This window comes from Vulgatibacter sp., assembly GCF_041687135.1.
In the GTDB taxonomy this organism is placed as follows: Bacteria; Myxococcota; Myxococcia; order Myxococcales; family Vulgatibacteraceae; genus JAWLCN01.
Genome location: NZ_JAWLCN010000004.1, coordinates 505,741 through 562,657, shown reverse-complemented (window position 1 = coordinate 562,657; position 56,917 = coordinate 505,741). Strand labels below are relative to the sequence as shown.

Below are 56,917 nucleotides of genomic sequence, written 5' to 3'. Positions count from 1 at the left end.
TCTGGGCCAATCTGGAGCGTGTCGATTTTGACGACGCTGCGAGGGACCCGGTCGCTAAACTCTTGACGACGCGAATGTCAATCAAAAACGCGCGTCATGCCTGTGGAGAACCCAGGCTGAATCGCGCGGCTGCTGGGAAGTCAAGGAGAATCGCTACGATCTGCATGTATCGTGGGGTTCTACCTGGTGTGCTCTCTCCTGGAAGCGGCGACCAGCTGCCAGCGGTGCGCCGCGTACGGGGCGACTGGCCCTCGGGCTCCGCGTTGGAGCGCGCTGCTCCGTGATGGAGGTGGTCACGGGCGCTCTCCGTCGTGACGAGCGCCACTCGAGGAGAGAGAGCAGGCCTACCCGGCCGGTGTGGGACCGTTCGTTCGCACGGGTCCACCCGTGGAACCGGACCGACCACGCCGCCCTGCGCCAGTGGCGCGCCGGGCGCGAGCCGGCGGGAGCCAGGGCAGGGGGGCCACGACGGAGCCGCGGGCGCGACGGGGGATGCGTCGGCTGGCCGGGGAAGTGCGCCTGCCGAGCGGCGCAGGCACCGCCGATCCGCTGCCTCGGCAGGGCCGTGCGCATCGCCTCGAGGGAGGGGTCGACCGAGAGGCGCGGAAAAGCGTGGGGCGGCGCCCTGCGCGCTGCGGAAGGAATCGGTCTGCGGACGACCCCGGAGGAATCCGAGACGCCGCGTCGCAGCGGAGGGGCAGGGCGGGGGCCGGCACCGGTGGAGCCGGCCAGCGGCGGCGGGATTCGGCAGGCGCCAGTTCGGCTGGGGTCGGCTCCGAGCGTTAAAAGAAGGCGGCCCCCCGGTGTCCCGGAGGGCCGCCAGTTTCAGCCGTCGTGGCAGACCACTACTGGAGCACGGGCTCGCTGGGATCCTCGGAGCCGTTCTCCTCCTCGTCGTCCACGGGAACAGTCTCGGTGCCGCGCACCTTGATCACCGGGCGGATGCGGATCGCGCCGCCTTCGTGATCCCGCATCATGGCCTGGCCGTCGAACTCCACGACGACCTCCTGCTCCTCGTTGGGGGCGAGATCGAGGCCCGAGCCCGAGAACTTCAGCTTGAGGCCCGACTGCGACCCCGAGGGGACGAGCACCGGGACCTGCACCTCCTCGTCGCCGGTCATGACTGCGTAGCCCTGGTCGGCGCCCAGCACGAAGCGCATCTCGGTCATGTGGCCGCTCGGCACCTCACCCCAGGCGAAGGCGATCGGCTGGTGGGTGAGCAGCTGGACCAGGTCGAGGCTCGGGCAGGGGGCGAGTTCGGGCTCGACGGGCTCACCCTCCGCAGGGGCCTCCTCCTCTTCGGGCGTGGCGAGCTGGAGGTCGTACCAGCCGTCCCCGACGGAATCGACGCCATCCTCGTCGGTGGTCGCGTCGTCGTCGGCAGCGATGCGCACCCGAACCGATGTGACGTTGAGGCAGATCTGCTCGAAACCTGCGAGGGGCGCCTCGGCAAGACCCTGGCGCAGCGCGTTCGTATCCGTCGCCGTCACGCGGACGTGGCTGGTGCCGGACTCGCCGCAGGCACCGAAAGCGGGGATGAGGGCCAGGGCGGCAGTGGCTGCAATGGCGTTGCGGATCATCATTCGACTCCTCGTGCATCGAGCCCTCGGGCTCGGAACGCGGGGAAAGACGAGAGGGCCGCTGCCTGGTTACAGAATTTGCGGAACCACTGCTCCCACCGGGTTGGGGCGCGCCGGATCCACAGGATGCTGTGGGAATCCTGTGCGTCGATCGGTGCCAGCGGAAAATCTTCAACGTAGACTGCCACTTCGGAGGGTCGAGCCTTGCATGCGACTGTGGAGAAAGCCGTGGAAGATGCCCTCGCCGAGGCGAGCAAACGCTTCGGTTTGGCGCTTCCAGCGGGGGGGGAGGCGACCCTGGTCCGCTTCCTCGGGGAGCTGCTCCGGTGGAACCGATCGGTCAACCTGACTTCCATCGAGGAGCCCGCAGCGGTCGGGGAGCTTCATCTCCTCGATTCACTGGCCGTGGTCAAACACGTGCCGCAGGGCGCCAGGGTCGCCGACGTGGGTACGGGTGGTGGCTTTCCGGGCGTTCCCCTGGCGGTTGCGCGCCCGGATCTGCGGGTGGAGCTGCTCGATCGGACCGAGAAGAAGATCCTCTTCCTGAAGACCACGCTCGCCCGCCTCGGGATAGGCAATGCCCAGGCGCGCCACGTGCGGCTGGAGGGAAGGCCTGCAGCCGAGGGCCTGGGTCCCTACGACGTCGCGATCTCCCGGGCCTTCACCGCACCGGCAGAGTGGATCCGGCTCGCGCGCCAATACGTCCGCCCGGGGGGGCGGGTGATCACCATGCTCGGCGCCGATCGACCCGATCCGGCGGTGTGGTCCGAGGCGCTCGGCGATGACGAGCTCATCGGGGCGCACGACTACACCCTGCCCTCCGGGGCGCGACGGGGCATCTGGGTGGTGCAGCTGCGCTGACTCGCTGGTCTGGCCAGGCGCGGTTCGCCATCGGGGCATCCGCTTGCAGCGCGATTGGCCGCCTCCGGCCCGCCACGAGCCGGGTGCCGCTCGGGTGTGGGGCCTGCCGGCGGCGGGACGCACTCGAACCTCGTGCTCTCCTCGCCGAGTCTCGCGGCGAACTCGACGGTCGGGTGGTCCCATGGACCGGTCCGGCGGATGGCCGCACCGTTCCATCCGAGCATGCGCCGTTCCGTAGGTGGGCGCCGCTGGGTTCGATGGTGCCGGCGCGGCAGCGGTGGCCTGTCGTGTCGCACCAGGCTCGCGCCCTGAGCGCATGCCGCATGCGATCGAAGCCGGTGGACTCGGATCGACGCCTTCGCGCTGCGGCGGAAGGGTGGAGCCTGGGCCCCCGGGGACGGCACACGTCGCGGGCCTGCCTCTGCCGGGGGCGCCTGCACTGCTGCTTGCCGGCGCGGGGCGCGCGCGGCCCGTAGCGCATCGACACACGTGCAACGAGCTACACGGCATCCGTCGAGAGCGTTCGCGCCCCGCGTCCGCCTGTCTCAGGACGGGGCCGAACGGATCCGGCCCGAGGCTGCAGGACGCGGCGTCGACGCGGGAGGCGCTGCACGATTCGGTCCGCCCGCCGCGGATCGCGTCCGGTGGTTTCGGCGAACGGCGAGACGCTCCACGCTCCTGCATGGTCCAGGGTCCGGCGCACTCGGCGAGCAGCGTCAACGGCGGGGCTTGCAGGGTCGCGAGCGATGCGGTTTCCACTGGCCACCAGCGTCGCAGCTTCGCCTGCGATCCCCGCTGCCCGAGGAGGCCGATCGCCAGCTGGTGCGGCAGTCCAGGGCCCCGGCCTCGTCGCTCGTGTCGCCGTCCGCTCGCATGCCAGCCGTGGGCGCGGCGTTGCGTCGCGGAGCGGCGCCGCTCGTCCTCGTCGAGCCCATTCGGCTCGCGGGCCGTGGTTCTCCTTGCGGGGCGCAGCCGCCGGTGGGACCGGCAGGGGCGGATGGCCGTCCTACGTGGAGGGGGCGGACGTCTCGGCGGATCGTGGGCGCTCCCATCTGCGCCGGCGCACGGCGGCTTGCCAGGGTAGGGCCGGGCGGCGCATTCGAGTGGGGTACCGGCCGCGGCGAGCCGCTGCGAGCAGGTGTGCGGAAGCGGTCCGTCGGGCGATTGGAGCCCGGAGGAATCGAAGCGGCCGGCGTCGTTTGCCTCGCGCCCCGTGCCCACGAACCGGGGACGCAGCGACGAGCACGAAGCACGGCGTGGGTCGTGGTGCGCGGGCAACGAACCGACCCCGCTGCGGCGAGGTGCGACCGGTCGTTCGCTCCCGGCCGGTGCCGGCATGCTGCGCTGGCGCCGGTGCGGCAGCGGGGCGACGCGCCTCTGGACCGGGGGCGGGGAGCGCTTGGGTTCCGCAGCAGTCGGACGGCGCCGCGGGCAGGCGGCGAAACAGGTCTGCACGCACCGCTGCGAGTCCACGCCGGCGGCACTGCTCTGGCGCTGGGCTGCAGCGCTCGCGGCCACCGAGGGGAACCCGCACCTCGACGACCGCCGCAGGGCAACGACGCCGCTGCGGTGCTCTGCGCTGCCTTCGCGCTTCCCGTCCGGCAGCCCAACGCGGCGCGGTCCTTCCGGCGCAACGTCGCTGCACCTCCGAGCGCCGAGCCAGGCGGGCGCAGTACGCCGCCCGCTGCGCCGGCAGGTGGGACGAGCGTACCTCGGGATCGCCGGGGTGGGTGCCCTCGGCCGCCGCGGGGAATCTCGGACCGGCTTTCCGCCGCGGTGGTGGGTTTCATCGAGCGGGAACGCGGGGCTCGCCAGGACTTCGTCGGCGCCCCTTGGTGGCCGAGTGGAGCGAGCCGTGGCAGCTCACAGCGCGGGGGTCGATGGTCTGGCAGCACCGGAGCGCGCGGCAGAGGGCAGCGACGATCGGCTCGGTCACCGCCACGCTGGTGCGACGGCAGGGCATCGACGCGCCCGGTGCGTGCGCCTGGAGGCGAGGAGAATGGCTTGGCGGCGCGACCCGGTTGCGGCGCGGCTGCCCGGAAAGCTTCGCGTGAGGCCGCCGCCGCACCGCGTTCCGCTCGCGGCGCGGATGCAAGGCCCGCCAAGCGGCAGATGGTCGACCCCGGTGGCCTCGACCACATCGTCTGCGGGGCGAATGCGCCGGACTGTCGATGGGAACGCGGTCCCGAAGGGCTCGATCGGACGCGAAAGAGGGCCGGAAGCGCCGGTTTTCCGCGGAATGATCCAAACCCGTGGAATGACGACGCTTCTCGGGTTCTCGCGAGCGCTTCGAAAAGAGGGCGCGCAGAATGGCCGCAGATCGACGAAGAGACGCGCGGGAAGGGTGCGGTGCCGGGGGGCGCTGGGATCGATCCTGCGGCCTCCTGGAGGCCTTGCAGGCGATCGATTGGAGGACGCGAACAAGACCTCTGGCGGTCATCGGAGCCCGGGGTCGCCTCGAATCGACGGCCTGCAGGGGGTCGAAACGGTCGGCAACGCCGACTGGGCGACCGCCGGGACGAGCCGGACGGGGCCCTTCCGAGAGAATCGGGAGGAAGGGGTGACCGGTGGCCACCCCCGTCTTGCGTCGGGAGTTGATGAAACCGCTGGGCCCAGGGGCGGTCGTGGGTCATCGGCGCCGCGCCAGCAGAACCTGCAGCCGGGGCCCCATCGACCGCGCCGCACCCCCGGGGTCATGGCGCGCGGTGGAGCCCGGGTGTGGACCGATCTCCCATGACGCCGTCGACAGGGAGGCACCGGGTGGCGGGTTCGCTCGGTGCGGCGTTGGGTGCCCCGGCAGGGCCGGCGGCGCCGGGCGCCGTCCCGCTCGTGCTTGCCAGTCGTCCACCTCCGAGCGGCTCGAGACTGCGCCGCCGCTCGGTCGACCGAGGGTCGATCCGCATGGCGCCCGAACGCGCGCGGTGTGGCCCGTGGGAGGTGGACCGTACCGGCGCGGCCGAACCGAACAGTTCGCACCACGGGGGCCGCGCCGCAGCTGGTCTGGCTCTGATTGGGCGACTGGGGCCGAGGGCCGCTAGACGTCGCGTAGCCTCTCACCCAACGGTCCCGCGGTTCCACGTGGAACGGTCGGCGCCGGGCAGAGGATGAGTGTCGGCGCTTCGCCACGACCTGGGCGAGCCTCGTGTCCGCCGCCATTAAGTGCACCGGGGCGAGGGAATGTTCTTCGTCCCGCGCCGCCATACCGTGACGTCCAGCGCGTGCGTCGTTCGACGAAGGCCTCGAGGCCTCGAACGGAGGTGCCCCTGGAGCGACGGGTCGGTGGGTCGGTGCGCGTCGCAACGTTGCGAGGAAGCAGCGGAGGGGCTGCCGGGTCGATCGATCGCTCTCGGTTCGCGGCGGAGGTGTTCCGTCTGCAGGGCGAAGCGCTGGCTCGCTGGCGACGGCGCAGCAACGGGTTGGGGCGCGATGCGTTCCACGTGGAACGTTGACGCGCGCGCGGGCGCCGCTCGTTCGGCCGCGCTCGCACCCGTCGAGCGGTTCGCGTTGGGGGCTCGCCGCCGCCCATCGGCTTGCGGTCGTGGGAGGGGTCTCGTCGGGAGATGCGGTCTCTCATGGCTGGGTACGCGGCGCTCCAGCTCGCCTCCCGCACCAGCGCTCGCCTGGGATTCGCCGACGCAAGCCACTGTGGGCGAGATTGCTGGGTCCACCTCCTGGCCGCGCCGAGACGCAGCGCCGGGGCTAGCGCGGCCCGCCTGCATCAGTCGACAGCCGGTGCCCCCGAGCGCTGTGTTGTAGGTCGCAGCTGGTGGTGCCCCGCGCTCGCGGCGTCGCCGCATTGTCCAAATGGATCGTCGCTGCGGTAGACGAGGGAGCCCGTAGGTGGCCCCCAGCTGCGCATTCGAGTTCCCTCGGAGCGCTCCAGGCCGCCGATCCAGGCGGGTGGACCGACCCGCGAGCGCGGGCTCGGCTGCAGGGTGCCGACGCCGCAGCAGCCGCGGTGAACCGCGTTCCACGTGGAACGCTGCCTCGCCGCAGGTCCGGGCAGGGGGCGCGAGCGGACGGCGGGCGCCTCGCCTCGCACGGGCGAGGCCAGCTGCGCTGCGGAGGCTCGAGGGGCACCCACCACCCTTGGGCCGAGGAGGGCGACGCTCGGCAGCGGCCCACCAGACTTCGCTGGGTGCACGGCTTTCCACGCGCCACTGCACGCGGGGTTCTCCGGTCGGAGGTTGCTGCCGCCCTGTCCCCCGACCGCCGGTGGGTTTCGCGGACGGCCGGCTCCGCGGCGCTCGTGGCGAGTTGCGAGGGATGGGGCCCCGGTGCGCGAATGGCCCGCAGAGCCGAGCTACGAGAGCAGCCGACGGAGGGCCAGCTGCTGGTGGCCCGCGGCGGGGGGGCCGCGCGGCTCTCCAGGTGGCCGCCGCCTGCGGCCGGCCCGGAATTCGAACGGATTCCCGATTGGAGCCGACACGGAGCCGGGCACGACGGGCGCTGGCGGCGGCCTGGGCAAACGCCACCCTCCAGCGCCCCTGTCCCTCGTGAGGTCGCAGCGGCGGCAGGGGGGCCTCGGTTCTTCCCGGGCGGCATCGCATGCGCCGGGGCAGGCGGTGCCGCGCCGGCATGGGTAGGGGTGGGGGGCCAGGACGGGAACGGCGCGGATGGCCCCCGGTGCGTGCGCCGGCGGAACCGCAGGCCCCGAGGCGCGAGCGTCGGCGGCCTCCAGGACGCCACGGCCCGCGGGGTCGACGCGGCGTAGCCCGGCCGTTCGCCTTGTCGTGGTTGTGGCGCAAAGGCGGGGCAGGGCAACGGAGCAGGCGCCGTCTCGAGGCGGACAGGGCGGGGCGGCGGTGGTCCGTCGCGCGCCGTTCCCGCCTTGCGGGCTCGCGCTGCGTACCGAGCGCCCCGCTACATTCTCGTCGTTCCACGTGCAACGGCCGACGGCTCCCGCAGGCTTTCGGTGTCACTCCCGGTTCCCCGTTCCACGTGGAACACAGGCCCCCAACTGGCAATGTCAGACGTCTCTGGTAGAACGAAGGGAGACGGTCGACGGGCGGCCATCGACGTATGGCAATGGTCACCATCGGTCTGCCGTCTTGTAGACCTTTCACCTTGCTGCTCGGAACGAGCGCGTGGTACCAAACCGGCACCCACGCAGCGAGTTTCCCGAGTGGAAACGCAGCTAGGCTGCGTCGGCGCCGCCGGCCGGTCTGGGAGCGATTCGATGACGCGCATCCTCTCGATCTCCAACCAGAAAGGCGGCGTCGGGAAGACCACCACCGCGGTCAATCTCGCTGCCTCCCTCGCATCGGCCGAGCGCCGGACGCTTCTCATCGACCTCGATCCCCAGGGGAACGCCGGGTCGGGTCTCGGGATCGTTCGGGATTCGGTGGAGCACTCCATCTACGACGCGTTGGTCGGTGACCGGCAGCTGGACGAAGTGGTCCGTCCGACCGAGTTCGCCTACCTCGATCTCGCGCCTGCCAGCCGCGACCTCGTCGGCGCGGAGATCGAGCTGGTCGGCGCCGACCGCCGCGAGTTTCGGCTTCGGGATGCGCTCGGTCGTGGTGGCGGCGAATACGATTACGTCATCATCGACTGTCCGCCGAGCCTCGGTCTCCTGACGCTCAACTCGCTCACCGCCTGCAACTCGGTGCTCGTCCCGCTGCAGTGCGAGTACTACGCGATGGAGGGCCTTTCAGCGCTGATGTCCACCATCGACCTGGTGCGGGGCACGCTGAACCCTTCGCTGGAGATCGAGGGCATCCTCCTCACCATGTTCGACAAGCGGACGAGCCTCGCAGCGCAGGTTGCGAAGGAAGTGCGCGGGTTCTTCCAGAACCAGGTCTTCGAGAGCGTGATCCCGCGCAACGTCCGGCTGTCGGAGTGTCCGAGCTTCGGCAAGCCGATCCTCCTCTACGACATCGAGTCGGCAGGGGCGCAGGGCTACCTGGCCCTCGCGCGCGAGTTGCTCGCACGGAACGAGCCGGGTCCCGCGGCACCTCGTGGCGAGGCCGCCTGAGCGCCCGCAAGCAATCGACGACGCTCCGAGCCGGTGGTGAGCAGGCACAAGCGTGCGCGCTCGCGCAAAGCGGATAGGAAGGGCGAGGGAACGCGATGGAGACGACGACCCGCGACAAGGGCAATCGACTGGGCAGGGGATTCTCGGCGCTGCTGCCGAACGCTCCCGCTGCCGCCGCGCAGCAGGAAGCGCCGCGCCCCGCCGGTGGTGTGGTCCAGCTTGCGATCGAGGACATCCAGCCGGACAAGCTGCAGCCGCGGCGCCGCTTCGAAGAGTCGAAGATCGAGGAGCTCGCCTCCTCGATTCGCTCGAAGGGCGTGATCCAGCCGATCCTCGTCCGCAAGGACGGCGCGAAATACCGAATCATCGCCGGTGAGCGCCGGTGGCGGGCCTCCCAGCGTGCCGGCCTGAAGTACGTGCCGGTCTTGATCAAGGAGGTCACCGAGCGGCAGGCCTTCGAGCTGGCGCTGATCGAGAACATCCAGCGCGAGGACCTCAACCCGGTCGAAGAGGCCGAGTCCTACCGCCGCCTGATCGAGGAGCATTCGCTCACCCAGGAAGCCTGCGCCGAGCGCGTCGGCAAGGATCGCTCGTCGATCGCCAATTCACTCCGGCTGCTCCGGCTGCCCGACGAGATCAAGGATTCGCTGATCGAGGGCTCGCTCAACATGGGCCACGCCCGGGCGCTGCTCGGCCTCACCGACGACGATTCGATCAAGCGGGCCGCTCGCGAGGTCTCGGCGAAGAAGCTCTCGGTGCGCCAGACCGAGCAGCTCGTCCGGAGGGCGAAGGAGAGCAAACCCGACGTGAAGGGGAAGGGTAGCGAGACCGCTGCTGCTCCCTCGCCGCAGGTTCGGTCCGTGGAGGAGAAGCTCCAGCGGGCGCTGGGCACCAAGGTCCGCCTCACCGACAAGGGTGGCGGCAAGGGCAAGCTCGAGATCGAGTTCTTCTCGTACGAGGAGCTCGATCGCATCCTCGCCGCGATGGGCGCGGGCTGATCGATGGCTTTCTGGAACCGCGCGTCCAGCGAAGATGAAGGGGAGGTTCCGCTCGCGGAGCCCGCTGCCCCCCGCAAGGAGAATCGGATGGCGATGCTGCGCCGAGAGGACGGTCCCAACGTGGCAGAGATCAACGCAGTTCTGGGTCGTGGCAGTGCATTCGAGGGGAAGCTCACCTTCGAGGGCACCGTCCGGATCGAGGGTCGTTTCACCGGGGAGATCCACACGGGCGACACGCTGGTGGTGGGAGAGGGCGCCGAGGTTCACGCTGAGATCTTTGCGGGTTCGGTGGTGGTTTCCGGGGGCCAGGTGACCGGCAACATCCACGCCCGCACCATCATCGAGCTCGAGAAGGGCGCGCGCGTTCGCGGCAACCTCGAGACCCCTGCGCTCAAGATCGAGAAGGGCGTGATCTTCGTCGGCGGTTGCAAGATGGAGAACCTCGGCGAGGCGCCGAAGAACGTCGTCGCTCCGAAGGCCCCAGCCGAGAAGCGGTAGGCCGGCGATTCAGGCGTGGGGCGAGCTCTCGCGAGCCGCCTCCGCCGTGCAGAGCGCCGCCGCCTCGGTGAAGCGGCGCTCCAGTGCGGCGACGATCTCGGGATCGAATTGCTGGCGGCCCGACGTGCCCAGCGAGGTCCGATTCAGTTCTGCCAGCGCGACGTCTGCGCCGACCGCCTTGCGGTAGGGCCGGTCGGACGTCATCGCGTCGAAGGCATCGGCCACCGCCACGATGCGCGCCTCCAGGCTGATCTGCTCGCCCTTCAGCTGCCGTGGATAGCCCCTGCCGTCCGGACGCTCATGGTGCTGGGCGATGATCCGGCGCACGCCTGCGGTCAGGCATGAGGCACGACGCGTACCGGCCTGGACGTGGGCGCGCATCTGCCTCCATTCGACGTCGTCGAGCTTGCCTGGCTTGTGGAGGATCTCGAGGCTGACGTCGAGCTTGCCGAGGTCGTGGAGCAGCGCGGCGATCCGCAGGTTGCGTAGCCGCTTCGGATCGTCGAGCCCCAGCTCCTCGGCGAGCAGGTCCGCAAAGGCGGCCACGCGAGAGCAGTGGCTCGCGGTGTAGCGATCGCGGGCCTCGAGGGTCTCCAGGAATCCCTGAACCCGGCAGCTCGTGGACGGCCGGCTCCGGCGGCGCTGCAGCCATGCCGCGGTGAGACCGAGCAGCGGCATGCTCGCAGCGGATGCGAGGGCCGAGCCGGCGCTGGCGGCGGCGGCAGCTGCAGCCAGCGCGGCAGCCACAGCGCCGGCAACCCCGATGTGGATGGGCCGGTAGAGCTCGAGATTCCAGTCGGGCGTAAGTCGAACTTCAGGCACGATGGGTGTCGCCTCCGGGCCTACAACCGGGTCGGAGGTCGCTTCATGCCGCCACCTTCCATTCCCCCTCGGAAGTGGCGTTCCCATGCCCGCCCGCCAGCGCCCCGGTCAGCCAGGAACGGGAACGCCGCCTCCCCCGGGGAAGCGGCGTTCGTTGGCCTGGCGGGAGCGCGCCGGCCTACTGGACCTTCACGTCGATCCTGCGGGGCCTGGCCTCCTCCCGCCGGGGCAGGAAGATCGAGAGCACGCCGTGGCGGTTCTCGGCCCGGATGTGCTCCACGTCGACGTTCGGCGGCAGGGAGAAGGAGCGGAGGAAGGAGCCGTAGCTCCGTTCCAACCGGTGGTAGTTCTCCTTCTTCTCCTCGCGCTCGAGCTTCCTCGTGCCGCTGATCGAGAGGGTGGAGTCCTCCACCTTGACCTCGACGTCCTCCGGAGCGACACCGGGGAGCTCGGCGGTGAGGGTGATCCCCTCCGCGTCCTCGTAGATGTCCACCGGCGGGGTGAAGCGGGCCAGGCTCGTCTCCCGCCGGGGACGGTAGAGACGATCGTCGAAAAGATGGTTCATCTGTTCCTGCAGGTTCACCAGATCCGCGAATGGATCCCAACGGGTCAGACCAGCCATGACTGTCCTCCTTCACGGGCCGGCGCACGCGCCGGGGGCTGATTTGTTTCGCCGATGGACCGGTCCTCCGCGGCAGACGCAACGTAAGATCGCGCGGGGCGCTGTCAAACGCGCCGCAACACTGCGTCCCAACAAGCCTTTTCTGGCCGCTTCCGCGACCTGATAAATGCTTGACCCTGCAGGAAATCGCGTGCTATGTGCCGCCTCCTTTTTGGGCCGCCGCCGCGAGCCCGGTTGCTCCCCCCACTTGGCGGCGCGAAAAGCTGAATCGGAGGCGCTCTTGATCCAGCAGTCGATCGCCAGGCGGTATGCCCGGGCGCTGTTCGAGTCCGTAGGCACCGATCTCGAGCGTGCGGGCAACGAGCTGGCCGGAACCGCGAACGCCCTCGAGGAATCGCCGGAAGTCGCGGCGGTCTTCACCGATCCCCGGTTCGACAAGTCGACCAGGGATCGGACCCTCGAGCAGATCCTCGCCGCGGGCGGTTTCCACCCGATGGTGGCCAACCTGCTCCGGCTCCTCAACGACCGCGAGCGGATGAGCGAACTGCCGCAGATCGCCCGCGTGTTTCGCGACATGGTGGACGAGCAGGTCGGTCGCGTCCGCGCCCGGGTCACCTCCGCGACGGTCCTCCCCGCGGAGATGGTGCAGTCGATCGCGAATGCGCTCTCGAAGGCGACCAGCAAGCAGGTCGTGCTGGAGGCCGACCAGGATCCCGCGATCCTGGGCGGACTGGTTGCCCACGTCGGCAACGTGGTCTACGACGGCAGCCTTCGTACCCAGCTGGAGAGCCTGCGCCGCGAGCTGAACGAGCGGGCGTAAAGAATTCCGAATTTGCGCGCGCCGACAAGAAGCGGCGCGGGATGGAGAAGAGCCCAATGGAAATCCGGGCCGACGAGATCAGCCGCATCATCAAGCAGCAGATCCAGGAGTACGGGAAGAAGGTCGAGGTCGCCGAGACCGGTACGGTTCTCTCGGTGGGCGACGGTATCGCTCGTGTCTACGGCCTCGCCGGCGCCATGGCCGGTGAGCTCGTCGAGATGCCGGGCAACACCCGCGGCATGATCCTCAACCTCGAAGAGGACAACGTCGGTATCGCCATCATGGGCGAGTACGCGCACATCCGCGAGGGCGATACCGTCAAGCGGACCGGCCGCATCGCCGAGGTCCCCGTCGGCAAGGCGCTGCTGGGCCGCGTGGTCAACGCGCTCGGCGAGCCCATCGACGGCAAGGGCCCGATCCAGACCGAGACCTTCTCCAAGGTCGAGGTCAAGGCGCCGGGCATCATTCCCCGCGAGTCGGTGAAGATCCCGCTGCAGACCGGCCTCAAGGCGATCGACGCCATGATCCCGATCGGCCGCGGCCAGCGCGAGTTGATCATCGGCGACCGCCAGACCGGCAAGACCGCGGTGGCGATCGACACGATCATCAACCAGAAGGGCCTCGACGTTTACTGCATCTACGTGGCGATCGGCCAGAAGCAGTCGACCGTCGCCCAGGTGGTGGAGCGCCTCCGCGAGACCGGCGCCCTCGACTACACCATCGTGGTCTCGGCGACCGCCTCCGAGCCCGCGCCGCTGCAGTTCCTCGCTCCCTACGCCGGCGTGGCGATGGGCGAGTACTTCCGCGACAACGGCATGCACGCCGTGATCATCTACGACGACCTCTCCAAGCAGGCCGTCGCCTACCGCCAGCTCTCGCTGCTCCTCCGCCGCCCGCCGGGCCGCGAGGCGTACCCCGGCGACGTCTTCTACCTCCACAGCCGCCTCCTCGAGCGCGCTGCGAAGATGTCGAAGGATCGTGGCGGCGGGTCGCTCACCGCGCTGCCGATCATCGAGACCCAGGCCGGTGACGTGTCGGCGTACATCCCGACCAACGTGATCTCGATCACCGACGGCCAGATCTTCCTCGAGACGGACCTCTTCTACTCGGGCGTCCGGCCGGCCATCAACGTCGGTCTCTCCGTCTCCCGCGTCGGTGGCTCCGCGCAGATCAAGGCGATGAAGCAGGTCGCCGGCACCATGCGCGGCGAGCTCGCCCAGTTCCGCGAGCTGGCCGCCTTCGCCCAGTTCGGCTCGGACCTCGACAAGTCGACCCAGGAGGCGCTGGCCCGTGGCGAGCGTCTGGTCGAGGTGCTCAAGCAGGGCCAGTACGTCCCGATGCCGGTGGAGAAGCAGGTCATCCAGCTCTACGCCGCCACCTCGAAGGACGAGAACGGCGTGAACTGGATCCGCAACGTGCCGGTCGAGGAGGTCACCCGGTACATGCGCGAGCTGTCCGAGTTCATGGACACCCGCCGCCCCGAGGTCGGCCGCCTCATCCTCGAGAAGAAGGAGCTGAACAACGACGTGAAGGCCGCGATCAACGCCGCCCTCACCGAGTTCCGCGACGTCTTCGAGGTCAAGGCGTAATCGAGCCGCAAGGTCGCGCGCTCCGGCTCTCCGGAGCGCGCCGGCCCGAACAGGAGCCAGCTGTGCCCTCGCTGAAAGACATCCGCAAGCGCATCGTTTCCGTGCGCAACACGCAGCAGATCACGAAGGCCATGAAGATGGTCGACGCGGCGAAGCTGCGGCGTGCGCAGGACGCGATGCAGCAGGCGCGGCCCTACGCGAACATGATCGAGCAGGCGCTCTCCGGCGTCGCGGTTCGCTCCGACGAGTCGGCCCATCCGCTCCTGCAGCGCCGCACCCCGCGCCGCGTCGAGCTGGTGGTGATGACGTCCGACCGTGGTCTCTGCGGCGGCTTCAACTCGAACATCTTCCGCCAGGCCCAGCGCTTCCTCTACGAGAATCGCGACACCTACGAGCGGATCCAGGTCAGCACCATCGGCCGCAAGGGCCGCGAGTTCTTCCGCAAGCGGGCGGTGCCCACGCGGAAGGATTACCCGGGCGTCTTCGAGGCGCTGACCTTCGACAAGGCGAAGACCATCGCCGACGAGCTGGCCGCAGCCTACCTGGGCGACGAGCTCGACGCGGTCTTCCTCCTCTACAACCAGTTCGTCTCGGCGATCTCGCAGAAGCCGAGCGTGGTCCAGCTGCTGCCGATCAACGCCAACTCGAATTCCGAGGACGCGCAGAGCCAGCTGGTCGACTTCCTCTACGAGCCGAGCCGCGAGGTGGTGCTGAATCACCTGCTGCCGAAGCACCTCGCCACCCAGGTGTGGCGCGCGCTGCTCGAGTCGAAGGCCTCGGAGCATGGCGCCCGCATGGCCGCGATGGAAGCTGCAACCAAGAACTCGAGCGAGCTGATCGGCAAGCTCCGGCTCGAGTACAACCGCGCACGCCAGGCATCGATCACCAAGGAGCTGATGGAGATCGTGTCGGGCGCCGAGGCGCTGAAGTAGCGACGGGCACGTGGGATCTAATGAGTTTCGTGGCTGGCCCGCTGGGCCCGCCGGTACGACAGGAAAAGACATGGCCACCGCGATGCAGATGAATACGAAGTCTGGCCGGATCACCCAGGTGATCGGCCCCGTCATCGACGTCGAGTTCCCCGCGGGTTCGCTGCCGGCGGTCTACAGCGCGCTGCGCGTGACCAACCCTGCGATCAGCGACGAGCCCTTCAACCTCGTGGTCGAGGTTGCGCAGCACCTCGGCGAGAACACCGCCCGCTGCATCTCGATGGACTCGACGGACGGTCTCGTTCGCGGCCAGGAAGTGCAGGACACCGGCGCGCCGATCTCGGTGCCGGTGGGCAAGGCGACCCTCGGCCGCATCTTCAACGTGGTCGGCGAGCCGATCGACGAGAAGGGCCCGGCGATCTCGGAGCGGAAGCTCCCGATCCACCGCGAGCCGCCTCCGTTCGTCGAGATGGACGTCCGCGCCAACATGCTCGAGACGGGCATCAAGGTGATCGACCTCCTCTGCCCCTACACCCGCGGTGGCAAGATCGGTCTCTTCGGCGGCGCCGGCGTGGGCAAGACCGTGACCCTGCTCGAGCTGATCCGCAACGTCGCCATCGAGCGTGGCGGCTTCTCGGTCTTCGCCGGCGTGGGTGAGCGTACCCGCGAGGGCAACGATCTCTACCAGGAGATGATCGAGGGCGGCGTGATCAAGCCGGACAACCTCGAGGCCAGCCAGGCCGTGCTCGTCTTCGGCCAGATGAACGAGCCGCCCGGTGCCCGTGCCCGCGTGGCGCTCTCCGGTCTGACCATGGCCGAGTACTTCCGCGACGAAGAGGGCCGCGACGTCCTTCTCTTCGTGGACAACATCTTCCGCTTCACCCAGGCGGGCTCCGAGGTTTCGGCGCTTCTCGGCCGCATCCCCTCGGCAGTGGGTTACCAGCCCACCCTCTCCACCGAGATGGGCGGCCTGCAGGAGCGCATCACCTCGACCACCAAGGGTTCGATCACCTCGGTGCAGGCGATCTACGTTCCCGCCGACGATCTTACCGACCCGGCGCCGGCGACGACCTTCGCCCACCTCGACGCGACCACCGTGCTCTCGCGTTCGATTGCCGAGCTCGCCATCTACCCGGCGGTGGATCCGCTCGACTCGACCTCGCGCATCCTCGATCCCGCCGTCGTGGGCGAGGAGCACTACGCCGTCGCCCGCGGCGTGCAGAACACGCTGCAGCGCTACAAGGATCTGCAGGACATCATCGCGATTCTCGGCATGGACGAGCTCTCCGACGAGGACAAGCTGGTCGTGTCGCGCGCCCGCAAGATCCAGCGCTTCCTCTCGCAGCCCTTCCACGTCGCCGAGCAGTTCACCGGCGCCGCTGGCAAGTACGTGAAGATCGAGGACACCGTCCGGGGCTTCAAGGAGATCCTCGACGGCAAGCACGACGACATCCCCGAGCAGGCCTTCTACATGTGTGGCCCGATCGAGGACGTTCTCGCCAAGGCCCAGCAGCTCGCCGGCTAAGGAGAGGAAAGCATGCCGATCCAGCTCGAAATCGTTACCCCCGAAAAGCGCCTGCTCTCCCAGTCCGTCGATTCGGTGAAGGCGCCGGGCATGGACGGCAGCTTCGGCGTGCTGCCGGGTCACACGCCCTACGTCGCTGCGCTGCAGCCCGGGTCGTTGACCCTCATCCAGGGCAACCGGGAGCAGCACTACTTCATCGGCGGCGGCTTCGCCCAGGTGCAGGGTGATCGGGTGATCATCCTCGCCGAGAGCGCCGAGTCTGCCGAGGAGATCGACGTGGAGCGCGCCGAGCGGGCGCTCACCGAGTCGCAGGCCCGCCTCAAGAGCCTGCGCGAGGAAGAGGAGCTCTTCCAGGTCGAGCGGGCCCGCGTGCAGCGGGCCACCGCCCGGATCACGATGGCGCGCAAGCGCTGATCATCCGGTCGATTCTTCGTCCAACGAAAGGCCGGTTGCCCGACGGGCGCCGGCCTTTCGCTTGTGCGGGGAGCGGGCGCAGGCACTGGATCGCCGCGGCGCCGGTGGTACACTCCGCGCGATGGCGCAGCCGCCCCGCAACGCTCCCCCGCTGGAGAAACCCAGCCGCAACGCCTACCGCGCCGCCTTCGAGCAGGCGACGCAGGTCGCCTCGTCTGCACAGACCCTCGAGCGCTGTGCCGAGGTGGAGGCAGCGGTCGAGGCGCTCCGGGTGCGGTACGAGCAATTCTTCCTCGGTCTGACCCGGAAGCCACCCAACGAGGATCACGCGCTCGTGCGCAGTGCCGTGCTTCAGCTGCGCAGCGGCTTCGTCCGGAATACGAGCGCGCGCTTCCGGGTCCAGTCCCTCCACAATCGATTCCTCGCCTACGAGCGGCTCTGGCAGCGGACCTGCCGCGAAATCGAGGAGGGCACCTACCGGCGCGACCTCTTCAAGGCCCGGTTGCGTCGCAAGGAGCCTGCGGCAGCGCCCGACGACCAGAAGGCGGCGGCGGAGCTGGCGGCGTTCAAGGAGCGGCTCGCGTCGGAGCCCCTGCCGTCGAGCGACGATTTCGCCGTGGACGAGGCGCCGGAGGAGCTGCCGAGCGCACCTGTGCAGCGCCAGGCGCCTGCGCTGCGGGCTGCACCGGTGCCCGCGCGGGCTGCAGCAGGCAGCGTCTTGCCGGACGAGAAGATGCGCGCGCTCTACGATGCCTACGTCGGCGCGAAGCGCCGCTGCAGGGAGAGCACCGACGGCTTGAGCTTCGAGTCGCTCTCCGCTTCCCTCCGGAACCAGGTCCCGGATCTCCTGCAGAAGCACAACGCCTCCGCCGTCGACTTCAAGGTCGTGATCAAAGGCGGCAAGGCGGTGCTCAAGGCCGTTCCCCGCTGAGCGGGTGATCCGCTCCCCGGCAGGGGGGAGGGGCGCGTGCAAGTCCTTGATATTGCGTGGGCTTCCTTGCGCCTCCGCTTTGGCGTGGCCACCGTACGCCTGCTCGCCACCTCGGCTTCTGTCCGAGCGCCGGCGGGCCGCTGGGAGGTGGACCGTGACGAAACGCACGGAGCGATGCAGGCGGTTGATCTTCGGGTGCGCGGCCATCGCGGGTCTCTGGGGCTGTGGCGCCGAGGAGGCGCTCGAGGCACAGAGGCGGGAGCTCGCCGCGGAGCAGCAGGTCCGCATGGCGGCGCTCGAGCAGCTGGAGGCGCGGCTCGTCGCCGTCGGCGCGAGGCAGCGCGCCTGGTCGGAGCTGCAGGAGCGCCACACCCGGATCTCGGCGATCGCCTGCGAGAACGTCGCCGAGCACGTCGCGGCGATGGAGAAGCACGACGAGAAGCAGCGTGCGAAGCGGCGCCGCAGCGCCCGCCGGCTGGCGGATGCGCAGGCGCGCGTCGAGTCGGCAGCGCGGCCCGCCGCCCTGCAGCGGGTCGCGGTCGACACGGCGGCTGTCGGCAACTGAGCGTCCAGTGGGGCGCTCCAGCCAGCGAACGACGCGGTTTGCGCGAGAGGCGCGCCTCTCGTCCGCTCGGCTCCGCGCAAGCGGGTCGAGTGCACAAGTACCACGCTCCCGCCGGGACGCGTCGACGCAAGGTGTCTGCGTGTGAAGCGCGCACCCGGCGCCCGGCAGCGTTACGGCCGATCACCAGGCGTTCGGCGGGGCGTGTTCGGGGCGAAGAAGCTTCGGCGGAAGCGCGCTTTGGACGAACCGAACGAACTTCGTAAAACGCGGGTATTCGTCTCAAGTGCTTCGGCACTCGTGCGTAGGCGCCGGCGTCGCGGGGTCCCGGTGCGAATGCAGCGGATTTGATAGCCGAGCCGCGAAGCCGAAGGAACGACGTCGCGCCAGCCCTCCGCCCGTCTTCCGGGGAGGCGCTACTGGGGGCCGACCCGGTGCCGCGCCCGAGGCGCGGAATCTGGGCATTGCACAGGTGCGGGGCGCGGTGGCGGCCGAAGAGACGGACCGGCGGGCATCGCTCCGGTCGATGCGCCGGGCGTGCGGCCTACGTTCGGAAGGGGCGGGGGTTCGCCGATGAAGCGCCGGTGACTTGTCCAGCGCTGTCGTATGCGTGAGGCCGAAGAATCTTCGGATCTCTACGTGCCGGCGAGCGCGCCATCCAATGCCCTGGCCGATTTGCCGAGCGCCCGGCTCCCCGTCGTGCAAGGCACCCAGCGTCCGAGCGCCCGAGCACCCGGCGGCGCACGGGGAAGGTCCGGCGCGGCGGAGGATGTTTCCCCCACCTCGGCCCGACGTGGCGGGGGCCACCGTGTTATGCGGGCGGTGGCCCGTTCAGCCCCACGGGCCCCGTTCGTACCCCCCCCCCCGCCCGCTGCGCGGCCTGCGCTGGGAGCGCGCGCCCTGCAGGGCCAGGGTGCTCTTTGCCTTCGAGGGCCCGGGGCCTCCCGCCCACGAAGAGGAGTCGCGATGTCGGACCGTTCCACCTCGTGGAGATTGGCGCCCCTCGTGCTCGTCGGCGTCGTGCTCCTGCTCGGAGCCGGCGCACCGGCGCATGCCGCAGGGGTGGAACTCCGCGCGCCTGCGGAAGGCATCGATCGCAGCACGCCGCGGCGGGCGCTGCGCCACTTCGTCCACGCCGCGCGTGCAGGCGAGGGTGATCGCGCCGCCCGGGCGCTCGATCTGCGGGGCCTGCCGCCGGAGGAGCGCAGGGACTCGCCCCGGCTCGCACGGCAGCTTCAGTTCGTCCTCGACCAGAAGCTCTGGATCGATTGGAACGCGATCTCCGACGATCCCGATGGCGACCCAGCCGATGGCGCCAACCGGGACGTGGTGGGAACCATCGCCCTGGGCGAGCGGGAGGTCGCGATCGAGCTGATCCGGATCGACGGTCGGTGGGCGCTGGCCGGTGGCACCGTGCGCGCGATCCCGGCGCTCTACGACGCCTACGGCGGCGCGCCTTTCGTGGATTCGCTGCCACAGCCCCTGGTCCGGTGGCGCTTCTTCGAGCTCGCCGCGTGGCAATGGCTCGGGCTCCTCGTCGCACTCTCCGGCGCCGCGCTCACCGGCCTGCTGCTCGGCACGCTTCTCGTCTTCACCGCCGACCGGATCGCGCGGCGCACGCCGGTGAAGTGGGACGATCAGCTGGTCGGCGTCTCCAGCGGGCCCGTCCGTCTCTTCACCGGCCTCCTCGCCGTCGGCGCGTTCGTCGGGCCGCTCCACCTTGCGGCCCCGGCGCAGGCGGTGGTCGACCTCCTCTGGCGGATCCTGATCGTCGTGGCGGTCGCCTGGTTTCTCGTCCGTTTCGTCGGCTTCCTCGCCGACACGGTGCAGGCCGCATTGGTGGACGAGGGCCCGGATCCCGCCAAGGCGCGTGCGGTGCGAACCCAGGTGGTGGTGCTCCGCCGCGTGGCCCTCGCCGTGGTCTGGGTGGTGGCGAGCGCGCTGGTCCTCGTCCAGTTCGAGGTGGTGCGTACCGTCGGCGTCTCGCTGCTCGCGTCCGCCGGCATCGCCGGCGTCGCCCTCGGCCTCGCCGCCCAGAAGAGCCTCACCACGCTCTTCGCCGGGATCCAGCTCTCCTTCACGCAGCCGGTGCGGATCGGCGACCAGGTGATCGTGGAGGGGGAGTGGGGCACCGTCGAAGAGATCCGCCTCACCTACGTGGTGGTGAAGATCTGGGACCTGCGGCGCCTCGTCCTGCCGATCACCTATTTCCTCGAGAAGCCGTTCCAGAACTGGACGAAGAGCTCGAGCGAGATCCTCGGCACGGTGGAGATCCATGCGGATTTCACGCTGCCGGTGGAGGCGGCGCGCGCCGAGGTCCTCCGCATCTGCGAGGCATCCGGCGACTGGGACGGCAAGTCCTGCGGCCTGCAGGTCACGCAGCTCGGCGATCGGACGATGACCCTCCGGGCCCTGGTCTCCGCTGCGGATGCGGGGCGGGCCTGGAACCTCCGCTGCGAGGTCCGGGAGAAGATGATTGCCTGGCTGCAGCGCCACGAGGGCGGCAGGTACCTCCCGCGCGCGCGTTACGCCTCCGCCGACGAGGAGGCGGGGGCGAACGTCGCCGTCGAGTCCGCGCTCCGCTGACCGCGAGTTGCGCGCGAAGCGCCCGTGTCGTCCGCCTGGTCCCGTGCGATCGGGGACCGAGTGGACGAGCGACAAGGCACCGGGCGGCACCGCTGCCGGACATCCGCCCCGCGACGCCCCGTGGCGGCACCGGCGGGAAACTGGTACGAGGCCGGCATGGAGTACCTGCTTCCCGAGTACGCCCTGGTCGATGGAGAGATTCGCGCCGGCGTCGCCGTAGGCGTCGAGGCCGACGGGACCATCGGTTTCGTCGGCACGCCGCCGCCGGGCGCCAACGCCACGTCCCTGCGTCGCCGCCTGCTCCTCCCGGGCTTCGTCAATGGCCACAGCCACGCCTTCCAGCGGGCGATCCGCGGCCGCTCCGAGTACCGGGTGCCCGGCAGGACCAGCGACGATTTCTGGACCTGGCGCGAGCAGATGTACGCAGCAGCGATGCGCCTCCGGCCCGAGGACGTCGAAGCGGTCTCCCGCATGGCCTTCGTGGAGATGGCGCTCGCCGGGATCACCACGGTCGGCGAGTTCCACTACCTGCACCACCAGCCCGACGGCACCCGCTACGCCGACCCCGACGAGCTCGCCCGCCGTGTCGCCGCTGCGGCGGAGAGCGCCGGCGTGCGGCTCGTTCTGCTGCGGGTCGGCTACGCCCGCGCCGGCTACGGCCGCAGCCCCGATCCCCGGCAGGCGCTCTTCATCGATCGGGATCCCGAGGAGACCCTCGGCGCCGTCGAGCGGCTGCGGCGCGGCGGCCTGCAGGTGGGCGTCGCCCCGCACAGCGTGCGGGCCCAGCCCCTCGAGTGGATCCGCGCCCTCGGCGGCTACGCGCAGGCGAACGGCCTGCCGCTGCACATGCACCTGAGCGAGCAGCCCCGCGAGATCGAGGAATGCCTCGCCGAGCATGGCGCCAGGCCCACCGAGGTGCTGGCGCGCGAGGGGCTGCTCGACTCGCGCTTCACCGGCGTGCACGGCGTCCACCTCACCGACGCGGAGATCGCCACGCTCGGCGAGGCCTACGCCAACATCTGCGCCTGCCCCACCACCGAGCGCAACCTCGGCGACGGCATCGTCCGCGCCCGCGAGCTCCTCCGTGCCGGCGCGCGGATCTGCTTCGGCACCGACTCGCAGATCGAGATCGCCCCGCTGCAGGATGCCCGCGCCCTCGAGTACCACCTGCGCCTGCAGCACCTCGAGCGCGCGCTCCTCGGCAACCCCGCCGGCGACAGCGCTCCCGACCGGCTCGCCGCCACACTGCTCGGCTGCGCGACGACCGCCGGCGCCCGTGCACTCGGCGTGAACGCCGGCACCATCGCGGTGGGAAGCCACGCCGATCTCCTCGGCGTCGACCTCGACGACCCCTCGATCTGCGGCGCCACCGTGGATACCCTGCTGCCGACACTGGTCTTCTCCCTGGAGCGCGCCGCGCTCCGCGACGTCTGGGTGGGCGGTCGCGCCGTGGTGCGCGACGGCAGGCATCCGGCGCAGGAGCGGGCCGTTCGCGACTTCCGCCAGACGATGGAGAAGCTCTGGGCATGACCGTCGACGCCGCGCAGATCCTCACCGAGTTGGTCGCCATCGACTCGGTGTCCGACCGACCGAACCGGCCGATCATCGATTGGCTGGCCCAGTGGCTGGAGAAGCGCGGCTTCGAGCTCCACTTCCACCGCTACCGCGACGAGCGCGGCGTCGAGAAGCTCAACCTCGTGGCGGTGGCGGGGCCGAAGCGCCAGCCGATCGGCGCAGGTGGCCTTGCCCTCGCGGGACATACCGACACCGTCCCCTACGATCCCGCGTGGACGGACGCGCTCCGGGTGACGGAGCGTGACGGAAAGATCTACGGCCGGGGCACCGCCGACACCAAGGGCTTCATCGCCGCGAGCCTGGCTGCGATCGATCGCACCGGCACCGAGAGATTGCAGGAGCCCCTCGTCTGCATCTTCACCGCGGACGAGGAGGTGGGCTGCGTCGGCGCCCGCAAATTGCTCGCCGAGCTCGAGGTCCGGCCTGCCCACGTCATCGTGGGTGAGCCCACCCGGCTCGTGCCGATCCGCTCGCACAAGGGCTATTGGCTCGCCGAGATCGAGTTCCGCGGTGGCGAGGGGCACAGCGCTTTCCCGTCGGTGGGACGCTCGGCGATCCTCGACGCGGGCCGGCTCCTCTGCAGGCTCGAGTCGGTGCAGAAGGAGTTGGAAGGAGACCCCGACCCGACCTTCGATCCGCCCTTCACCACCCTCAACGTCGGCACGATCGAGGGGGGCAAGGCCCGCAACGTGATCGCCGGGCGCTGCGCCTTTCCCCTGGAGTGGCGGCCGATCCCGCACCAGGAAGGCGAGAAGGTCGCGCGGATCCTCCGCCGGGAGCTGGACGAGATCGTGGCGGAGGATCCGGGCGTCGAGGCCTCGTTCGTGGTGAGCCGCACCGATCCTGCCGTGGCCACGCCGCCCGACGCGGCGATCGTGCGCTTCCTCGAGCAGGCCACCGGCAACGCCAGCACCACCATCCCCTTCGGCACCGAGCTGCCCTATTTCGACGCGGTGGGAACGCTCGGCTGCGTCTGCGGCCCCGGCGACATCCGGACCGCCCACCGCACCGGCGAGTACGTCGAGCGGGCAGAGCTCGATCGCGCGGTGGAGATCTACGTGCAGGCGATCGAGCATTTCTGCCGGGGCAATTGACGGCGACCAGCCGAAGGAAGTCCATGCTCGCCTCCTATCTCACCCGCCTCGGAAAGACCGCCATCGGCAGTCTCCGCAGGAGCCGCATCGACGCCCTCGGCGAGGCGAGGCTGCCGCTCCGCACCTGGCCGTTGGACGTGGACACCTACCTCCACGTGAACAACGGCCGCTACCTCACGCTGATGGACTTCGGCCGCTTCGACCACGCGATCCGCAGCGGGCTGCTGCGCGCCATGCTCGCCAACCGCTGGCGTCCGATCCTCGGCGCCGCCACCGTCGAGTACCGCCGCGAGCTCCTCCCCCTGCAGCGCTTCGAGCTCGCCACCCGCCTCGTCGCCTGGGACGAGAAGTGGTTCTACATGGAGCAGCGCTTCGAGCGGAGCGGGACGCTCCACGCCCAGGCGATGGTGCGGGGTGTGCTCAAGCAGGGGCGCAGGACCGTGCCGCCGGCGGAGCTTCTCCGGGCGGTGGGCCACGACGGGCGCTCGCCAGAGAAGAGCCCGGCGCTCCAGCGCTGGATCGAGGCGCAGGCGGCGAGTTGATCGGCGGCGCGTTGGGGGCTACGGATGATCCAGAAGGAGACACCGTGGTCCAGAACGAGGCGCCCAGCGAGGCGCTCCGACGCAACGAGCGAGTGGCGAGCTGGGGGATCTGGGGTCTCGCTTTCGGCTACTTCGCCTGCTACGTCCCCTACAGCGCCCTCACCAAGGCGATCTCCACGGGCATGCTCCCCGGCATGGAGCGGCCGGTCCCCGGCCTCGAGCTGCTACCGGCCACGGTGATCGCCTCGATGCTGGGGATGTTCGCCTTCCTGACCAGCAGGGGCTGGTGGAAGTACGCCGCCCACTTCGAGCTCTTCGGCCTGCGGCTGCCGCGCCCCACCGCCTGGACCTTCCTCTCGGGCCTCGCCACCGCCACCATCGTGGCCACCACGACGCTCGCCTATACGTTCAGCGGCACCTCGATCGTCTTCATGATGCTGTTGATGCGGGGCGGCGTGCTGGTGATCGCGCCCCTCGTCGACGTGGTGAGCAGGCGCCACGTGCGCTGGTTCTCCTGGGTGGCCCTGGCCTCGAGCCTCGCGGCGCTCCTCGTCAACCTCGCCGACGGCGGCAGCTACGTCCTCTCCATCGCCGCAGCGATCGACGTGGTCCTCTACCTCGCGAGCTATTTCGTGCGGCTGCGCTTCATGAGCCGCTTCGCCAAATCCGACGACGAGAACGCCAACGTCCGCTTCTTCGTCGAGGAGCAGATGGTCGCGACGCCCGTGGCGGTGATGATGCTCGCGCTCCTCGCGGCGATCGGCGGCAGCGAGAGCCTGCTCACCATCCGCGCGGGCTTCACCGGCATCTTCTCCGGTGGCTTCCTCCTGCCGGCGATCGTGGTGGGGCTGTTCTCGCAGGGCACGGGGATCTTCGGCGGCCTCATCCTCCTCGACAAACGCGAGAATACCTTCTGCGTACCGGTGAACCGCTCTTCGAGCATCCTCGCCGGCCTCGGCGCGGCCTATTCGCTCACGTTCCTCTTCGGCAACGCGCCGCCGCGGGCCTCGGAGCTGGCGGGCGCCGCGCTGATCGTGGCGGCGATCCTCTTTCTCACCGTGCCGGGGCTCCTCGCCAGGCGCCGGGCAGCGGCAGCTCCGACGCCGCGCCTCTCCGCCTGAGATCCGAAATGAAGAAGCGCCGCCTCCCACGAGGAGAGGCGGCGCTCGCATCGAAAAGGGTCACGCAATCAGCGGCCGGTGCGCCCCAGCCACTGCTCGAGCCGCTCGACCCGGGCGCTCCCGGGGAAGCGCTGCCGGAACTGCGCCGCCAGGTCGTCCGCCGCCGCGCGCTCACCGAGCCGCGCCTTCGCCAGGGTGAGGTAGAAGAGCGCCTCCTCCTCGAAGGGACCGCCACCGAAGTCGGCCCGGTAGCGCTCGAGGAGCGCAGCCGCCCGCTGCAGATCCTCGCCGCGGGAGACGAGCACCACCGCCTCGCGCACCAGCGCCTCGCCACCGCTCTGCCGATCGACCGTGGCAGCGCCGCAATAACGGCCCGTCTCGCCGGCGGCGAGGTACCGGATGCCGGCGGATTCGGTGACCCGAACCCGGCCCTCGCTCACCGCGACGCTGCTGCATTCGCCTTCGGCCGCGACCTCGAAGCGGGTGCCGACCACCTCGACCAGCACCTGCCCGGTGCGGACACGGAAGCTCTCGCCTTCCTGCAGCTTCTCCACCTCGAAGGAGGCGCTTCCCGCCTCGACCCGGAAGGCTGCGGCCCCCGCGGCAACCGAGTCGAAGTGGAGCGTGCCCCCGGTGGCGACCTCGATCCGGTGGGGACCCACCGCGTAGCGGCCTGCCTGCCGGACGGCGCCTGCAGCAGGTGCCTCCACCGAGGCGAGCGGCGCGCTCGGCACCACCGGCGCCTGGGTCTCGAGACCGGCCGTCAACACCAGGGCCGCCGTCGCCGCGCCGGCCAGCGCCAGCCCGGTGAAGACCTTCGCCCACGGAAACGAGGGCCGGCGCCGTGCGAGCGCCCCCTCGACGATCCGCCGCTGCACCGCAGCGGACGGCTCCATCCCGGCGAGGCTCCGCAGGGCCAGCGTTCCGGACTCCTGCTCCTCGTGCTCGTGGCTCATCGCCTCCCCCACGACAGGCCCAGCTCCTCCAGGGGCGCCTGGTGCGCCTCCCACAGGGCCTGGAATGCCTTCTTTGCCAACCGCGCGCGGCTCGCCACGGTGCCGGGTGGAATCCCCAGCATCTCGGCGACCTCTTCCCGCGTATGTCCTTCGATTTCCATCAGGACGAGTACCTCCGCCTGTGCCCTTGGCAATTTCTCGAGGCAGGAGCGAACCGCCAGCTCACGGCCGGTGTCCTCCTGCGTCTCGTGCTCGAACGCCGGCTCGATCTCCCGGTCCGATCCCAGGAAGGCGCGCTTCCACCACACGTTGCGCCGCGCGTTGCTCACCACCCGCCGCGTAATCTGGTAGAGCCACGAGCCCAACGCTTCCTCCGCCCGGCAGGTGTCGATCCGCCGAGCGGCGATGGCGAGCACCTCCTGCGCGGCATCCTCTGCCTCGGCGGGGCCGAGACCGAGCAGCACCGCCCACCGGTAGACCTGGCTGCTCCGTTCCCGGAACAGCCGCTGCCAGGCCGCTTCATCACCTGCTTTGCAAGCCTCGAGGAGCGTCATCAAACGTCTTTCTGGTGACCGCAAGCAGCCGTCACCGGAGCCAATGTCCCCGGCACCGGCTTTCGGATCACCGGGACCAGGCGATTTCCAGGCCGAGCCGCGCCGACAGGGCGTTCACCGTGGCGACGGGCCCATCTTCCCCCACATGGGTCTCGCGGGCGGTCGGCATCCACTGCAGGGCGGCGGCGCAGGCCAGCTCGACCCCCATGTAGGGGCCGAATCCCAGCCTTGCCCCGGCAAGGGGCCCCACGTCCCAGGTCACCAGGGTGTCGCCGTCGGCGTAGCGGGGGGCGAGAACGAGGCGCTCCCCGGCGACACCGGCGAGGCCCTGCAACGCCCAGAGCCTACCCGAAGCGAGGGAGGCTTGCAGGCCGGCTTCGAGGCCGAGGGCCTCCACGCCGACGGGGAGGTCGGCGAAGCTCCACTCCACCTCCGGCTGCCAGGCTCCGCGGGCGAAGAGGGGGCCGAGGGCGAGGCCGAGGCCGAGCTCCGGAGCGGCGATCCCCGGGCTGCGCACCCGGAGCGCCGTCGCGGCGCCAACCCGTATGGGCCAGGTCCGCTGCCCCGGGGCGTCGAAGTCGATGGACGGGGCCGGGGCCGTTGCCGCCACCCCGGTTGGATCGGTGGCGGCGGGGGGCTCCACCGCAGCGGCGGCTGGCGCCACCTCGACCACGATCGGCTCCGGCGTCGGCGCGACCTCGGGCACGGGTACGGGCACGGGCTCCGGCGCGTCTGCGGGAGCCGGCGGCTGCACCGTCGCCGCCGGCCGCACCTGCTGCTGCGGCTTCTTCGCCAGCTCCTTCTTCCGCGGCGGTGCCCGCTTCTTCTTCGGCGCCCGGACCGGCTCCTGCGGCGCTGGCGGCGGCTGCGCCCAGGCTGCGGCGAGCCGGTGCTCCGCGAGCAGCGCCTCCACCAGCACCGAGAACTCGTTGAGCCGCCCGCTGCGCTCCAGCTGCGCCAGCGGCGCCTCCACCGTCGCCAGCCAGGGCACCGCCCGCTCCAGCGCCACGCCATCGGGCCCGAGGAGCCGGAACTGCACCCCGCCACCCCGCGGCTCGAAGCGGCCCACGTAGCCTCCCGCGTTGCTCGCGGGACAGGCCCCCTCCACGACCTCGACCTGCACCGTGCTCAGCCAGCGCTCGAGCCCGTCGCCCGCTCCACCCGGCGCGCAGATCACCAGCGACTGCGCCGCTGCAGACGCGGCCAGCGGCAGGGCGGCGACGCCGAGCGCCGCCAGCAGCACAGGTCGCATCATGGCAGCTCGCTCGCCCGGCGCACCGCCGCGTTGCCGAACTTCGCCCGCACGTCGTCGAGGGCCCGGTCGAGCGCCGACTGCTTCTTCTCCACCGGCGCCGCGAAGAGATCCCCCTGGGCAGCGCCTGCCGTGCGGAGGTCGTAGGCGGCGAGGCCCACCAGCCGCATCGGCTCCCCGAGATCGAAGGCCGGCAGGAGCCGCAGCGCCGCCTCGAAGAGCGCCGGCGCCGCATCCGTGGGCCGCTGCAGCACCACCTGCCTGGTGTGGAGCTGGAAGTCGGCGGTCTTGAGCTTCACCCGCAGGCCGCCGGCACGAAGCCCGGCCTTGCGGAGGCGGAACGCCAGCTTGTCGGAGAGGGCCAGGAGCCAGGGCCGGATCGCCTCCACCCCGAGGGCGTCGCGGGCGAGGGTCTCCTCGGCGCCGATGCTCTTCGCCTCCCGATCCGGCACCACCTCCCGCGGATCGTCGCCCCAGGCGAGTCGATGGAGGTGCACGCCCATCGAGCCGAGCTGCGCCTCGAGGAAGGAGCGGCTCGCGTGGGCCACGTCGCCGACGGTGCGGAGGCCGAGGCGCTGGAGCCGCTCCTCCGCCTTCGGTCCCACGCCCCAGAGCCGGCCCACCTTCATCGGGTGGAGGAAGGCCGCGACCTCCTCCGGCGGGACCACGGTGAGACCGTCGGGTTTGCGGTGATCGCTGGCCACCTTGGCCACGAATTTGGTCGAGGCGACGCCGACCGAGACGTTGAGCCCCGTGGCAGCACGGACCGCGTCCTTGATCCGCCGGGCGATCGCCGGCGGCGGGCCGAAGAGCTTCTCCGCGCCGCTCATGTCGAGGAAGGCCTCGTCGAGGCTCAAGGCCTCCACCCTGGGCGAGAAGGTGGCGAAGGTCTCCATCACCTGCCGGGAGATCTCGGCGTAACGGGAGAAGCGCGGTGGCACCACGATCGCATCCGGACAGCGCCGCATCGCCTGCGCCATCGGCATCGCGCTGCCCACGCCGAAGGGCCGGGCTTCGTAGGAAGCGGTGGTGACCACGCTCCGCTCGCCCGGGTGGCCGACGATCACCGGCTTTCCCCGCAGCTCCGGGTGATCGAGCTGCTCGACCGCCGCGAAGAAGGCGTCCATGTCCGCGTGGACGATGATGCGGGGCCAGCGCTGCCGGCCGGGTGCTTCCATGGGTGCAAGGTCGCACGGACACAGGGCGTCCGACAACGCCGCGGCGGACCCGAGCGCCCCTTGTGCAGGCTTTCCCCGGCGGGGTGCGGCACCCAGCCTCCCTCCCGGATGGGAAGCGAAACCTGGCCCCTCGGGCCCAGCATCGTCGTCTTCGCAGCGAGCGCCCTCCTGGTTGCCTTCGTCGGCGTGCGGATGTCGAAGGTCGCCGACCTCCTCGCCGACCGGATCGGCCTCGGCGAGGCGCTCTTCGGCGGCGTCTTCCTCGGCGCCAGCACCTCGCTCTCCGGCATCGTCACCTCGGTGACCGCCGCAGCGAGCAACCACCCGGAGCTCGCCTACAGCAACGCGGTGGGGGGCATCGCGGCGCAGACCTTCTTTCTCGCCGTCGCCGACGTGGCCCACCGGCGCATCAACCTCGAGCACGCGGCGGCCTCCTTCGAGAACTTGATCTACGGCTCGCTGCTGGTGGCCCTGCTGGCGATCCCGCTCTTCACCGCGGTGACGCCGGAGTTCACCATCTGGTCGGTGAGCCCCGCGGCGCCGCTGATGATCCTGGTCTACCTCTACGGCCTGCACCTGGTCCGGCTCGGGCACGAGAAGCCGATGTGGAGGCCGACCAGGACCCGGGAGACCGAGCCCGACGTCCCCCAGGAGGAGGACGGCACCGGCCCCAGCACCCGCTCGCTCTGGGGCCGCTTCGCGATCTTCGCCGCCTGCACCGCTGCTGCAGGCTGGGCGATCGCCCGGGCCGGCACCTCGATCACCGCCGCCACCGGCCTCTCGGAGAGCGTGGTCGGCGCGCTCTTCACCGCGGTGGCCACCTCGCTGCCCGAGCTCATCACCACCGTGGCGGCGGTGCGGCTGGGCGCGCCCACCCTCGCCGTCGGCGGGATCATCGGGGGCAACGCCTTCGACACGCTCTTCCTCGCGGTATCGGACGTCGCCTACCGGGAGGGATCGCTCTTCCACGCGGTGCCCCAGGACGGGTTCTTCCTGGTCACCCTCGCGATTCTCGAGACCAACGTGCTGGTCCTCGGCCTGCTCAGCAGGGAGAAGCGCGGCCTCGCCAACATCGGCTTCGAGAGCGTCTCCCTCGTCGTTCTCTACCTCGGCGGGATGGCGCTGCTCTTCTTCATGGGGATGGGACGCGGGTAGGGCGGGGCAGGTGGATGGTGGTGGTGGAGCCCCTGCCGACGCGGCTCTCGATCGTGATCTTGCCGCCGTGGGCCTCGACCACCAGCCTGGCCAGGAACGGGCCGAGGCCGACGATGCCGATGTAGTGGGGCGAGCCCGGTGGCCAGGGCTCGAAGAGCGGCTCGAAGACATGGCCGAGTCGATCCCCGGGGATTCCGGGGCCTCGATCGGAGACGCGGATTCTCACCTCCTCCGGCAGTGCCTCGATCACGACGCGAACCAGCCCGCCGTCGGGCTGGTAGCGGAAGGCCAGATCGAGCAGGGCCCGGAGCGCCTGTCCGAGCCGGGACGCATCGGCGCGGACGACGGGCCTGCCCTCCACCTCCACCACCACGTCCCGCGCCTCCCCGAGCTGTGCCACCTCGTGTGCGGCGCGATCGGCGAGCTTGCGGAGGTCCACGTCACCGAGCTGGAGGGGTTCGCCACCGAGGAGGTCGTGGGTGTCGAGGAGATCCCGGGCGAGGGTCGCCGTCCGATTGGAGATCCGGGCCATGCGCTCGACCACGCGGCGGTCCTCCTCCCTTCCAGCGAGGCGGCGCTGCAGGAGCATCGAGAGGGTCTTGAGCGAGGTGGCGGGGCTGCGCAACTCGTGGGCCGCAGCGGCGATGAAGGACTCCCGGATCCAGAGCTCGTTTCGGACCTGCTCGAAGAGCCGGGCGTTCTGGACGCCGGCGGCGAAGAGATCGCCCAGCGCGGTGGCTAGGTGGATCTGCTCGGTACCGAAATGATCGGGCGCGGGGCTGCCCAGGCCGAGAACGGCGACGATGCTGCCCCGGAAGTGCAGGGGGACGGCGAGCACGCTCCGGAGCCCCGTGGCAGCGGCGACCGTGTGGATCCGTCCCGCGGTCCGATCCGCGCGGAGGTCGGGGATGGAGATGGTCCGGCCGGTGCGCCAGGCCTCCGCCGCCGCGACGGGGCTGTCGCGGCGGAGGCGCTCGACGGGGCGGAGGCTGCCTTCGAAGCCGTGCGCCGTGAGGAGGACCATCTCGTCCCCCTGCACGACCCAGAGCGCGCAACCCGGAGCCTGGAGCGCGGTGCGCGCCTGCTCCACCACCACCGCAGCGACCGCCTCGAGGGAGGCGTCGTCCACCAGGGCCCGGGCGGCGGTGGCGACGGCGGCGAGCTCGTCGGCCCTGCTCCGCAAGCGGCCGGTGGTTCGCTCCAGCGACTCGGCCATCGCGTCGAAGCTCCAGGCGAGCTCGCGGATCTCCCCGGGACCGGTCACCGCGCCCACCCGTGCAGCGAGCTCGCCGCGGCGGAGGCGCCCGGTGGTGCGGGCCAGCGATTGGAGCGGCCGGAGCACCAGCGTGCCGCCGACCCACGCGACCGCAGCGGCGAAGATCGCGACGACGAGGAGGAGGCCGAGGTCCCGCAACGCGATGCGTTCGAGCGGGGCGAGCACCGGCTCGATGGGCAGGCCCACCACCACGTAGATCCCCGAGGCCTTCTCGCCGCGGGGGACGAAGGTGAAGCCGTAGATGCGGCGAATGCCGTCGCCCCCCTTCGCCAGGACCGTGCCCTCGCGCAGGTCGAGGACCCGCTCCACGAGGAGTGGTGCGTCCGGTCGCAGTCCGAGCTCGAGGGGCCCCGCCGGATTCCGGGCGAGGAGCGCTCCCTTCTCGTCGAGGATGAGCGCGGTGGCGTCCTCGGGCAGCCGCGCGTCCTCGAGGAGGGGGGTGAGCCAGGCGAGGCGCAGGGTTGCGTAGACGGCGCCGGCCGGCCTGCCCTTCTCGTCCTGGAGCGGCGCGGCGAATCCCACGGTGGGCTCGCCACCGGCGTCCCCGAGGGAATAGTCGCCCACCTCGAAGTTGCCCGATTCGATCGCGTCGGAGGCGTGCGTCGACCCGGCGAGGTCCGGCGGGGTGGTGCCGCTGGCGCTGCAGCGGAGCCTGCCGTCCGGTCCCGTCACGCCGAGGTCGGCGAGGCGTGGATCGTCGCGCAGCAGCCGCGGAAAGACCTCGGTGCACGCCGTTCGCGCGCCTGCCGCCTCCGCCACCCGCGCCGAGGTGGCGAGGAGCTGGCGCATGCCCTCGATCAGCCGCTCCTCCTCCACCGCCGCGTTGCGGGCGGTGCGGAGAGCGGTATCCCTGGCGTGCTCGCCCGCCATCTCCCGCTCGAATCGGCTCCGCTCCAGGAGGAGGAAGATCGCCGGGATGAGCGCGAGGAGAACGAGGAGTGTGACCCGGAGGCGGAGGCTCGGCGGCCGGGCGTACTTCACCTTCGCGCTCCCGGACCTGCCGAGCGCGCAGCGCTGCCCCGAGAACACTCCTGGTGAAAAGCGCGGCGGGAAGAACCACCCGGCCGCTGCGTACCGTACATCGCCCGGCCCTCGTCCCGAACAAGGTAGGGCGCGACCTGCCCGGAGGAATCCGTCCCGCGCCCACGCGGCGGCGCAGGGCGGGTAGGATGGGGCGCATGCCCGTCCACCAAGTGTCGAATGAGCCGGCAATCGTCGGTGTGGAAGCCCTGCGGGGCGGCTGGGTCCTCCTCGATGCGCGCCCCGCTGCAGCCTACGCGGCGGGGCACCTACCGGGGGCCTTGCACGCGGACCCCGACCGGGATCTTGCCGCGCCGGCGCCCGACCCCGCGCGCGGCGGGCGGCATCCGCTGCCCGACGCGGCCGCATTCGGCGCCCGGGTGGCAGCCTGGGGCATCGGTCCGGACACGCCTGTCGCCATCTACGACGACCAGGGCGGCGCCAACGCTGCGGCCCGGGCGTGGTGGATGCTCCGCAGCCTCGGCAACCGCTTCGCCGCGCTCCTCGACGGTGGCCTCCAGGGGGCGGGCCTCCCCCTCGACACCGAGGTCCCCGTGCCGGTGCCGGTGGCGCCCTGGGGCGAGGCCTGGCACCTGCCGACGGTGGGGGTCGAGGCGGTGGACGAGCTGCGCCGGGACGCCGGCTGGATGGTGCTCGACGTCCGCGCCGCCTTTCGCTACCGGGGCGAGGGCGAGCCCATCGATCCGGTGGCGGGCCACATTCCCGGGGCCCGGAACCTGCCCTTCGCCGAGAACCTCGGGAGGGAGGGCCGCTTCCTCGCGCCGGAGGTGCTCCGGGCCCGGTACCTCGAGCTCCTCGGCGGTCTTCCGCCCGAGCGCCTCGTGGTCCACTGCGGTTCGGGCGTCACCGCCTGCCACACCCTCGTCGCTCTGGAGCGCGCGGGGCTGCCCGGCGCCTCGCTCTACGTCGGCTCCTGGAGCGAGTGGTGCCGCACCGAGCGGCCGGTGGCGACGGGGGCCTGATTCGCGCCGGCGCTGCCGGGTAGACTCGCCACCCGGTCCGGCTCCATCCCCTTTCGGAGGTTTCCTTGGCTGATCGACGACTCGAGCGCCTGCTGCCCGTGCTGCAGTGGCCCACCCGCAGCGAGGCGGAGGCCTCCCGCTGGTTCTCGCCCGTGCAGCTCGGGCCCCTCCGGGCCGAGCAGCGCACCTGGGTGCCGGCGATGGTGCCCTGGCGGGCCACCGGGGACGGCGAGGTCACCGACGCGGTGATCGACTGGTACGCCCGCTTCGCCGAGGGCAGGCCCGGCGTGATCGTGGTCGAGGCCACCGGGATCCGCGACGTGCCGAGCGGGCCGCTGCTGCGCATCGGCCACGACCGCTACGTGCCGGGGCTGCGCCGCCTCGTGGAGGCGGTGCGGGAGGCGAGCGGCGGGCAGACCCGCCTGCTGGTGCAGCTCATCGACTTCCTCGCGATCAAGCGCCGGCCGGAGCGGGAGAAATTCTTCGCCCGCTTCCTCGAGGTCGACGACGCGCTCCGCGCCGCCGCAGCGGCGGCGCTCGGTGACGAGGTGCTGCGCACCGCTGCCGAAGAGCAGCTGCGCAGCCGCCTCGCCTCCACGCCCGACGAGCTGCTCGAGCGAATCCTGCCGCCCCGCACCTTCGAGAGCTACGCGATGGGATACCGGGAGCGGGTCACCGACCTGCACCTGGCCCAGGTGCGCGACCTGCCGCGGACGCTGCCCGGGCTCTTCGCCGCAGCAGGCGTGCGGGCGCGGGAGGCGGGCTTCGACGGCGTCGAGCTCCATTACGCCCACGCGTACACCATGGCCTCCTTCCTCTCGGCGCGGAACACGCGGGCGGACGGCTACGGCGGCCCGCGCGAGAACCGCGTGCGCCTGCCCCTCGAGGTCTTCGCCGCGGTGCGCGCCGCGGTGGGTAGCGACTGGGCGGTGGGCTGCCGCTTCCTCGGCGACGAGGTGATCGAGGGAGGCAACCGGATCGACGACGCCGCCTTCTTCGCGACCGAGTTCGCCCGGGCGGGCTTCGATTTCCTCAGCGTCTCGAAGGGCGGCAAATTCGAGGACGCGAAGCAGCCGAAGGTCGGCGCCGCTGCCTATCCCTACACCGGCCCGAGCGGCCACGAGTGCATGCCCACCGTCCATCTCGAAGGTGGTCCCTTCGGCAGGAACGTGCCCCTCGCTGCGGCGATCCGGCAGGCGGTGCGGGCGGCGGGCTTCGCGACGCCGGTGGTGGCGGCAGGGGGCATCTCCACCTTCGAGCAGGCGGAGGCGATCCTCGCGAGCGGCGCCGCCGACGTGGTGGCGGCAGCGCGGCAGACCCTCGCCGATCCCGATTGGTTCCGGAAGATCCACGAGGGCCGGGGGGAAGAGGTGCGGCGCTGCTTCTTCACCAATTACTGCGAGGCCCTCGACCAGGCCCACAAGGAAGTGACCTGCCAGCGGTGGGACCGGCTCTTCCCGGAAGGCGAGGGGCAGGTGCCGCTGGCCCGGGACGGCAGGCGCCGGCTCACCGCCCCGCGCTGGAAGGCCTGAAGCCGGTACCGGCCCGGTTGCGCAGGAGGAAGACGGCGGTGGCCACGGCGAAGAGCGCGAGGCCCGCCACCACCGACGCCACCGGCAGGGCGAAGGCGAGGAGGAGGCAGCCGCCGACGCCCGCGGCGGCGATCCACTTCGGCCAGCGGCGCTCGCTCTCGCCGAGGGTGAGCGCCGCCGCGTTGGCCACGCCGTAGTAGACGAGCACGGCGAAGGAGCTGAAGCCGATCGCCTCGCGCAGGTCGGCGAAGATCACCACCGTGCCCACCACCACGCCGACCGCCACCTCCGCCCGGTGGGGCACGTGGAAGCGGGGGTGGACCGCGGCGAAGAGGCGGGGCATGTCGCCTGCCGCCGCCATGGCGAAGGTGGTGCGGCTCACGCCCACCACCAGCGAGAGGAGCACGCCGAGGCTCGCCACCGCGGCGCCGACCCGCACCACCGGCGCCATCCACGCGAAGCCGCTCGCAGCCACTGCGGTGGCGAGGGGCGCCGGGCTCGCCGCCAGCGCCGGGGCGCCCACCGCGAGCAGCGCCGATCCCAGCACCACCGTGTAGACGAGCAGGGTGATCCCCAGCGCCCGCGGGATCGCCTTCGGGATGGTGACGGTGGGATCGATCACCTCCTCCCCGAGGGTGGCGAGGCGGGCATAGCCGGCGAAGGCGAAGAAGAGCAGGCCCGCGGCCTGGAGCACGCCGCCGGGATCGGTGCGATCTGCGTCGGGGAGGAGCCGGGCCCACTCCACCGAACCGCCCAGCCAGATCGCCGCCACCGAGAGGGCGAGCACGGCGAGGACGACGGTGACGATCGCCGCGGTGGCCCGTGCGGTCTTGTGCACGCCGCGCAGGTTGAGGGCGGTGAGCGCCACCACCGCCGCCAGGGCCAGCGGCCGCGAAAGCGCCGGCGCCACGTAGCTGCCGAAGGTGAGGGCCATCGCGGAGCAGCTGGCGAGCTTGCCGAAGACGAAGCCGAAGCCGGCGAGGTAGCCCCAATAGTGGCCGAGGCGCTTCTTGCCGTAGACGTAGGTGCCGCCCGATTCGGGATGGAGCGCGGCGAGCTGCGCCGAGGAGGTGGCGTTGCAGTAGGCGACGAAGGCGGCGAGGAGCAGGCCGAGGAGCAGGGCGGGTCCCGCCGCACGGGCGGCTGGGCCCACCGCGGCGAAGATGCCGGCGCCGACCATGGCGCCGAGGCCGAGGATCACGGCGTCGCTGAGGTGGAGGCGGCGGGCGAGGCGGCTGGGCGCAGGGGTCGGCGTCATCGCCGCCGTCTCTAACAAAGGCGGGCCGGCGCGGTCCACCAACGCCGGCCCACGTGCCCGGGGTCGATCAGCCCGCTGCCTTCGCCGGCGCGGGGATCGGCGTGCCGTCCTCCTCCGCCGGGCCGAAGAGGTTCAAGGGGATGGCGAGGTAGCGCTGGCCGTTGGCGTGGCGCGCCGGCAGGCGGCCCGCGTCGACGTTCACCTGCACCGAGGGGAAGAGGAGCTTCGGCGGCGCGAGCACCGCGTCGCGCTGGGAGCGGAAGGAGACGAATTGCTCCTGGGTGGTCTCGGCGGTGAGCTGGATGTTCATCGCCTTCTCCGTGCCGATGGTGGTCTCCCAGCGGACCTCGCGGCCACCGGGCTGGTAGTCGTGGCCGACGAAGACCCGGGTCTCGTCGGGGAGCGCGTAGAGCTTCTGCACCGAGCGGTAGAGGTCGGTGGCGCTGCCGCGCGGGAAGTCGCAGCGGCCGGTGCCGGCGTCCTCGAGGAAAATCGCGTCGCCGGTGAAGACGGCGTCGCCGATCCGGAAGCTCACACAGGCGGGCGTGTGGCCCGGGGTGGCGATGACGCCGATGGCGAGGGAGCCTGCGGTGAAGGTCTCGCCGTCCCGCAGCAGCCGGTCGAATTGCGAACCGTCCACCGGGAACGAGGCACCGAGGTCGAAGATCTCCCGGAAGGTCTCCTGCACCACCGTGATCCGCTCGCCGATCGCCACCTGCGCTCCAAAGCGCCTCTTCAGGTATTGCGAGGAGGAGAGGTGGTCGGCGTGGGCGTGGGTTTCCAGCACGTAGTGGAGCTGCAGCCCCTTCTCGCGGACGAAGGTCTCGACCTGCCGGACCGAATCGACGCCGGTCTGCGCCGCGAGCGGGTCGTAGTCGAGGACCGGGTCGATGACCACCGCGTCGCGGGTCGCCTCGTCGAACACGACGTAGGTGAGGGTCGAGGTCCGGGTGTCGTAGAAAGTCTCGATCTGCATGGCGTTCTCCTTGGAGAGCAAGAAGTTTCAGGCCTTCTGCGCGGGGGCTGCGTCGCCACCGCGGGGAAGGAAGCGGCGCCCGACGAGGGCGGTGCCGACCAGCGCCACCGCGCCGCCGGCGAAGGGGAGCCCGTAGCCGGCGGGCAGCTCGCGGGAGATGAAGAGGATCGCCATACCCAGCACGAACCAGGCGAAGGCCTTGCGCAGCGTCGCCGGGGAGAGGTGCCTCGCGATCCGCACGCCCGCGACGCTGCCCACCACCGCGGAGGCGGAGACCACCGAGAGCAGCTGCCAGTCGAGCGTGGTGTGGGCGATGTGGCCGCCCAGGCCGGCGAAGGATTGGAGGGCGATGACGAAGAGCGAGGTGCCGATCGCCGCGGGCATCGCCAGCCCGCCGAAGAGGTTGAGCGCAGGCACGATGAGGAAGCCGCCGCCGGCACCCACGAGGCCGGAGATGCCGCCGACGCCTGCGCCCACGAGGAGGGTCTTGGCGCGGGCGCTGCCGCGGGGGGCGCCGCTCGCTTCCTTCCTGCCGCGGAGCATGGCCACCGAGGTGACGAGCATCATCACGCCGAAGGCGAGGAGGAGCATCTTCCCCGGGACGAAGTGGGCCACCCTGCCGCCGGCGTAGGCGCCGGCCATCGCCGCGGTGCCGAAGAGGAGGCCGGTCTTCCATTCCACCCTGCCGGCCCGGGCGTGGCCCAGCATCCCGACGATCGCGGTGACGCCCACCACGAAGAGGGAGCTGGCGATCGACTCCTTGGCCTCGACGTGGAGCACGTAGACGAGCATCGGCAGGGTGAGGATCGACCCGCCGCCGCCGAGGAGACCGAGCGACAGACCGATGGCCAGGGAGAGGATCGCTGCGAGGATCAGCATGCGTGGTTGCCTTGTCTCGCCCATCCGGCGGGCGACTCGGGGGGTTGGAGCACCGCTGGCGCGAAATGGATTCAGCCCGGGCCCGGATGGGCGTCCTGCAGGCCCGGTGGCCTTGCAACCAGGCGCTGGCTCGGGCATCGGTTGGGGACCATGACCAGAAGAACACTCGTTTGGACGGCCCTCGCCGCAGCAGGAACCCTCGCCGCGTGCAGCCAGAAGGCGCCCGCGTCGGAGCCGGCGGGCCAGGAGGGGAGCCAGGTGACGATCGATCATCGGATGGAGACGCTCGGCGGCGACACCGTCGACCTTTCGAGCTTCCGGGGCAAGGCGCTGCTCATCGTCAACACCGCCAGCGAGTGTGGCTACACGCCGCAGTACGAGGGGCTGCAAAAGCTCTACGACAGGTACAAGGACCGCGGCCTCGTGGTCCTCGGCGTGCCCTCCAACGACTTCGGCGGGCAGGAGCCCGGGAGCAGCGAGGAGATCAAGACCTTCTGCGAGACCCGCTTCGGCGTGAGCTTCCCGATGCTGGCGAAGGTCCACGCGAAGGGGCCGGAGATCGCGCCCCTCTACCGGACCCTCACCACCGAGAGCCCGGAGGGGATCCGGGGCGAGGTGCGCTGGAACTTCACCAAATTCCTGGTCGACACCAACGGCACGCCGGTGGCCCGCTTCGAGCCGAAGGTCGATCCGCTCGCACCGGAGCTGATCAGCGCGGTGGAGCAGGCGCTGCCACAGTAGGCGCTGCCTGCCCCGTGCACGGGGCAGCCTCCCTCCCGTCCCCCCGCTGCGACGGCATCGAGCCGTCGCTAGCGTGAGCCTCGGATACCGCGCACGAGAGAGAACGTGCAGGAGACGAGCGCATGGAGAATCGGAAGGGGATCATGCCGGGCACGCGGCCGACGAAGCGCGATTCGGCCGCCTTCCCCACCAACGGCGACTACCACGAGGGCGCGCGGAGCGGCAGGCGCGCGGAGGCGATGCGCGAGGGGAAGGGCGACAAACAGACCCTCACCCGCGCCGAGCGACTGCACCGCGCCAGCGATCGCGCCACCGCGGGACCCGCTGGGTTCCACGGCGTGAAACACGGCAAGGACGTCCTCGCCTCGCGGCCGCGGGCCTCCACCCCGACCCGCCACCCGGGCAACCTCCGGCCGAAGAAGCACTGACGGCGATGGGCCGGTGGCCGGCGATCGCCGACTACGGATTCCTGAGCGATTGCCAGAGCGCGGCGCTGGTGGATCGGGACGGGGCGATCGATTGGTGCTGCTTCGGCCGCTTCGATCAGCGCCCGGTCTTCGCCAGGCTCCTCGACAGGGAGAAGGGGGGCTTCTTCCGCGTCGGGCCGGTGGCGCCCTGCAGCACGAGCAGGCGCTACCTCCCCGGCACGCTGATCCTGGAGACGCGCTTCGAGGCCAGGGGCGGCGTGCTCGTCCTCACCGACTGCCTGCCGGTGCAGCACCCCGGCGGCAGCCACGGCCAGCCCCGGGGGCCGTCGGGCCACGAGCTCCTCGTCCGCCACCTGCGCTGCGAGGCGGGGGAGGTGGAGGTCGAGCTCGTCTTCGCCCCGCGCTTCGACTACGGCCTGACCACGCCGCTGGTGCAGGTGCTGGCGCCCGATCTCGCGGTGGCCACCGGCGGCGCCGACGGCCTGCTCCTCCACGCGGACCTCGGGCCCCTCCACACCGATTGCGAGCGGGCGGTGGCCCGCGCCAGCCTGCGCGCAGGCGAGGAGCGCACCGTCTCGCGGTGGAGTGGGCCGAGTCGGCGCTCCTGCCGATGCGACGCCTGCCCGCAGCGGTGCTTCGCGGGCAGATGGAATCGACCCACGCCTTCTGGAACCGCTGGGCCGACCGCTGCAAGTACCGAGGGCGCTACGCGGAAGCGGTGCAGCGCAGCGCGCTGGTGCTCAAGGGTTTGACCAACTCCACCACCGGCGCCTTCGCCGCGGCGCCCACCACCTCGCTGCCCGAGTGCATCGGCGGCGAGCGCAACTGGGACTACCGCTACACCTGGCTCCGCGACTCGGTGGCGGTCCTCGCCGTGCTCCTCTCCCTCGGCTACCGGCACGAGGCGGTGGAGTACGGCCGCTTCCTCGTGCGCACCGCCGCAGGCGAGCCGCGGGATCTCCAGATCATGTACGGCCTCGGCGGCGAGCGGCTCCTCCACGAGATCGATCTCGAGCATCTGGAGGGCTACCGGAGCTCGCGCCCGGTGCGGATCGGCAACGGCGCCTGGCAGCAGCTCCAGCTCGACGCCTACGGCGAGGTCCTCGCCGCTGCCTGGCTCTTCTACCGGGAGCATCTGCCTGGCGGGCTCTCGCGCCCGTCGGTGGAGGGCAAGCGATTCCTCCGCTCGGTGCTCGATCAGATCGCCGCGAAATGGTGCGAGCCCGACGAGGGCATGTGGGAGGTGCGCAGCGCACGGCAGCATTTCGTCTTCTCGAAGCTGATGTGCTGGGTCGGGCTCGACCGCGGGATCCGCCTCTTCGACGCGCTCGGTGACGCGCAGCCGCAGCGCGCCCGGTGGGCTGCGGTGCGCGACGAGATCCGCGCGGCGATCGAGAGCCGCGGCACCAACCCGGAGACGGGGGCCTTCGCGCAGGCCTTCGGGTCGCGGCACTACGACGCCTCGTCGCTCCACGTGCTCCTGCGCGGCTTCCTGCCCGCCGGGGACCCGCGGGTGCAGGCGACCATCCGCGCCATCGAGGAGCACCTCACCGAGAACGGCCACGTCTACCGCTACCACGGGGAGGACGGGCTCCACGGGAAGGAGGGCGCCTTCACCTACTGCACCCTCTGGCTCGCCACGGCCCACGCGCTCTCCGGGCGGATCGACCGGGCGGAGGCGCTCTTCGAGCAGGTCCTCGCCTCCGCCAACGATCTCGGCCTGCTCTCCGAGGAGATCGATCCCGCGAGCGGCGCCCTCCTCGGCAACTTCCCGCAGGCGTTCAGCCACGTCGGCGTGATCGAGACCGCCTTCGCCATCGAGGGCGCCCGCGCCGGCAATTACGTCGCGCCGGAGGGTCCCGACGCGCCCTGTTGGATCTGCTGACGAATCAGAGATCGACGCAGAAGCCGAATTCCGCCATGGCCCCGGGGGCGAGGGTGGCGTTCCAGCTCGCCCCGGTGAAGATCGTGCGTCCGTCCGTTCCGGGGGCGGCCTCGGCGTTCCAGATGTTGTTGAGCGTCCCCTCGAGCCGTTCCTCGATCCGCCAGGTGAGCGGCTCGCCGCCGTTGTTGGTGACGCTGGCATCGAAGCAGGCGCTTCCGGTCCAGCGGCCGGTCTCGGTGAGGACGAAGACCACCGGCGCCGGCGCCCAGTCGATCGTCACCGGCCCGGGATCCGCTGCGGGCCCCGGCGCGTCCCCCTCGTCCTCGCCGCCGCTCCTGCTGCGGAAGTGGGCGAGCTCGGTGGTGCCGGCGCGCAGCGTGGCGATGCCGGCACCCGGCAGCTTCTGCCCCAGGGCGCAGGCGAGGCCGTCGCTCTCGCCGAGGCCGAGGGCGTACGTGGTCCAGAGCGTGGTGTAGCAGCCCTCCACCTCCTCGCTCGCGCCGAGCTTCGCCGCCAGCCCCGCGACCCCGTCGAAGGTGCCGTCGGTGGAGACGGAGTGGACGATCTCGCCGCTGTCGTCGATCGCGTGGGCGCCGTCCTTCTCGCGCCACCTGCCGTCGCCGTCGAAATGCTCGAAGGCGAAGCCGATCGGATCGACCAGGTCGTGGCAGCTCGAGCAGGCGCCGTCGCTGGCGTGCTGCGCGTAACGCTCCCTGGTGGAGAGCGCCGGATCCATCGGCGGCGGGGAGACGTTCATGCTGGCCGGCGGCGGCGGCAGCTCGTGGCAGAGGAAGCGTTCGCGGATCAGCTTGCCCCGGTGGATGGGCGAGGAGCTGTTGGGCAGGGCGTGGGTCATGAGCAGCCCGCCCACGGTGAGCAGGCCGCCGTAGGGCGTGCCGGTGGTCTCCACCCGGCGGAAGCCCGCCTCGTCCGCAGGGGCGGTGCCGGGATCGATCCCATAGTAGGCGGCGAGCTCGTCGGTCACCCAGGTGTGCTGGAGGTCGAGGGCGTCGGCGAGGGTGGCGTCGGAGGCGGCGAGGTCCGCAACCAACCGCGCGATCTCGCCCTGCATCGCCGCCCGGATGGCAGGCGTCAGCTCGGGGTAGGTGGCGGCGTCGCGGGGCACGTCGGCGAGGCGCTCGAGCTGGAGCCAGCTGGCGAAGAAGGAGGCCATCGCCTCCTGCGACCTGGGATCGGCGGCGAGGCGTTCGACCTGGGCCCGAACGCCGGCGGGGGTGGCGAGGGCGCCGGAGGTGGCGGCGTCGAAGAGCGCCTGGTCGGGCAAGGTGCCGGTGAAGAGGTAGCTGAGCTGGCTGGCAATCTCGAAGGGGCCGAGGGCGAAGCTGCCGTCGTCGGCCCTGGCACCGAGCTCCGAGCGGTAGAGGAAGTGGGGCGATTGGAGGAAGGCGGCGATCACCCAGCGCAAGCCCTCGGCGAAGCCGTCCTCCTGCGCCGTCTCGAGGAAGAGATCGGCGTAGCGGCGCTGCTCCTCGGTGGTGAGAGGCCTGCGGAAGGCGCGCTGGCCGAAGTCGTGGACGAAGTCCGCGGCGCAGCTCGCCTGCTCGGTGCGGTGGCAGGGCAGGATCTCGTCGAGGCGCCTCGTCACCGCCGCCGCCGCGATCGCCTCGGCGGAGGCGCGGTACTGGTCGGCGAGCAGGGGATCGACCTGGAGCGCCGCGGCGTCGTTGGAGAAGCCGCGGATCATCGGATCCGGCGCGAAGGTCGCCGCCCGCTCCGCCTCGAGTCCGAGGAGATCGGCGACGGTGCGGCGGTATTCTGCGTGCGTGAGGCGACGGAGCAGGCGCGGGCCGCTCACGTCCTCGCAAGCCACCACCTCCGGCGGCGTGCAGCTCTCCACCTCGCCACGGACCCAGGCGACCAGATGGCGCAGGTCCTCGTCGAGCCTGCTGCCGGGAACGACGACGGTGCCCCCGCCGTGGCCGTCCGGATGCTGGCCGGTTGGCTTGAGCAGGAGCAGGGGCCCGGTCTCCGTGTCGATCTGCGCGACGCTGCGGAAGGTGGCCTGGTTCTTCTCGAGCCAGTCGGGAGAACCGTAGGGGACGAAGACGAGCCGGGTGGAGGCCGCGAGGCCGCCCTCCACGTGGCAGGTGAGGCATTTGGGAGCGAAGAGCGGCTCCCAGAGGTGCTCGGTGAAGAAGGCCGGATCGTCGGGGCAGCCTTCGCCGCCGCCGCCGGTGCCGCCACCGCCGCCGGTGCCGCCGGTCCCACCACCGCCGGTGCCGCCGGCGCCGCCACTGCCTGCGGCGACGCGGTCGATCTCGACCGACCCACACGCTGCCGCGGCCAGGGCCGCGAGGACGAGAAGGAGGAGGCGGATCACGAGAGCACCTCCAGCGCGCCGCCGTCGGCGACCGGATCGCCGAAGGTCTCGTTGGTCAGGCCGAAGCGCCTGCAGATCGAGACCAGCACCTGTGCGTGGTGCGCGCCGCCGAGCTGCAGGTAGCGGCCGGTGCGCAGGCCGCCGCCGGCGAGGACCCAGGGCACCGATTCGCAGGTATGCATCCGTCCGTCGCCGAGCTCCTTGGCCCAGAGCACCAGGGTCGAGTCGAGGAGGGTGCCGCCCTCGGGATCGGGCAGGCCGTCGAGACGCCCGAGCAGGTAGGCGAATTGCTCGGTATTCCAGCGCTCGGCCTGGACGAAACGGGCGACCTGCGCCTCGTCGCTGTCGGCGGTGTGGGAGAGCGAGTGGTGGCCCTCGGAGATGCCGAGCCAGGTGTAGATCCGGTCGCCCACGGTGTGGGAGAGCTGCAGCGAGGCCACGTTGGTGAGGCCGCAGGCCAGGGCCTGGACCGCCAGATCGATCTGCGCCCGGGTGATCGCCGGGAAGAGGTCGTTGTCGTAGACGTTGCCGCGCTCCGGCGCATCGGGCAGCTCGCAAGTCGTCGCGCCGCCGTCCTGCAGGCCGATCTCCACCTGCCGCAGCGACTCGAGATGCACGCCCAGCTTCGCCCGCTCGGTTGCACCCAGTCTGCCACGGAGATCGTGCAGCTCGGCCCGCGCCAGATCGAGGACGCTGCCGCGGCGCCGCCGGAGCCGCTCCGCCGCCTCGGGGCCCCCGGCCAGATCGCCGAACATCCGGCTCCAAGCGCTGCGCGGATCGTCGTCCGGCGAGACGTAGAGGTCGGGGCCCGCGTAGCTCATCCGCGTCTGATCCCCAGCGCCCCACGCGCTGGTCTGCACGCCGAACTCGAGTGAACGGAAGCGCGTGCTGCCGCCGAGGTGATCGGCGACGAATTGATCGACGCTCTTGCCGCCGCCGACGTCGCCCGCCCTGCCGTTGGCGGTGAGCATCGCCCGCATCCCGGGTGCGTGGTTGGTGGCGCCGTGGAAGTCGAGCTCGTCGAGGATGACCACGTCGCCCTTGTGCGCTGCGAGCGGCTCGAGGATCGATCCGGCGGCGAAGGTGAAGTCGGTCTCGCCGCCGGTGGGCCGCCAATGGCGGTGGATGGTCCCGTTCGGCGTGAAGAAGACGAGCAGCCGTTTCGCGCTGCCGGCGGATGCCGCGCGCGCGTTGCCGGCGAGGAGATTGACGAAAGGTGCTGCGACCAGCGAGGCGCCGAGACCTGCGAGCAGGCGGCGGCGGGTGAGATGATGCGACATCGAATACGGCCCCCCAAGAACGCAGCGAAGGCTAAGCAGCGACCGACCAAAAGGCTAGGAGTATTTCGACCTGGCTCCGTGTGGGTTCGGGGGCAAAGAGGGAGCAGCCTGCTGCAGCACGGCACGGGCTCCCGGCCCCCTGCAGCGTCTGCTTGCACCACCGCTCCGGGCGTTGCGCCGAGGCGGGGCGGCACAGGTCGGAACGCTGTGCGCCGCAGGTCCACCCTGTCGCACATCGGCTGCCCCGCATGTCCCACTTCGCCCGCAAGGTAGGACACTGTGTGTATGTGTCATTGTGCACATGAGGCGGAAGAGCCCGCGATATCGCGAGGTTGGGATGGCTGCAAGGCGACGATGCCTGCAGTGAGTCACCCCGGCCGGAGCGGTCGGGGTGCGATGAGCCACCCCGACCAGGAAGGTCTGCATGCGTATCCGACTCCTCACCTCGTCCATCCTCCTCGCCATCGGCCTCGTCGGCTGCGGTGGCGGCAGCAGCTCCGGTTCCTCCTCGTCGTTCGACAGCAGCACCGATGTGGGTGCAGGTGCGGAGACGGAGGCTCCGGGCGCTGGCGCAGGGGTTGGCGAGAGCGAGGAGCCGGCTGGGGCCGAGTCCGAGGCGCTCGATGTGCGACACGTGGCCACCAACGGCGACGACGGCGCGGACGGTAGCGAGGCGGCTCCCTGGGCCACCATCGAGCACGCCGTTGCCAGCGCGCAGCCCGGTACGAAGATCGTGGTGCACGGCGGCAGCTGGCCCGGCCTCACCATCGAGTCGGTCGACGGCACCGAGGAGGCGCCGATCGTCCTCACCGGCGCCGACGGCGCCCGCCCGATCTTCACCGGCCCGGTGAACGTCGCCCGCGCCTTCTGGGTGCTCGACGGCATCGAGGTCGCCTCGACCGAGCCCGTCTTCTCCGTGCGCTTCACCGGCGCCGGTTCGCACGACAACGTGATCCGCAACTCGGTGGTCCGCGACGGCACCGGCGCCGCCGGCGTCTCGATCGACCTCGACGCCTCGCGCGTCACCATCGAGGGCAACGAGATCTTCAACATCAGCCGCGGCGAGACCGACGCCCATGGCATCGTGGTCCAGCCCACCACCCGCGAGGTCACGGTGGTCGGCAACGAGATCCACAGCACCTCGGGAGACTCGGTGCAGTGCATCGGGCCCGGCCAGGACGCGGTCGAGGGCGCTCCGGCCAACGGCGTGGTGATCGAGGGCAACACCTTCCGCGACACCCGCGAGAACGCGGTCGACATCAAGCACTGCGAGAACGTCGAGATCCGCGGCAACGTGATGCACGGCTTCCGGCAGTCCGCCACCTCGAACGGGGAGGCGATCGTCGTCCACCTCCTGGCGAAGAACGTCACCGTCGAGGAGAACGACATCTCGAACACCAGCCGCGGCGTGGTCACCGGTCGTGGCGCCACCAACGTCACCGTCCGCCGCAACGTGATCCACGGCCTCGCCGACGAGATGACCGGCGTGATCTTCGGCGAGGGTTCGCAGCTCACCGCGCTCCACAACACCATCGTCGGCGCCGCCCGCGGTGTGCAGGCGCTCCCCGGCTCGGGGACGCCTTCGGTGAAGAACAACATCTTCGACGGCGTGACCGAGGCGGTGCAGGGCGAGGCGAACGTCGACTCGAACCTCTTCTCGGGCACCCCCGCCACCGGCACCAACCCGGTGGAAGGCGACGCGCAGCTCGACGGCGAGAACGCCCCGGCGGACGGCTCGCCCGCAGTGGACGCCGCCGCCGCAGGCGACACCGCCGAGAGCTGCGGCGCCGGCCCGGACCTCGGCGCCATCGAGCGCTGCTGATCGACCGATTCATTGCCGGCCCCTCCGCTGTGGAGGGGCCGGCGTCCGTGCAGGAGGGGGACTAGAGGCCTGCGCCCGGATCGCGGCGCTGCCTGCGGAGGAACCCCATGTTCTCGCGATTGATCGTCACCTCGCTCCTCGCCGCCTCCCTCGCCGCCTGCAATGGCCAGGGCACGGACGGCTCCGGCCCGCTCGGCCCCGACGACCTCGGCAACACCATCGGCGATGCGATCGGCGACGTGATCGGCGGCAAGGGGGGCAGCGGCGGCGTGCCGACGAGCCCCACGCCGACCCCGAGCGAGCCGAAGCCGGCGGAGCCCACGACGCCCGAGGATCCGGCGGTGCTGCGCTACGTGGCCACCGACGGCAACGACGGGAACCCCGGCACGAAGGAGCTTCCGTGGCGGACCCCCGGCCACGCGGTGCGGCAGGCGCAGCCGGGGATGAAGATCCTCCTGCGCGGCGGCACCTACGGTCCCTTCACCATCGACGCGGTCGACGGCACCGCGGAGGCGCCGATCGTGCTCGCAGCGGCGCCCGGCTCGCGCCCGGTGATCAGCGGCGGCACGGTGCTGGTGCGAAGGGCCCATTGGCAGCTCGAGGGACTCGAGGTGCGCCCCGGTGCCAACGCCGGCGTGCGCTTCACCGGATCCGGCGCCCACCACGGCGTGCTCCGCGGCAGCATCGTCCGCGACGGCAGCGCGGCTTACGGCGTCTCGGTCGATCTCGGCGCCAACCGGATCACGATCGAGGGCAACGAGATCATGAACATCTGGCGCGGCGCCGACGTGGATGCCCACGGCATCGTGATCCAGCCGGACGCCGTCGGCGTGAAGATCCTCGGCAACGAGATCCACGGCAACTCCGGCGACTCGGTGCAGTGCATCGGTCCCAACCAGGACGCGCCTGCAGGCGCCCCCGCCCGCGACCTCCTCATCGAGGGGAACCTCTTCTACGGCGACCGCGAGAACGCGGTGGACATCAAGTGGTGCGAGGGCGTGGTGATCCGCGGCAACGTCGCCCGCGGCTACCGCAAATCCGCCACCTCCAACGGCGAGGCGATCGTGATCCACCGCGGCGCCCGCAACGTGGTGGTGGAGCGCAACGACATCTCCGAGGCCTCCCGCGGCGTGGTCACCGGCGTCGGCGCCAACGAGATCGTGGTGCGACGCAACGTGATCCACCGGCCGGTGGACGAGAAGGTCGGCATCATCTTCGGCGAGGGCTCCAGCCAGGTGGCCCGGCACAACACCATCGTCGGCGCCAGCCGCGGCGTGAACGTGCTCGCCGAAGCCCGCGGGGTCACGGTGCGCAACAACATCTTCTCCGGCTGCAGCCAGTCGGTGACGGGGAGCGCCACCATCGACAGCAACCTCTTCTTCGGCTCGCCGAGTGCCGGGAGCGGCGCCGTCACCGGCGATCCCCAGCTCGACGCCGAGTTCAAGCCGGCTGCGGGCTCCGCCGCGATCGATCGCGCCGTCCCCGGCGACGAGGCCGAGGTCTGCGGCACCGCGCCCGACTTCGGCGCCATCGAGCGCTGCTGATCAAGGCGCTGCTGCAGCGCGCGCGAAGAGGGCCAGCACCTCGTCGGTGCTGGCCACCGAAGCGAAGCGATCGGCGAGGGCCGCGAGCGTCGCCCGGTGGAGGGCCGCCGCCTCGATCGCCGGCGCTCCCATCGTCCCCGGGAGATCCCGGGTGGCGGAGGCGTCGCCGGGAAGCAGCACCTCGTAGCCCAGCACCAGCGCGTCGCGCACGGTGGTGTCCACCGCGAGGTGGGTCATCAGCCCGCTCACCACCACCGTGCGGACGCCGAGCGCCTGCAGCTTCTCGTGCAGGTCGCTGCGCGAGAAGCCGCCCGCCATCCTCTTGGTGACCACCCCTTCGCCTGGTAGCGGCGCGAGCTCCGGACGGATCCGCGCCCCCGTGCTGCCTGCAGCGAAGAGCGGCGCGCCGGCGTCGACCACGTCCTCGACGTGGATCACCTGGAGGCCCGCCTGCCGCGCTCCTTGCAGGAGGCGCCGGGCCTGCGCCAGGGCAGGGAGCGACTGGGAGGGAGGGAGCACGAGGCCGCCCGAGAAGAACTCCTCCTGCCAGTCGACGAGGACGAGGGCGGTGCGCGCCGGGTCGAGCGCCTGCGGCTGCTGCAGGCCGTAGCGCTGTCGCAGCGTGGGTCCAGGCGCCGTGCCGGCGCACGAGGTGGTGAGGAGAAGGGCGGCGACGATCGTGTGGAGTCTCATGGCCCCGAGGATGGCGCCATTGCACCAGCGCCGCCGCTGCAGCGGCGCAGGTCCCCGCTGCAGCTATGCAGCCTCGCCTGCGAGGAGCGTCGCGCGGGCCTCGATCGCCTCGGTGAGGTGGTCGGCAACGGCGCGCACCAACGGCGCCCTGCGCAACTGGGGGTGGAGCACCAGCCACAATTCGCGCCGGAGCACAACGCCGCCGGCGAGCTCCCTGCCGCCGAGCTTGCGCTCGATGGCGAAGGCCTGCGCCTCCATCGACTCGGCGTGCACCCGGATCTCGGTTGCAGCCTCCGTCGGGCGCAGCCCATCGGGCATCCGGTCGAAGAGAGCGGCGCCCAACGCCGCCTCGAGCGCCTCGATGCGCCTGCCGACGGTGGTGGCGTTGATGCGCAGCTGCCGCGCCGCCGCCGAGAAGCTGCCGGTGCGGTGCACCGCCAGGAAGATCCGCAGATCCGACCAGTCGAACATCGCTGCTTTCTACCGCATCCGACCCGGGGTAGCGTGACCGCCTCCTCGGGAGCCCCCGCACCATGCGCAAGCGCCGCCGCCTCCTCGCCGCCGTCGTGGCCCTCCTCCTCGCGGCGGCGATCGTCCTCTTCTTCGTGACCACCGACGGCGGCGCCTCCCTCGGCGCCTCGGCCGAAGGCGAGCGGCTCGCACGGATGGAGGCCTCGCCGCGCTGGGCTGGCGGCGGCTTCGAGAACGACCCGCCGGTGCCGACGATGGACACCAGCAAGATCACCGCGGCGCTCCGCTCCTATCTCGATCGCGGCGGCCCTGCGGAACCGCAGGGCGAGGTGCCGCTGGTCGAGGGGCCCGGGCCCGAGGTGCCGCCGGCGAGCGGCCTGCGGCTGCGCTGGCTCGGCCACTCCACCGTGCTCTTCGAGATCGACGGCGCCCGCATCCTCACCGATCCGATCTTCTCAGACCGGGCCTCGCCGTCGACGCTGGTGGGCCCGCACCGCTTCCACCCGCTCCCCGTCGAGCCTGCGGCGCTGCCGCCCCTGGACGCGGTGCTCCTCTCCCACGACCACTACGACCACCTCGACATGGAGACGGTGCGCCTGCTCGCGGCGCAGGGCGTCCCCTTCTTCGCGCCGCTGGGCGTCGGCGCACATCTCGAGCGCTGGGGCGTGCCGCCGGCGCAGATCCACGAATTCGACTGGTGGCAGGAGGCCGAGGTCGCCGGGGTGCGGCTGGTGGCGACGCCTTCGCAGCATTTCTCCGGCCGTGGGCTCCTCGATCGCAACGCCACCCTCTGGACCTCCTGGAGCCTGGTCGGACCGAGACACCGGGTCTTCTTCAGCGGCGACACCGGCCTCACCCCGCTCCTCGGCGAGGTAGGCACGAGGCTCGGGCCCTTCGACGTGGCGCTCTTCGAGATCGGCGCCTTCCATCCTGCCTGGGGCACGATCCACCTCGGCCCCGACGGCGCCCTCGAGGCGCTGCGGCTGGTGCAGGGCAGGGCGCTCCTGCCCATCCACTGGGCCACCTTCGACCTCGGGCCCCACCCCTGGGCGGAGCCGCCGGAGCGCCTCTTCGAGCGGGCGCGCGCTGCAGGCGTGCGCCTCCTCACCCCGCAGGTGGGCGAGGTGCTGGAGCCGGCGCTGGCGCCGCCGCCCAGGCCCTGGTGGCGCCACCTGAAATAGCGCCGTTGCCGGGAACCCACGGCCGCGTGTCCAAGGGGCACTCTCTGGTTGCGGAGCCCGTCATGGACAAGCGCCTGCTCTTCGTTCTCCCCCTCGCCCTCGCCGCCTGCGGCGAGGCGGAACGTCTCAATCCCGAGCCCGCCGACGTCGCGCTCGCCGTGCACTGGGAGGCCTGCGCCGAAGGACCCGGCAGCTGCGCCAGCATCGAGGTCCCGCTCGACTGGAACGCCCCCGGCGACGAGACGCTGCCCTTCTTCGTGCGGCGGATCCCCACCGCCGAGCCGGTCTCGAAGGGCCAGCTCTGGCTCCTCGAGGGCGGGCCCGGCGCTGCGGGTTGGGGGTTCGTCGAGGTCGCGGCGATCTTCCAGTCGATTGCCCCGGGCTACGATCTCTACCTCCCCGATTACCGCGGCACCGGCAACTCCTCGTGGCTGGGCTGCGAAGATCGGGGCTACGCCTTCGAGACCGATCCCGACTGCATGGCGGCGCTCCTCGCGCGCCACGGCGAGGACCTGCGCCACTACGACACCACCTCCGCCGCCCTCGACATCGGCAACACCATCGAAGCGATCCGCGGCGCGGGCGAGCGGGTCTACGTCTACGGCGTCTCCTACGGCACCTTCGCGGTGAACCGCTACCTCACGCTCTTCCCCGACCAGGCGGACGGCGCGATCCTCGACTCCGTCTGCCCGCCCACCGGCTGCGACGTGATGATGGACCGCAACTTCGTCGAGGTGGCCCGCTTCGTCTTCGAGGGCTGCGCCGCCGATCCGCTCTGCGGGGAGAAGCTCGGCGACGACCCCTGGGGCAAGCTGCTGGACCTCCTCGGTCGCCTCGAGGCCGGCCATTGCGAGGCCTTCCTCGGCTATCCCAGCAACCGGATCGTCCTCGAGCAGCTGGTGGGCTACGCCACCAACGACGCCTTCACCGCAGCGGTGGCGACCTCGGCGGTCCACCGGCTCGGCCGCTGCGACGAGGCCGACGTGGCAGCCCTCGACAACCTCGTCGACTGGATGCGCAACGGCATGGGCGCCGGCTTCGGCCCCGGCGCCGGGAGCGGCGCGGCCTTCTCGCCCTACCTGAGCGACCACGTGGTCTTCTCCGAGTTCTGGCCGGAGGGGCTCGATCGCGAGACGGCGGAGGAGATCCTCGCCGAGCTCCCCTTCCAGACCGGCGCGCTCCTCTCCTGGGTGGAGGCGAAGGATCGCTGGAGCTTCCCGCCCTCGCACACCCCCGACTCGCTTTACGCCTGGGCGCCCACCGAGACGCCGCTGCTGCTGCTCAACGGCGACCTCGACGGCCAGACGCCGATCGACGCCATCCGCGACGCGGAGGCCGCCTTCGTGAACGAGGCGCAGCACCTGGTCGAGGTGCCGCTCGCCAACCACGGCGTGCTCGCCACCTCCGCCTTCACCGCCGAGCGCGAGGATTTCACCTGCGGCATGGAGATCGCCGCTGCCTTCCTCGCCGATCCCCAGGGCGCGCCGAAGACCGGCTGCATCGACCGGATCCCGGGCTTCGACTTCGCCGGGCCGCCGGGCCTCGCCGCGGCGCTCTACGGCACCGCCGATCTCTGGGAGAACGACGCGGCGCAGGGGATCCACATCGCCCCGGCGCTGCGCCCGGCGCAGGAGCGCGCCCTCACCTCGCTGCGGGAGAAGCTGCAGGGGCCGCTGCGCTTCTGAGGCGGGTAGAGTGGGGGGATGGAAAGGCCCCGCCTCGTCACCATCGACGCCGAATACCTCCACCCCGGCCTCGCCGCCTGCTACCTCCGGGTCCAGGACGGCGAGGCCGCCTTCGTGGAGACCAACACCGCCCACGCGGTGCCGCGCCTCCTCGCGGCGCTGCAGGCGGAAGGGCTCGCGCCGGAGGCGGTGCGCTGGGTGATCGTCACCCACGTCCACCTCGATCACGCAGGCGGCGCCGCGGCGCTCCTCGCGGCCCTGCCCAACGCCACCCTGGTGGCCCACCCGCGGGCGGCGCGGCATCTGATCGATCCCTCGAAGCTCGTCGCTTCCGCCACCGCGGTCTACGGCGCGGAGCGCTTCGCGCAGCTCTACGGCTCCCTCGATCCGATCCCCGCCGAGCGGGTGCGGACGATGGAGGACGGCGAGCAGCTCTTTCTCGGCGAGGCGCCGCTCCACTTCCTCCACACCCGGGGCCACGCCAACCACCACTTCGCCGTCCACGACCCCGCCCGCGACACCGTCTATACCGGCGATACCTTCGGCCTCGTCTACCCGCGGCTGCAGCGGGCGGGGCGTTTCGCCTTCCCCTCCACCAGCCCCACCGACTTCGACGCGGCGGAGGCTCGGGCGAGCATCGATCGGATCCTCGCGCTCGGGACCGCGACCGTCTGCCCCACCCACTTCGGCGAGGTGGACGATCCGGCGCGGACCGCCGCGCAGCTGCGCTGGTGGATCGATCGCTCGGAGGCGCTGGTCGAGGAGGCGGTGGCCCTCGCGCCGGCGCAGGCGGAAGTCCACGTTCGTGCCGGCGTCGCCGCCGCCATGGAAGAGGCCGCCGCAAGGGCGGGGCTGCAGCTGGACGAGGAGGATCGCGAGCTGCTCGCCATGGACCTCGACCTCAACGCCCAGGGCCTCGCCTGGGCCGCCGCGCGACGGCGCTGAAGGGATCCCCCCTGCAGGCCCGTGCACCCGAGGCACGGCGGCGCCATCTCGTCCACTGGGCGGTTCGTTTTCCCGGTCCTGGGTTGCTCAATGGTCGACAAAGGGGTCGAATGCCGCCCGGGGGGTCCTACGGGAACCCTGGAGGTATCCGATGCGCGCAGTACCCGCCTTGCTTCTTGCCACGCTTCTCCTCGCCGCCTGCGGGGAGAGCGATTCCACTGACCGCAACGACCTCGCCCCTGGTGGCAACGGAGGGAGCGGCGGCGCTGGCGGCAGCGGGGGTGGCGGGCCGGTCGCGGAGCCGATCGTCTGGGGCGCCTGCCCGAGCGGCGAGGGCGAGTGCACCCTCGTCGACGTGCCGCTCGATTGGGAGGCGCCCGAGGGGGAGCGGATCGAGTTCTTCGTCCGCCGGATCCGCACCGCCGCAGCCGAGTCGAAGGGCCAGCTCTGGCTCCTCCAGGGTGGTCCGGGCGCCGCCGGCTGGGCCTTCAACAACTACGCGCCCTACTTCCAGGAGCTCGTCCCGGGCTACGACATCTACATCCCCGACTACCGCGGGAACGGCTATTCCGCGTGGCTCGGCTGCGAGGGCCAGGACGGCGACACCTACCGTCCCTCCTGTGGCAACGCCCTCCTCGAGCAGTGGGGCGAGGGGCTCGCGCACTTCAACACCAGCGCCGCCGCCCGGGACATCGGCACCACCATCGAGCGGATCCGGCAGCCCGGCGAGAGGGTCTACCTCTTCGGCACCTCGTACGGCACCTTCATGCTCAACCGCTACCTGACCCTCTTCCCGGATCAGGCGGACGCGGCGATCCTCGACTCGGTCTGCCCGGCGAGCGGCTGCGACGTGCGCATGGATCGCAACTTCGTCGGGGTGGCGGAGCACGTCTACGAGCTCTGCGCCGCCGACGCCTTCTGCGCTTCGAAGTTGGGCGCCGATCCCTGGGCGAAGCTGATGGACGTGCTCGCCCGCTTCGAGCAGGGCCACTGCGCCGACTTCTACGGCGGCTACCCGAACAACCGGCGGATTCTCGAGGCGCTGGCGCTCTACACCGTCGGCAGCAGGGAGATCGCGCCGATCGGCCTCGCCGCCGCCTACCGCGCCGATCGCTGCAACGCCGAGGACGTGGCGGCGCTGCAGACCCTGACCCGCCAGCTCTTCGGGATCGGCCGCTTCGACCTCTCCGGCGACCACTCCTCGATCTACCTCGGCAACAACGTGATCTTCTCGGAGTTCTGGCCCGAGGGCCTCGACCGCGCCGCCGCGGAGGCGGAGATCGCCGCGCTGCCGCTGCAGTCGGGCGCGCTACTGGGTCGCCTCGAGCAGCGCGAGATCTGGCCCTGGCCCTTCTACGAGACCGCCCCGGAGCTGATGGACTGGTCGCGGACCGAGACCCCGATCCTCCTGCTCAACGGCGATCTCGACGGCCAGACCACGCTGGCCGGCCTCGCGGGGGTCGAGGAGACGTTCCAGAACGAGAGCCAGCACTTCGTCTCGGTGCCCCTCGCCGGCCACGGCGTGATCTTCAACTCGCCGATGTCGCCGAACCACGCGCGCATGACCTGCGGCATGGAGCTCGTCGCCAACTTCTTCGGCGCACCGGAAGGCGAGCTCGACACGGGCTGCGCCCAGGCGTCGCCGACCATCGACTTCGAAGGCCATCCTGCCTACGCGCAGCAGCTCTTCGGCACCGCCGACGTCTGGGAGAACGAGGAGACCACCGGCACCGCCATGCAGCTGCCGCTCACCCCGTTCCAGGAGAAGGCCCTCGAGGATCTGCGGCGGCTGCTGGCGGAGACCGTTCGCTAGAAGAGCGCCCGGGCGTGGTGGCGCAGGTGATCTTCGATGAAGGTCGCCACGAAGAAATAGCTGTGGTCGTAGCCGGGCTGCATCCGCAGCTCGAGCGGATGGCCCGCTGCCTGCGCCGCCCGTTCGAGATGATCGGGCTGCAGCTTGTCGAGGAAGCCGTCGGCGTCACCCTGATCGACGAGGATCGGCAGCCGCTCCCGCGCGCTGCCGATCAGCCGCGTGGCATCCCAGCCGGCCCACGCCTCCCGATCCTCGCCGAAGAAGCGGGAGAAGGCCTTCTGCCCCCACGCCGACTCGGTCGGGTTGGTGATGGGGGCGAAGGCGGAGAGCGACTGGTAGCGGCCCGGATTGCGGAGCGCGCAGACGAGCGCGCCGTGGCCGCCCATCGAGTGGCCGGAGATCCCGCGCCTTCCCGAGAAGGGCAGCTCCGCCTCGACCAGCTGCGGGAGCTCGTGCACCACGTAGTCGTGCATCCGGTAGTGCCGGGCCCAGGGCTCCTGCGTCGCGTCGACGTAGAAGCCGGCGCCGAGGCCGAAGTCCCAGGCTCCCTCCGGATCACCGGGCACGTCGGGGCCGCGGGGGCTGGTGTCCGGGGCCACCAACGCGATCCCCAGCTCCGCCGCCATGCGCTGGGCGCCGGCCTTCTGCACGAAGTTCTCGTCGGTGCAGGTGAGCCCCGAGAGCCAGTAGAGCACCGGCACCTTTTCGCCTGCGAGGGCCTGCGGCGGCAGGTAGACGCCGCAGATCATCTCGCAGCCGAGGGTCGTCGAGGTGTGCTGGTAGCGGAGCTGCAGGCCGCCGAAGGCCTTGTTGCTCGCGATGCGCTTCACGCCTTCGCTCCGAAGTGGATCACCGAGCGGATGCTCTTGCCCTCGTGCATCAGATCGAAGGCCTCGTTGATCCGCTCCAGCGGCATGGTGTGGGTGATGAAGGTGTCGAGGGGGATCTTCCCCTCCATCGACCAATCGACGTAGCCCGGCAGCTCGGTGCGGCCCTTCACGCCGCCGAAGGCCGAGCCCTTCCAGATGCGGCCGGTGACCAGCTGGAAGGGGCGGGTGCAGATCTCCTGCCCGGCGCCGGCGACGCCGATGATCACCGACTGGCCCCAGCCCTTGTGCGCGCACTCGAGCGCCGCCCGCATCACCTGCACGTTGCCGATGCACTCGAAGGAGTGATCCACGCCGCCGTCGGTCATCTCGACGATCACCTGCTGGATCGGTTTGCCGAAGTCCTTCGGGTCGACCACGTCGGTAGCGCCGAGCTGCCTGGCGATCTCGAATTTCGCAGGGTTCAAATCGATGCCGATGATCCGGCCGGCCTTCGCCATCTGCGCGCCGATGATTGCCGAGAGGCCGATGCCGCCGAGGCCGAAGATCGCCACCGTCTCGCCGGGCTGCACCTTCGCCGTGTTGAGGACGGCGCCGATGCCGGTGGTGACGCCGCAGCCGAGCAGGCAGACCTTCTCCAGCGGCGCGTCCTTGCGGATCTTCGCCACCGAGATCTCCGGGAGCACCGTGTACTCGGAGAAGGTGGAGGTGCCCATGTAGTGGTGGAGCATCTTGCCGTTCGCGGAGAAGCGGCTGGTGCCGTCGGGCATCAGGCCCTGGCCCTGGGTGGCGCGGATCGCCTGGCAGAGGTTGGTCTTGCCGGAGAGGCAGAATTTGCAGCGGCGGCACTCCGGCGTGTAGAGCGGGATCACGTGATCACCCGGCTGCACCGAGGTCACGCCTTCGCCCACCGCCTCGACGACGCCGGCGCCCTCGTGGCCGAGGATCGATGGGAAGAGCCCCTCGGGATCGGCGCCGGAGAGCGTATAGGCGTCGGTGTGGCAGACGCCGGTGGCGACGTTGCGCACCAGCACCTCGCCGGCCTGCGGCTCCTGGACCTCCACCTCGATTACTTCGAGAGGCTGCTTCGCCTCCCACGCTACGGCTGCGCGCGACCTGATCATCATTTCGCTCCTGGTTGGGGATCTGTCGGAGTCTATGGGGCGGAGCGAATTGATGCTTCCAGAAGCGAGAGT

46 protein-coding genes are annotated in these 56,917 nt (G+C 71.2%); 29 read left to right on the top strand and 17 right to left on the bottom strand.

Annotated elements, in window-relative coordinates:
• Window positions 1-845: 845 nt before the first annotated feature.
• Window positions 846-1,580: a DUF4382 domain-containing protein gene (locus ACESMR_RS13505; RefSeq protein WP_373047604.1), complete on the bottom strand. Its 735-nt coding sequence runs from the start codon at window positions 1,578-1,580 to the stop codon at window positions 846-848.
• Between the two features lie 228 nt (window positions 1,581-1,808).
• Between ACESMR_RS13505 and rsmG the strand changes: the two genes are divergently transcribed.
• The 4 genes from rsmG (at window position 1,809) to ACESMR_RS13485 (ending at window position 9,914) form a co-directional block, all read left to right on the top strand.
• On the top strand, window positions 1,809-2,441 hold the full coding sequence (gene rsmG / locus ACESMR_RS13500; RefSeq protein WP_373047603.1) for a 16S rRNA (guanine(527)-N(7))-methyltransferase RsmG: 633 nt from the start codon (window positions 1,809-1,811) through the stop codon (window positions 2,439-2,441).
• Window positions 2,442-7,620: 5,179 nt separating this feature from the next.
• Window positions 7,621-8,418: a ParA family protein gene (locus ACESMR_RS13495; protein ID WP_373047602.1), complete on the top strand. Its 798-nt coding sequence runs from the start codon at window positions 7,621-7,623 to the stop codon at window positions 8,416-8,418.
• 95 nt (window positions 8,419-8,513) lie between these two features.
• Window positions 8,514-9,416 (top strand): ParB/RepB/Spo0J family partition protein, encoded by a 903-nt coding sequence (locus ACESMR_RS13490; protein ID WP_373047601.1) that lies wholly within the window; start codon window positions 8,514-8,516, stop codon window positions 9,414-9,416.
• Between the two features lie 87 nt (window positions 9,417-9,503).
• Window positions 9,504-9,914 (top strand): polymer-forming cytoskeletal protein, encoded by a 411-nt coding sequence (locus tag ACESMR_RS13485; RefSeq protein ID WP_373047600.1) that lies wholly within the window; start codon window positions 9,504-9,506, stop codon window positions 9,912-9,914.
• A gap of 9 nt (window positions 9,915-9,923) precedes the next feature.
• On the opposite strand, the gene ACESMR_RS13480 is transcribed toward ACESMR_RS13485, so the two are convergent.
• Both ACESMR_RS13480 and ACESMR_RS13475 read right to left on the bottom strand, forming a co-directional pair.
• On the bottom strand, window positions 9,924-10,736 hold the full coding sequence (locus tag ACESMR_RS13480; protein ID WP_373047599.1) for an HD-GYP domain-containing protein: 813 nt from the start codon (window positions 10,734-10,736) through the stop codon (window positions 9,924-9,926).
• A gap of 178 nt (window positions 10,737-10,914) precedes the next feature.
• On the bottom strand, window positions 10,915-11,358 hold the full coding sequence (locus ACESMR_RS13475; RefSeq protein ID WP_373047598.1) for an Hsp20/alpha crystallin family protein: 444 nt from the start codon (window positions 11,356-11,358) through the stop codon (window positions 10,915-10,917).
• A 280-nt stretch (window positions 11,359-11,638) separates the two neighbouring features.
• On the opposite strand from ACESMR_RS13475, the gene atpH reads away from it, so the two are divergent.
• From atpH to ACESMR_RS13415, 12 genes are all read left to right on the top strand, one after another.
• A complete protein-coding gene (gene atpH, locus ACESMR_RS13470; protein WP_373047597.1) occupies window positions 11,639-12,178 on the top strand; it encodes an ATP synthase F1 subunit delta in 540 nt (179 codons plus the stop codon).
• Window positions 12,179-12,234: 56 nt separating this feature from the next.
• Window positions 12,235-13,767, top strand: a complete 1,533-nt coding sequence (atpA, locus tag ACESMR_RS13465) for a F0F1 ATP synthase subunit alpha (protein ID WP_373047596.1) — start codon at window positions 12,235-12,237, stop codon at window positions 13,765-13,767.
• 62 nt (window positions 13,768-13,829) lie between these two features.
• Window positions 13,830-14,699 (top strand): ATP synthase F1 subunit gamma, encoded by an 870-nt coding sequence (atpG, locus tag ACESMR_RS13460; protein WP_373047595.1) that lies wholly within the window; start codon window positions 13,830-13,832, stop codon window positions 14,697-14,699.
• 70 nt (window positions 14,700-14,769) lie between these two features.
• Entirely contained in the window at window positions 14,770-16,221 is a 1,452-nt protein-coding gene (gene atpD, locus ACESMR_RS13455) for a F0F1 ATP synthase subunit beta (protein ID WP_373047594.1), read from the top strand.
• Window positions 16,222-16,233: 12 nt separating this feature from the next.
• Window positions 16,234-16,635 carry a F0F1 ATP synthase subunit epsilon gene (locus ACESMR_RS13450; protein WP_373047593.1) on the top strand — a complete coding sequence of 134 codons (402 nt, stop codon included), beginning with the start codon at window positions 16,234-16,236 and terminating at the stop codon, window positions 16,633-16,635.
• Window positions 16,636-16,756: 121 nt separating this feature from the next.
• Window positions 16,757-17,566, top strand: coding sequence for an MXAN_5187 C-terminal domain-containing protein (locus ACESMR_RS13445; protein ID WP_373047592.1), 810 nt, complete (start codon window positions 16,757-16,759; stop codon window positions 17,564-17,566).
• 154 nt (window positions 17,567-17,720) lie between these two features.
• Complete coding sequence (locus tag ACESMR_RS13440) at window positions 17,721-18,131, top strand: hypothetical protein (RefSeq protein WP_373047591.1); 411 nt, start codon at window positions 17,721-17,723, stop codon at window positions 18,129-18,131.
• A gap of 963 nt (window positions 18,132-19,094) precedes the next feature.
• The gene (locus tag ACESMR_RS13435) at window positions 19,095-20,714 is read left to right on the top strand and encodes a mechanosensitive ion channel family protein (RefSeq protein WP_373047590.1); all 1,620 of its coding nucleotides are present in this window, start codon (window positions 19,095-19,097) and stop codon (window positions 20,712-20,714) included.
• A gap of 156 nt (window positions 20,715-20,870) precedes the next feature.
• Entirely contained in the window at window positions 20,871-22,244 is a 1,374-nt protein-coding gene (locus ACESMR_RS13430; RefSeq protein ID WP_373047589.1) for a formimidoylglutamate deiminase, read from the top strand.
• Window positions 22,241-23,383 carry an acetylornithine deacetylase gene (gene argE / locus ACESMR_RS13425; protein ID WP_373047588.1) on the top strand — a complete coding sequence of 381 codons (1,143 nt, stop codon included), beginning with the start codon at window positions 22,241-22,243 and terminating at the stop codon, window positions 23,381-23,383. The genes ACESMR_RS13430 and argE overlap by 4 nt, the downstream gene beginning before the upstream one ends.
• Before the next feature lie 23 nt (window positions 23,384-23,406).
• On the top strand, window positions 23,407-23,925 hold the full coding sequence (locus tag ACESMR_RS13420; RefSeq protein WP_373047587.1) for a thioesterase family protein: 519 nt from the start codon (window positions 23,407-23,409) through the stop codon (window positions 23,923-23,925).
• A 44-nt stretch (window positions 23,926-23,969) separates the two neighbouring features.
• On the top strand, window positions 23,970-25,046 hold the full coding sequence (locus ACESMR_RS13415) for a hypothetical protein (protein ID WP_373047586.1): 1,077 nt from the start codon (window positions 23,970-23,972) through the stop codon (window positions 25,044-25,046).
• A 68-nt stretch (window positions 25,047-25,114) separates the two neighbouring features.
• Here ACESMR_RS13415 and ACESMR_RS13410 read toward each other — a convergent pair whose 3' ends face one another.
• From ACESMR_RS13410 to ACESMR_RS13395, 4 genes are all read right to left on the bottom strand, one after another.
• On the bottom strand, window positions 25,115-26,002 hold the full coding sequence (locus tag ACESMR_RS13410) for a FecR domain-containing protein (protein WP_373047585.1): 888 nt from the start codon (window positions 26,000-26,002) through the stop codon (window positions 25,115-25,117).
• Window positions 25,999-26,556 (bottom strand): RNA polymerase sigma factor, encoded by a 558-nt coding sequence (locus tag ACESMR_RS13405; protein ID WP_373047584.1) that lies wholly within the window; start codon window positions 26,554-26,556, stop codon window positions 25,999-26,001. The genes ACESMR_RS13410 and ACESMR_RS13405 overlap by 4 nt, the downstream gene beginning before the upstream one ends.
• Before the next feature lie 67 nt (window positions 26,557-26,623).
• On the bottom strand, window positions 26,624-27,811 hold the full coding sequence (locus ACESMR_RS13400; RefSeq protein ID WP_373047583.1) for a hypothetical protein: 1,188 nt from the start codon (window positions 27,809-27,811) through the stop codon (window positions 26,624-26,626).
• Window positions 27,808-28,986, bottom strand: a complete 1,179-nt coding sequence (locus tag ACESMR_RS13395; RefSeq protein WP_373047582.1) for a DNA polymerase IV — start codon at window positions 28,984-28,986, stop codon at window positions 27,808-27,810. Before ACESMR_RS13395 ends, ACESMR_RS13400 begins: the two co-directional genes overlap by 4 nt.
• Window positions 28,987-29,094: 108 nt before the next feature.
• Between ACESMR_RS13395 and ACESMR_RS13390 the strand changes: the two genes are divergently transcribed.
• On the top strand, window positions 29,095-30,141 hold the full coding sequence (locus ACESMR_RS13390; RefSeq protein WP_373047581.1) for a sodium:calcium antiporter: 1,047 nt from the start codon (window positions 29,095-29,097) through the stop codon (window positions 30,139-30,141).
• Here the strand turns inward: ACESMR_RS13390 and ACESMR_RS13385 are convergent.
• Complete coding sequence (locus ACESMR_RS13385) at window positions 30,119-32,398, bottom strand: ATP-binding protein (protein ID WP_373047580.1); 2,280 nt, start codon at window positions 32,396-32,398, stop codon at window positions 30,119-30,121. The two genes, ACESMR_RS13390 and ACESMR_RS13385, sit on opposite strands and share 23 nt — an antisense overlap.
• 197 nt (window positions 32,399-32,595) lie before the next feature.
• Between ACESMR_RS13385 and ACESMR_RS13380 the strand changes: the two genes are divergently transcribed.
• Complete coding sequence (locus ACESMR_RS13380; protein ID WP_373047579.1) at window positions 32,596-33,420, top strand: sulfurtransferase; 825 nt, start codon at window positions 32,596-32,598, stop codon at window positions 33,418-33,420.
• A 65-nt stretch (window positions 33,421-33,485) separates the two neighbouring features.
• A complete protein-coding gene (locus tag ACESMR_RS13375; protein WP_373047578.1) occupies window positions 33,486-34,952 on the top strand; it encodes a hypothetical protein in 1,467 nt (488 codons plus the stop codon).
• Here the strand turns inward: ACESMR_RS13375 and ACESMR_RS13370 are convergent.
• The 3 genes from ACESMR_RS13370 to ACESMR_RS13360 all read right to left on the bottom strand — a co-directional run bounded on the left by ACESMR_RS13370 (window position 34,927) and on the right by ACESMR_RS13360 (window position 38,065).
• Window positions 34,927-36,210 carry an APC family permease gene (locus ACESMR_RS13370; RefSeq protein WP_373047577.1) on the bottom strand — a complete coding sequence of 428 codons (1,284 nt, stop codon included), beginning with the start codon at window positions 36,208-36,210 and terminating at the stop codon, window positions 34,927-34,929. The genes ACESMR_RS13375 and ACESMR_RS13370 overlap by 26 nt on opposite strands.
• 67 nt (window positions 36,211-36,277) lie before the next feature.
• Entirely contained in the window at window positions 36,278-37,186 is a 909-nt protein-coding gene (locus tag ACESMR_RS13365) for an MBL fold metallo-hydrolase (RefSeq protein WP_373047576.1), read from the bottom strand.
• Between the two features lie 27 nt (window positions 37,187-37,213).
• Complete coding sequence (locus tag ACESMR_RS13360) at window positions 37,214-38,065, bottom strand: sulfite exporter TauE/SafE family protein (RefSeq protein WP_373047575.1); 852 nt, start codon at window positions 38,063-38,065, stop codon at window positions 37,214-37,216.
• 276 nt (window positions 38,066-38,341) lie between these two features.
• Here ACESMR_RS13360 and ACESMR_RS13355 point away from each other — a divergent pair, with 276 nt between their 5' ends.
• The 4 genes from ACESMR_RS13355 to ACESMR_RS13340 all read left to right on the top strand — a co-directional run bounded on the left by ACESMR_RS13355 (window position 38,342) and on the right by ACESMR_RS13340 (window position 41,119).
• Window positions 38,342-38,806: a glutathione peroxidase gene (locus tag ACESMR_RS13355; protein WP_373047644.1), complete on the top strand. Its 465-nt coding sequence runs from the start codon at window positions 38,342-38,344 to the stop codon at window positions 38,804-38,806.
• A 122-nt stretch (window positions 38,807-38,928) separates the two neighbouring features.
• Window positions 38,929-39,234 carry a hypothetical protein gene (locus ACESMR_RS13350; protein ID WP_373047574.1) on the top strand — a complete coding sequence of 102 codons (306 nt, stop codon included), beginning with the start codon at window positions 38,929-38,931 and terminating at the stop codon, window positions 39,232-39,234.
• Window positions 39,235-39,239: 5 nt separating this feature from the next.
• Complete coding sequence (locus ACESMR_RS13345; RefSeq protein WP_373047573.1) at window positions 39,240-39,986, top strand: trehalase-like domain-containing protein; 747 nt, start codon at window positions 39,240-39,242, stop codon at window positions 39,984-39,986.
• Window positions 39,881-41,119, top strand: coding sequence for a glycoside hydrolase family 15 protein (locus ACESMR_RS13340; protein ID WP_373047572.1), 1,239 nt, complete (start codon window positions 39,881-39,883; stop codon window positions 41,117-41,119). Before ACESMR_RS13345 ends, ACESMR_RS13340 begins: the two co-directional genes overlap by 106 nt.
• 4 nt (window positions 41,120-41,123) lie before the next feature.
• On the opposite strand, the gene ACESMR_RS13335 is transcribed toward ACESMR_RS13340, so the two are convergent.
• Window positions 41,124-43,460, bottom strand: a complete 2,337-nt coding sequence (locus ACESMR_RS13335; protein WP_373047571.1) for a DUF1592 domain-containing protein — start codon at window positions 43,458-43,460, stop codon at window positions 41,124-41,126.
• Window positions 43,457-44,740 (bottom strand): DUF1552 domain-containing protein, encoded by a 1,284-nt coding sequence (locus ACESMR_RS13330; protein ID WP_373047570.1) that lies wholly within the window; start codon window positions 44,738-44,740, stop codon window positions 43,457-43,459. Before ACESMR_RS13330 ends, ACESMR_RS13335 begins: the two co-directional genes overlap by 4 nt.
• 424 nt (window positions 44,741-45,164) lie before the next feature.
• On the opposite strand from ACESMR_RS13330, the gene ACESMR_RS13325 reads away from it, so the two are divergent.
• Both ACESMR_RS13325 and ACESMR_RS13320 read left to right on the top strand, forming a co-directional pair.
• The gene (locus tag ACESMR_RS13325) at window positions 45,165-46,562 is read left to right on the top strand and encodes a nitrous oxide reductase family maturation protein NosD (RefSeq protein ID WP_373047569.1); all 1,398 of its coding nucleotides are present in this window, start codon (window positions 45,165-45,167) and stop codon (window positions 46,560-46,562) included.
• 107 nt (window positions 46,563-46,669) lie between these two features.
• Window positions 46,670-48,106: a nitrous oxide reductase family maturation protein NosD gene (locus tag ACESMR_RS13320; RefSeq protein WP_373047568.1), complete on the top strand. Its 1,437-nt coding sequence runs from the start codon at window positions 46,670-46,672 to the stop codon at window positions 48,104-48,106.
• Here ACESMR_RS13320 and ACESMR_RS13315 read toward each other — a convergent pair whose 3' ends face one another.
• Window positions 48,107-48,799, bottom strand: coding sequence for a cysteine hydrolase family protein (locus ACESMR_RS13315; RefSeq protein WP_373047567.1), 693 nt, complete (start codon window positions 48,797-48,799; stop codon window positions 48,107-48,109). It abuts the gene before it with no gap.
• 63 nt (window positions 48,800-48,862) lie between these two features.
• On the bottom strand, window positions 48,863-49,270 hold the full coding sequence (locus ACESMR_RS13310) for a LysR family transcriptional regulator (RefSeq protein ID WP_373047566.1): 408 nt from the start codon (window positions 49,268-49,270) through the stop codon (window positions 48,863-48,865).
• A gap of 62 nt (window positions 49,271-49,332) precedes the next feature.
• On the opposite strand from ACESMR_RS13310, the gene ACESMR_RS13305 reads away from it, so the two are divergent.
• The 4 genes from ACESMR_RS13305 (at window position 49,333) to ACESMR_RS13290 (ending at window position 54,894) form a co-directional block, all read left to right on the top strand.
• Window positions 49,333-50,451, top strand: a complete 1,119-nt coding sequence (locus ACESMR_RS13305) for an MBL fold metallo-hydrolase (RefSeq protein ID WP_373047565.1) — start codon at window positions 49,333-49,335, stop codon at window positions 50,449-50,451.
• 62 nt (window positions 50,452-50,513) lie between these two features.
• On the top strand, window positions 50,514-52,136 hold the full coding sequence (locus ACESMR_RS13300; RefSeq protein ID WP_373047564.1) for an alpha/beta fold hydrolase: 1,623 nt from the start codon (window positions 50,514-50,516) through the stop codon (window positions 52,134-52,136).
• A gap of 18 nt (window positions 52,137-52,154) precedes the next feature.
• Entirely contained in the window at window positions 52,155-53,081 is a 927-nt protein-coding gene (locus ACESMR_RS13295) for an MBL fold metallo-hydrolase (RefSeq protein ID WP_373047563.1), read from the top strand.
• A 151-nt stretch (window positions 53,082-53,232) separates the two neighbouring features.
• Window positions 53,233-54,894: an alpha/beta hydrolase gene (locus ACESMR_RS13290; protein WP_373047562.1), complete on the top strand. Its 1,662-nt coding sequence runs from the start codon at window positions 53,233-53,235 to the stop codon at window positions 54,892-54,894.
• On the opposite strand, the gene fghA is transcribed toward ACESMR_RS13290, so the two are convergent.
• Window positions 54,891-55,724: an S-formylglutathione hydrolase gene (gene fghA, locus ACESMR_RS13285; protein WP_373047561.1), complete on the bottom strand. Its 834-nt coding sequence runs from the start codon at window positions 55,722-55,724 to the stop codon at window positions 54,891-54,893. The two genes, ACESMR_RS13290 and fghA, sit on opposite strands and share 4 nt — an antisense overlap.
• Window positions 55,721-56,845 (bottom strand): S-(hydroxymethyl)glutathione dehydrogenase/class III alcohol dehydrogenase, encoded by a 1,125-nt coding sequence (locus ACESMR_RS13280; protein WP_373047560.1) that lies wholly within the window; start codon window positions 56,843-56,845, stop codon window positions 55,721-55,723. The genes fghA and ACESMR_RS13280 overlap by 4 nt, the downstream gene beginning before the upstream one ends.
• Between the last annotated feature and the right edge of the window lie 72 nt (window positions 56,846-56,917).

Bases quoted from the DNA above. Each gene is read 5' to 3' on its own strand.
- ACESMR_RS13280 (WP_373047560.1), bottom strand. From the start codon at position 56,845: ATGATCAGGTCGCGCGCAGCCGTAGCGTGGGAGGCGAAGCAGCCTCTC.
- ACESMR_RS13310 (WP_373047566.1), bottom strand. From the start codon at position 49,270: ATGTTCGACTGGTCGGATCTGCGGATCTTCCTGGCGGTGCACCGCACC.
- ACESMR_RS13370 (WP_373047577.1), bottom strand. From the start codon at position 36,210: ATGACGCCGACCCCTGCGCCCAGCCGCCTCGCCCGCCGCCTCCACCTC.
- ACESMR_RS13290 (WP_373047562.1), top strand. From the start codon at position 53,233: ATGCGCGCAGTACCCGCCTTGCTTCTTGCCACGCTTCTCCTCGCCGCC.
- ACESMR_RS13365 (WP_373047576.1), bottom strand. From the start codon at position 37,186: ATGCAGATCGAGACTTTCTACGACACCCGGACCTCGACCCTCACCTAC.
- ACESMR_RS13450 (WP_373047593.1), top strand. From the start codon at position 16,234: ATGCCGATCCAGCTCGAAATCGTTACCCCCGAAAAGCGCCTGCTCTCC.
- ACESMR_RS13330 (WP_373047570.1), bottom strand. From the start codon at position 44,740: ATGTCGCATCATCTCACCCGCCGCCGCCTGCTCGCAGGTCTCGGCGCC.
- atpD (WP_373047594.1), top strand. From the start codon at position 14,770: ATGGCCACCGCGATGCAGATGAATACGAAGTCTGGCCGGATCACCCAG.
- ACESMR_RS13350 (WP_373047574.1), top strand. From the start codon at position 38,929: ATGGAGAATCGGAAGGGGATCATGCCGGGCACGCGGCCGACGAAGCGC.
- ACESMR_RS13295 (WP_373047563.1), top strand. From the start codon at position 52,155: ATGGAAAGGCCCCGCCTCGTCACCATCGACGCCGAATACCTCCACCCC.
- ACESMR_RS13475 (WP_373047598.1), bottom strand. From the start codon at position 11,358: ATGGCTGGTCTGACCCGTTGGGATCCATTCGCGGATCTGGTGAACCTG.
- ACESMR_RS13410 (WP_373047585.1), bottom strand. From the start codon at position 26,002: ATGAGCCACGAGCACGAGGAGCAGGAGTCCGGAACGCTGGCCCTGCGG.
- ACESMR_RS13300 (WP_373047564.1), top strand. From the start codon at position 50,514: ATGGACAAGCGCCTGCTCTTCGTTCTCCCCCTCGCCCTCGCCGCCTGC.
- ACESMR_RS13495 (WP_373047602.1), top strand. From the start codon at position 7,621: ATGACGCGCATCCTCTCGATCTCCAACCAGAAAGGCGGCGTCGGGAAG.
- ACESMR_RS13405 (WP_373047584.1), bottom strand. From the start codon at position 26,556: ATGACGCTCCTCGAGGCTTGCAAAGCAGGTGATGAAGCGGCCTGGCAG.
- ACESMR_RS13505 (WP_373047604.1), bottom strand. From the start codon at position 1,580: ATGATCCGCAACGCCATTGCAGCCACTGCCGCCCTGGCCCTCATCCCC.
- ACESMR_RS13490 (WP_373047601.1), top strand. From the start codon at position 8,514: ATGGAGACGACGACCCGCGACAAGGGCAATCGACTGGGCAGGGGATTC.
- ACESMR_RS13360 (WP_373047575.1), bottom strand. From the start codon at position 38,065: ATGCTGATCCTCGCAGCGATCCTCTCCCTGGCCATCGGTCTGTCGCTC.
- ACESMR_RS13445 (WP_373047592.1), top strand. From the start codon at position 16,757: ATGGCGCAGCCGCCCCGCAACGCTCCCCCGCTGGAGAAACCCAGCCGC.
- ACESMR_RS13315 (WP_373047567.1), bottom strand. From the start codon at position 48,799: ATGAGACTCCACACGATCGTCGCCGCCCTTCTCCTCACCACCTCGTGC.
- argE (WP_373047588.1), top strand. From the start codon at position 22,241: ATGACCGTCGACGCCGCGCAGATCCTCACCGAGTTGGTCGCCATCGAC.
- ACESMR_RS13395 (WP_373047582.1), bottom strand. From the start codon at position 28,986: ATGGAAGCACCCGGCCGGCAGCGCTGGCCCCGCATCATCGTCCACGCG.
- atpA (WP_373047596.1), top strand. From the start codon at position 12,235: ATGGAAATCCGGGCCGACGAGATCAGCCGCATCATCAAGCAGCAGATC.
- ACESMR_RS13420 (WP_373047587.1), top strand. From the start codon at position 23,407: ATGCTCGCCTCCTATCTCACCCGCCTCGGAAAGACCGCCATCGGCAGT.
- ACESMR_RS13390 (WP_373047581.1), top strand. From the start codon at position 29,095: ATGGGAAGCGAAACCTGGCCCCTCGGGCCCAGCATCGTCGTCTTCGCA.
- ACESMR_RS13485 (WP_373047600.1), top strand. From the start codon at position 9,504: ATGGCGATGCTGCGCCGAGAGGACGGTCCCAACGTGGCAGAGATCAAC.
- ACESMR_RS13325 (WP_373047569.1), top strand. From the start codon at position 45,165: ATGCGTATCCGACTCCTCACCTCGTCCATCCTCCTCGCCATCGGCCTC.
- ACESMR_RS13320 (WP_373047568.1), top strand. From the start codon at position 46,670: ATGTTCTCGCGATTGATCGTCACCTCGCTCCTCGCCGCCTCCCTCGCC.
- ACESMR_RS13305 (WP_373047565.1), top strand. From the start codon at position 49,333: ATGCGCAAGCGCCGCCGCCTCCTCGCCGCCGTCGTGGCCCTCCTCCTC.
- ACESMR_RS13400 (WP_373047583.1), bottom strand. From the start codon at position 27,811: ATGATGCGACCTGTGCTGCTGGCGGCGCTCGGCGTCGCCGCCCTGCCG.
- ACESMR_RS13380 (WP_373047579.1), top strand. From the start codon at position 32,596: ATGCCCGTCCACCAAGTGTCGAATGAGCCGGCAATCGTCGGTGTGGAA.
- ACESMR_RS13355 (WP_373047644.1), top strand. From the start codon at position 38,342: ATGGAGACGCTCGGCGGCGACACCGTCGACCTTTCGAGCTTCCGGGGC.
- ACESMR_RS13430 (WP_373047589.1), top strand. From the start codon at position 20,871: ATGGAGTACCTGCTTCCCGAGTACGCCCTGGTCGATGGAGAGATTCGC.
- ACESMR_RS13340 (WP_373047572.1), top strand. From the start codon at position 39,881: ATGGAATCGACCCACGCCTTCTGGAACCGCTGGGCCGACCGCTGCAAG.
- ACESMR_RS13345 (WP_373047573.1), top strand. From the start codon at position 39,240: ATGGGCCGGTGGCCGGCGATCGCCGACTACGGATTCCTGAGCGATTGC.
- ACESMR_RS13435 (WP_373047590.1), top strand. From the start codon at position 19,095: ATGTCGGACCGTTCCACCTCGTGGAGATTGGCGCCCCTCGTGCTCGTC.